This window comes from Halapricum hydrolyticum, assembly GCF_025517535.1.
Classification (GTDB): Archaea; Halobacteriota; Halobacteria; order Halobacteriales; family Haloarculaceae; genus Halapricum; species Halapricum hydrolyticum.
The window spans coordinates 1-48,487 of sequence record NZ_JAOPKC010000021.1; the positions used below are offsets into that span (position 1 = coordinate 1).

Consider the following 48,487-nt stretch of genomic DNA (forward strand, 5'->3'; position numbering starts at 1 on the left):
AAACGACAAGTCTATCCACGCGATACTCTCGCTGAGGCGGTCGATTTCTGCCATAGACACTCAGAACTCGTCCGCCTCATCCTCTAACTTAACGCGACCGACTACTCCCGTGGCAACATATATCACGATAGCTTCAGAACATCCCGTTCATGGCCTCGGTGCGCCGATCGTATCTCCGTAGCGTGGGAACACTCGCTAGCGCGATGATAGCGGGGGCGTTCGGTGGCTGTAGCACCAGCGGGCTCCGTCCTCGGTCGGTCCCGACAGTGCGTGTCGGATCCAAGCCCTTCGCCGAGCAGCGCATCCTGGGGTATCTGGCGTACGAGCGCCTCCAGCGCATCGAGGGGATCGAAGTCGTCGACGAGATCGAGTTCCGTCGCCCGGTCGAAAGTGGTTCTTCCACCCACCGGCTACGATACTCCCCCTCAGTTCCGGGTCGATCGCACCGGTAAATCGTTACGCAGCCCCTATCGTGATAGAGTCGCAAACATTTCCAAATCCTTATGTGCCAGGTTCATCCAGGTACGACGTAGCACGGGGATACGGGACGCACCCGTCGAGAGCAAACATGCCGTCCGGCCGCGATTCCGGTTCGAGCGGATCGCCCACGAGTGGGAGCCCGGACACGTCGGATCGCAACTCGGGATCTCCGCCGCTGTACCGGCAGGTCTACCGCTGGGTCACTCCGGGGTTCATTCGCCGTCGGCTCGGGATGAAGTTTCTCGTCTCGCTGCTTCTCGTCGTCGTCCTCATCAGCAGTATCGGTCTCGCCACGTACGTCGAGATCCAGGGCACGATACAGGAGGAAGCGACGGCTGAACTCGAAACGACGGCCGAGTTGCGTGCCCAGAGCGTCAGCCAGTGGGTGGCTGGAACGCGTGCGCAGACGTCCCTGATCGCGGATCCGAAACGCGCACCGAACGGGACAGAGCTCGACGCGTATCTCTCGGCGGCGAAAGCCGGGGGTGGTGACGCGATCATCGACATCCATTACGCCGACACCGATACCAGTACTGTCATCGCGAGCACGAACGACGCATACGACGGCCGCGAACTGACTGCGGTCGGAACGCACTGGATCGACCCGCTCGCCCGCCTGGGTGACGATCCTGACGCAGTCACGTTTTCGAATCGATCCTACGCCGTCGGAGACGACCGGGCGATCGCGCTGGCCGGACGGACGACAGAAAGCAGTGCCGTCGTTGTCGTCAGCCGGTTCGTGCCGACGTTCGAGGACAACGACATCCGCACGACGCTTGCAACCACCGACGGAAGTCGGGTCGTCGCAACTGACTCCGGGCGAGACTCGGCGCTCGAACGGACAGACGCGTTCGCAACGACCGTCGAGAAACGAGTGACGCGGACCGTCGAGACCGACGGGGAGGTGCGCACGTACGTCCCCGTCGAAGGAACCGACTGGATCGCCGTCTCGACAGCTTCGAAGGAGGATCTCTACAGTGTCAGTGCCACCGTCGGGCGGAACGTACTGTTTCTGGCTCTGACGGCGCTCGTTTCGCTGGTGGCAGTCGGCGTTGTCCTCGGCCGGAGTACGGTCGTTCCGCTTGTACAGCTCAAACAACGCGTCAGAGAGATCGAATCGGGCTCGCTCGACGTCGATCTGGAGACGACCCGCGAGGACGAGATCGGCAGGTTGTTCGACGCCTTCGAGAACATGCGTGACGCCCTCGAAGGGCAGTTCCAGCAAGCCCGGCAGGCCAAACACGAGGCCGAGAGCTCGCGCCAGGAGATGAAGCGGCAGAACCGCCGACTCGATCAGTTCGCTTCGACGCTGAGTCACGATCTTCGGAACCCACTCGCGGTCGCGCGCGGACACGTCGAACTCCTGCGGACCAAACTCGACGACTCGCAGGGGGAACTGCTCGAACACGTCGAGAAGATCGACGGGGCACACGACCGGATCGACTCGATCATCAACGACGTGCTCACCCTGACACGCAAGGGTGAGTCCGTCGAGGAGACCGAGCGATTCGAACTCGAGGACGCGGCCAGAGAGGCCTGGAGCAACATCGACAACAAGGGCGCGACGCTGCGAGTCGAGGACAGCATCGCGATCGATGGCGACCGGAACCGCCTGTTGCGAGCACTGGAGAACCTCTTCCGGAACTCGATCGATCACGTCGGCCCGGAGGTGACGGTGACGGTCGGGCTGACCGAGGACGGGTTTTACGTCGAGGACGACGGCCCCGGCATCCCCGACGAGGAGATGGACGCGATCTTCGAATACGGGCACACGAACAGCGAAGACGGCACCGGAATCGGCCTGTCGATCGTCAAGACGATCGCCGAGGCCCACGGCTGGTCGGTGTGGGTCGACGGCACCTCGGGTCGCGGCGCACGGTTCGTCTTCTCTGACGTGTTCGCGACCGAGGAGCGCCTGTTCGAGGAGTCGGCGTTCACCTGGGAGCACGCCCGTGCGGACGACGACTAGATCGACAGCGACGGACGCGAGCGCCACACTCAAGGGCGCGTGGCCGAACCAACTGGTGATGACCGAGGCGTCCGCCGAGGGGTATCTCCCCGACGACGTCGAGCGCGTCAGAGAAGCCCTCGTCGAGTGGTACGAGAACGACCACCGTGAGTATCCCTGGCGAAAAACGACTGACCCGTACGCGGTCCTCGTCTCGGAGGTGATGAGCCAGCAGACACAGCTCGATCGCGTGGTCGACGCCTGGGAGGCTTTTCTCGACCGCTGGCCGACCGTCGAAACCCTCGCCGAAGCCGATCGGGCCGACGTTGTGGGCTTCTGGACCGACCACAGCCTCGGGTACAACAACCGCGCGAAATACCTCCACGAGGCCGCCCGACAGGTCCTCGAAGCGTACGGCGGGCAGTTTCCCCGGGATCCGGACGGGCTGCAGGAGTTGATGGGCGTCGGCCCCTACACCGCAAACGCCGTCGCTTCGTTCGCGTTCGACAACGGTGATGCGGTCGTCGACACGAACGTCAAACGCGTGCTGTATCGGGCCTTCGACGTGCCGGACGAGGACAGCGAGTTCGAACGCGTCGCGGGGGCACTCATGCCCGACGGGAAGTCGCGGGTGTGGAATAACGCGATTATGGAACTGGGCGGGGTTGCCTGCGAGAAGACGCCCGCCTGTGACGGCGCGGCCTGTCCCTGGCGGGAGTGGTGTCTGGCATACGAAACCGGCGACTTCACCGCGCCCGACGTGCCGACGCAACCCGAGTTCGAGGGGAGCCGCCGCCAGTTCCGGGGACGGGTGATTTCGATCCTCAGAGACGGCGGAGAAGTCGAGCTAGACGCTCTCGGGTCGCGGGTTCGCGTGGATTACGTCCCCGAGGGGCAGTACGGGCGGGAATGGCTTCGTGGACTGCTCGATGACCTGGCTGACGACGGACTCGTCCACGTCGCCGACCGTGAGGGAGAGACGTTCGCGAGGCTCCGAGAGTAACCTTTTCTGGCTAGTCAATACCTTACACACTTTTTAGTGAGTGCGTGACAATCGATTGGAACATGTATCACTCGGATACCGAGGGTTCCGTGGAGACAGACTGCTGTCGGGGACGACCGATCGGCCGCGAGAAACGAATCACATTCGGTTTGCCGGGGGCGAGGACGGACAGGGATCACGATGATCGCTAGTGGTGGGACAAGCGGCGATCGTGGGGACGATTCGAGTTTGCTCGCTGTGGCCAGGCGAGATCTGTTGCACACGATGGGCGCGGCTACGATTTTCAGCGGTCGCTCCGCCGCGGCGAAATCGGAAGCGGTGACGGCGAGCAGCGAGTCGTCGAGTGAGAACGGTGCACACGTCGGTGGTGCGGTCGATCTCGATGGCGACACGGCCCTCGTCAGCACACGTGTGGTCGCCGGCCCGACCACGACGGAATCAGGTACCGTCGCCGTCTACAGGGCAGCGGGTTCCGGATGGAAACGAACGGCCACGCTAACGCCGGAGACCACTGGCGGCGGGTTCGGTGACTCCGTCACGGTGGACGGGTCGACGGTCGTTGTCGGTTCCGGGTACCATGAACACGCGGCCGGCGGAGCGGCGGGATCGGCAACCGTGTTCACCCGAACGGCGGGGACGTGGGACCGAACGCGGACGCTCACGCCGACCGCGACCGCGGGTCTCGTCCAGTTCGGAGCCGCGGTCGCGGTCGACGACGGGACGGCCGTCGTCGGGGCGCCCCAGGCGAGACACCCCGAAGGAGGTCGAACCGGATCGGTCGACCTCTTCACGCTATCGAACGGCACCTGGAACCGCGAGACGACTCTGGTTCCCGTCACTGAACGCGAGCGGTTCGGTCACTCGGTGGCACTCGACAGCGACGTCGCTATCGTTGGCGCGAGAGCCGACCGGTCGACGGTCGAGGATAGCGGCGTCGTCTGTGTGTTCAGGCGCTCGGGTCACCGCTGGCGGCGAACGGCACGACTCGCGCCGGAACGAACCGGCCGGGACGACAGGTTCGGCGAGGCAATCGCCATCGACGGCTCGACCGTCGTCGTCGGAGCGCCGAGCGAAACCAACGCGAACGGTTCGAACGCGGGTGCAGCGTACGTCTTTACTCGCGCAGGGGGCCGGTGGCGCCGACGGAAGTACCTGGCACCGGATGGCAGCAGCGACGAACGGTTCGGAACCTCCGTGGCGGTATCGGACGAGACCGTCGTGATCGGAGCCGAGTTCGGCGGTCGGGCGGAGCATACGGACCAGCAACCCGGCGGGACAATCTACGTCCTCGACAGGCGCCGGTCCGGTGCTGTCCCTACAGCACTCGACCGTCGAGGCCAGACGACGCCCACACACCTGGCGACTGCGGTCGCAACGGCAGACGGGAGCGTACTCGTGAACGCCGACGGACGGACACACAGCACGCAGACGAGCGATTACATGGACGTGTTCGAACCATGAACGGGCGGGTGACGCTACTGTCCACCGCTCGAACTACCCTGGAGGGACAGTGATCAACCATGTCACAATCACTACAACAGGCGACTGGGGCCGAGACGTTCTCGGTGATGGATCTGGCCGAATCCGCGTCGATGGACGTGCCCGTTTCAGTACGCGAACTACTCAGCCGACGGCCCGCGCCCGGAGCGATCACATACGATGGGGAGATCACGTACGATCGGACGAAGTGGGCGAACTGGATCAGCGACCACGGGGACACGAAAGGGGAGGCGGCCCCGAGTAGCAAGGCGGAACTGTTCGCCACGGTCCAGGATAACAAGGACGGGAAGATCAGAGCAGTCGGCTCCGGGCACTCTCACTCACGAGCGCCCGTTCCGGAGGAACGGTACATCGATCTGAAGAACCTCACCGGGACGCTTAACCACAACGGCTGGCTCAAAGACACTGACGACCTCGACGTCGAGGACAAGAGGCACCTCGTCAGGTTGAAAGGCGGTACGCGAATCCGGGATCTCAACCGACAGATTCTGGCCCCGAAGGGGCTGGCGCTGAAGAACATGGGCTCGTTCGACGGCCAGACGATCGCCGGTGCTGTCAACACAGGCACACACGGGACCGGGATGGGGCTGTCGACAGTCGCTGACATGGTCAAATCGGTCGAGCTCGTCACGGTGATGCCCGAGGGTGACGAGCGCGTCGTCCAGATGTACCGGATCGAGCCGAGCGACGGTATCACTGATCCCGCCGAGTTCGGGCGGGACAAGACAACTCACGGCATGGGGTTGATACAGGACGACGAGACATTCTACTCGGTCGTCGTCGGATACGGCTGTATGGGTGTCGTCTACGCGTACACGATGGAGGTCCGGGACTACTACTGGCTCAAAGAGGACACCCAGAGCAGGTCCTGGCTCGATTATAGCAGTATCACCGACGACTACACGGGGAAGCTAGAAACCGACGAAATATCGACTGCAGAGACCGATCCGGGAACGATTCCGGAGGACGTTCCAGAGCTCCTTCGAAATCACCGACACGTCCAGTTGCTGATCAACCTGCCTCGGGTTCACGATGACGGCCAACCCCGGGCCCAGACCACTGTGATGGAGCGGACACACGACATCACCGACCCTGAGGAGAAGCCAGAAGACTGGGAGGCGCTCGTCGACAACGCTGCAGGGCAAGACAACAAGTGGCTGGACGTCTCCGACGACCGATGGCCGCCCGAGCGGCGGAAAACGACGTTTCAGGACATTTCGAGGGCGCTCGGAAACGCCTTCCATCCACTCAAGGACAAGTCCGGATGGGGTGGCACTCTCCGTACGTTCTTTTTCAAGCCAGCGGCCGCTCGAGAGCCGTTCGTCAAGAAACGGACCAAGACGGCCTGGTACATCGCACTTCGACGGTTGCGCGACAAGAATACCGACGACTCGAACTACGAGCAGATGCCGAAGCCTCCTTCACCTCCGGCGATATCCACGGACGTGGCCGTCCCACTGCATCATCTCGAGGACGCCATCGAGGACGTCTTCGATATCGCGGATGACATCTATCAGGATCACGAGGTCATGCCGTTCTGGCGACAGGCTGCCGATGCGGCTGTGGGTCTCTTCGGTGGTAACGTCGAGCCCAGAGTCGAGACGTACAAGATCCATTTCGCATCGCCTATGGGAATCCGGTTTGTCGCTCCCAGCGACCATTACCTCTCGGCGGCACATGACGAGTGGTCCGCGATGATAGAGGTACCGTTCCCCGTCGAGGCCGCCAACGCCCAGTTGCTGGCGAACGTTCCGAACGTTTCCCAATCGGAGATGATCGAGATCGCCAAAGACGCCCTCACGGAGATCGAAACGCACCTCGTCGAGGAGTACGACGGTCGACCTCACATGGGCAAGTACAATACGCTGACCAAACAGGATCTCTCGGAACTGTACGACAACTTCGACAGGAACGGTGACTGGCTCGAAACGTACCGGCGATTCAACTCGTTCGGCATCTTCGACAACACGTGGACCGATCAGTTCGACATCAGCCAGGCCGAGTGATCCGCGTTCCGAACCAACACAGATACCATGAAATTCGAAATAGAACTCCCGGACAAGTACGCCGAGAAGGTCGAAGAGGTCGAGGCGGTCGAACCGACGATCCGCGACCAGATCGAGGTCGAAGTACTCCCGGAAGTACTCCGGTTGATCAACGACGCACACCGACAACTGCGGGAAAACGAGTCGACGTTCGATCCCCCAGGTGATAACAGGGACCGATAGCGTCTCGCAGTCGTGACTACCCGGCCGTGTCGGGACTATCCCGCGCCGAGGCGTCCCGAATCACTTCTTTGTCTTCGTGTCCGTCTCTGGTTCCCCTGACCGTGTAGGAGACCTCATAATCGACCGCGTCCGAACCCACGTCCTCGATGACGATCCGTTCGGTCGAGCGCTCGGTCACTTGCGGCTGTACCTCGTTCTTGCTGTGAGCAGTCACCTGCACGAGCAACGGCTCTTCGTCGCTGGTCACCCAGCGGAAGTGTTCCGGCAGTTCGACCACTGCGGAACCGTTCTGGAGCTCGGCGAGTCCGGACGCTTCCGTACGGGGGACTGCGGACTCCGTTGCAGTGTACACGACGTCTTTATCACCGTCCTCGTTGGCAACCGGATGGACGAAGTTCTTGCTCGGGGCGTTTATCGTCCCGTCTGCTTCGATCCTGACAGTCCCGGCCGGCATCGAGAGGATCCATTCTTGATCGGATTCGTCGAAGTAGTGGTAGGCTCTGGCGCTTCCGTCGATCGAGTAGCCGTAGAACGGCATCCCCCTGCTCGTATCGGTCGAATCGATGTACATCCCGCCGAACCCCGACGACTCAGAGCGGACACCGAAACGCTCCGCACCCGTGACCTGGCTCGGGTTCGAACCGCCGAGAACCGCCCACCCGTTGTCGCCGTCCAGAACCATCGACTGGCCGCCGGAGTCCATCACGAGTGATTGGCCGGACGGTGCTGCCTGGATCGTTCCGGCGGCGGTACCGTCGTCGTTGTACATCGTGACGCTCGCGCGCGGATCGCTTTCGATCGCTACTTTCTCCGTGCCGTCTTCGTGCTTGACCGAGACGGTGCCGGACTCTCCGGGCTCAGAACTCGACGTACCGTCTTTCTTTTTGTCGCGATTGCCCCCCATCGCCCCACCGAGTTCGAGACTGCCGTCGTGTCCGGACAACGTCCCCATGACGGATCCAGACTGGTTCGAAACCGTCAGCGTCCCCGGGGGTCCCGGATCCGTCTGCGTCCCGCCACCCAGGCTAAGCTGTCCGTTAGTAAGCACCCCGACCTGTCGATCGGCGAAATCGAGGAGCCGGAGACTTCCCGCCCTGTCGTTGCCGCCCAGCACGACACTCCCGGTCGAAGCGTTGGCGTACAGCCTGACGGTGTCGGATATCGCACTGTTCTGCCTGGCGGCGTCGCTGGCACCTGCGAACTCCAGACGTGGCGTTCCATCGGTCTCGGCGACCTGCACATTGCCGGGCGTCTGTTCGGCACCCAACTTCAGGTCGGCTTTCGAGGTGAGATGGACCGGCTGCCGTGTCTCGCCCGCGTCGTCCTCGACAGCCATCGTCAGGCGGGCGTCTTCCGCGTCCAGCCGAACCTCGTTGTGACCACCTGAATCGAACTCCGCGGACTGCAACTCGACTGCGCCGTCCTCGTTCGGGTTTCCGGCCTCGTACGTGGCTGTCTGTCCCTGCAGCGTGAGCGTCCGCTCGCCGTCCTGGTAGAAATATTGCGTCGGGAGACTCCCGTTGATTCTAACCGTCTCCTCGTCGGCCTTCCGACGAAGCCGTATCGTCCCGGACGCGGCACCGTCGGTCTCTCCGTCGCTACCGACCCACAGCGTCGCCCGTCGCGCGTCGAGTTCGATGTTGGTCTCTTCCTGTCGACTGCGCAACGTCAGCGTCTGGTCGCCGGCTTCCGCCGAGATGATGATGTTGCCGGCGCTGTCGTTGAGGTTGAACCGCCCGGTCTCACCGTCGCCTCCGACTCGTCCGAACCCGTCGGAGTGAAAGAGCACGCTTCGGGTACTCACCCCGTCTTCGGCACTACCCAGCGATAGAGTACCGAGGTTCTCGCCAGCCCCAGCGCGGATCTGTTCCGTTCCCGAGCCGTTCGTCAGCGACAGTGTCCCGTGCGTTCCGTTGCCCCCAGCGGTAACGTCGCCGTACTGGGTATCGATCCGGATCGTCCGCTGGTCTTCGGTGTCTCCGCGGGTCGATCTGATATTAATCGTCGCCGCATCCACGTCGACCTCGTCCTCGTTCAGAATTATGTCAGTTGGTGCCATACTACTTGTCGACACACCAAATATAAAAAACCCATACAAATTGGGATAATGTTTATCAGTTTCGAGGCGCGCGGAAGCGGGCCGAGTGGAGAAACAGGAGACCTGCGGCAGTCCGTATCAGTCGTCGGCAACCGCCCTCTCCGGGGCAGGCGCTGGGGGTTCGTGCGTCCCGAACTCCGGGTGGGTTTCTTCCATCCAGACGTACACGACTGCGCCCGAGAGGAACATCAGGCCGGCAGTCATGTAGAAGGCAGCTTCGGCGCTGACAAGTTCCATCGAGAGCCCGATGAGGATCGCGCCGACGCCGTAGCCCGCATCGCGCCACATCCGGTAGACGCCCATGCCCGCCGAACGCCAGCTCGGGTGGGCTGCGTCGCCGGGGACGGTCATTAGGTTCGGGTACAGCAGTGCCATGCCGAGCCCTGAAAGCCCCGCCAGCACCACCCAGCCGAGATAGCCCTCGACGAGGACCATTCCGAGGACGCCGCCACCGGCGAGAAACATCCCCCAGACGACCGGCGGCCGACGGCCGATTCGATCGGCCAGCCCGCCGGTCCCGATCTGCAGGAAGTACATCGCGCTGTGGATCCCGACGACGACGCCGACGGCTTCGATCGCGAGCCCCTCGCTCGTGAGGTACAGCGGGACGGCGATCCAGAACAGCGTGTCGACGAAGTTCTCGACGTGGCCCGCCTGGGCTGCGGCGAACAGCGTCCGGTCGCCGTAGGTCGCTCGTTTCAGGACCTCCCGGAACGGGAGGTTCGCGTCGTGGTGATCGTCGTCACCCTCCTGTCGTGCCAGCTGGACCGTCTCCCTGACGAGAAAGACCGACAGCACCAGCGCCAGCACGACGACAGCTGCCAGGAAATAGAACGGTTCGGGCCGGAGGCTGGTCCGACCGGCGATGACGCCAGTGATCCACGCACCGACGGCGACGCCGGTGTACCCGAACGCCTCGTCGATCCCGACCGCCAGTCCGCGCTGGTCAGGTCCGGCGAGGTCGATCTTCGCGTTGATCGCCATGCTCCAGGTCAGCGCCTGGTTGATCCCGAGCAGGACGTTCCCGACGGAAATCCAGGCCCAGCTGGGTGCGTAGATGAGGATCACCGGGATCGGCAGCGCGGTGAGCCAGCCGGCGACGAGCACCGGCTTGCGGCCGTACTCCTCGCCCCACTTCCCGGCGTAGAGGTTCAGCAGCGCTTTGACGAATCCGAAGGAGACGACGAACGACCCGATGACGAGAAACGACTCGACGCCGAGAACGTCCCCGCCAAGTACGGGAACGACCGTCCGCTCGGAGCCGATCGTTAGTCCGGTCGCGAACACCAGCAGGACGTGCAGCGAGAACTGTCCGAGGTGCTCGCGGATCCCCTGTCGAATCTCTGTAGCGTCGTCCATGGTTGGTCGTCCGTACGAGCAACTATCGATTGTATATGTTGCCGGCCATGTCCGGCACCCTTAATTCTTCAGAGTGAGAAAAGCGGGTATGAGCCTCTACGAGGCGTCCTTCCGGATCAGACACGAGTGTCCCTACCGGGAGATCTCAGAGCGCCATCCCCAGTTGACGATCCGGGAGTGGTATCTCGACGAGTGCCAGGTCGTCGAGATCACGTCACCGGATGTCCCGGAAACGGCCGTGCTCGAACGGATCGACGACATCGGGACAGTTCTGCACGAATCGGTCGACGAGTCGGGGCTACACGTCGTCACGCAGTCGTGTCTCTGTTCGCTGGAGGGGTCGATCGTCGAGCGTTTCGAGGAGTACAATTGCCTGTATCAGCCGCCGACGATCCACCGCCAGGGGTGGGAGCACTACACCGTCATCGCGTTCGAGGAGGGCGATATCCGGGCGTTGCTGCAGGACCTGGAAGACGACCGTGAGATCGATGTCCTCTCGAAAACGGCGATCGCGGACGAGCCGGTACCCCACAGCATGCTCGCGCCGGTCGACCGGTTGTTCGAGGATCTGACTGAACGACAGCTTGCGGCACTCCGACTGGCGCTGGAGAGTGGTTACTACGAGCAGCCGCGCGGGACCTCACTCCGGAAGCTGGCCGAGCAGACGGCCGTCGCCCGATCGACCTACGAGGAGCACCTCCGGAAAGCAGAGAACAAACTGCTCACCAACGCGGGCGAGTTCCTCCGACTGGTGGCCGCACAGTCGACAGCGGATCCCCTGTCGGTCGCACAGCGGCGATCCGAACGACCGGCGGATTGAATTCGACCGTCGCGTTCGGCTCTCCTCGCCCTATCCGATCGTGACCACTTTGTCGGCGTTCTCGACGATCGACAGACAGTCGCTCATCGTCCCCCGCGGACGGAGTTCGTCGGCTTCGATGTCACGCGAGTCGAGACAGGTGCCACAGGCCAGTAGTTCGCCATCGTTGAGGGCGTACTTGCGCATCACCCCTCGCGGGTTCACCTTCGGGTGTTCGATGTCGGGCGCTTCGACGCCGTCGCCGAGGAGGAACGTCTCGACCGAATGGCCGTCTTCCAGTGCCGTATTCGCGAGTCGGAAGCCGTTCCAGACCTTCTCGGGGTCGTTTGTCTCGACGATGATTCCGAGATCCATGCGTGTCGTTGCACCTGCGACTGGCTTGGTTCTTTGGTCACTGTCTCCGGGAGCTTCTTTGTACAGGTGGGAGTACGACGGGCTATGGCCGAGCCACACGTCATCGCTATCGCGGGGAGCCTCCGCGAGAACAGTTATACGCGAGTCGCAGTAGAGCGTGCGTTACAGGAAGCTGATACGGCCGGTGCGAGCACGGATCTGATCGACCTCCGCGAACTCGACCTCCCGGTCTTCGACGCGGACGCCCGGGAGGCCGGCGACGCGCCCGAGCTCACGCGGCGGATCCGCCGGGCCGACTCGATCCTGCTGGGGACGCCGGTCTACCATGGATCGTACTCCGCACCGCTGAAGAACGCGCTGGATTACTGCGGGTTCGACGAGTTCGAGAAGAAGACAGTGGGGCTGCTCGCGGTCGCCGGCGGCTCGTTCCCCATCACCGCGCTGGATCACTTGCGGTCGGTCTGCCGGGCGCTCGACTGCTGGGTGATTCCCCACCAGGCTGCCGTACCGCGGGCCAGCAGCGCGATCGAAGACGGTGAGTTCGTGGACGGCGATCTGGAGACCCGTGTGGCGGCGCTGGGCGAGGACGCCGTCCAGTATGCGAACATCGAACCCGAGCCGGCGTCGTTCGAGAGCGAGGAGAACGTCGGCGCCGACGATTAGGCAGGATATCAATCCGTTTTCTTCCGTTCCTGCTTCGGGTGGTCGGCGATGTAGACGCTCGTATGGTCGGGCACGTCGTCAGTGATCCAGGAGTTCGCGCCGATGCTCACGTGATCCCCGATAGTGATCGAACCCAGGATCTTGGTTCCGGCTCCGATGACGACGTGGTCGCCGATGTCCGGGTGGCGTTTGTAGCCCTTCTTCAGCATGTGTTGTTCGTCCTCTTCCTCCTCGAAGTGGAGGGCACCCAGCGTCACGTCCTGGTAGATCCGCACCCAATCGCCGATAGTCGTCGTCTCACCGATGACGACACCGGTCCCGTGATCGATGAAGAAGTAATCGCCGATCTCGGCCCCGGGATGAATGTCGATTCCGGTTTCGGTCTTTGCGTGTTCGGTGAGTTCCCGGGCGTACGCCGAGATCCCTTCCTCGTAGAGGAGATGTGCGACGCGTTGCATCATGATCGCCTGCATGCCAGGGTAGGAGCGGATGATCTCGGTGTAGCTTCTGGCGGCCGGATCACCCTTGTATGCGGCTTCCACGTCTTTCTTGAGCGTTCGCCGGATAGCGGGAAGCCGGTCGAGCACCTCGTTCACCTGTTCGGTGCAGTCCTCGCACGTGTACGGTTCGATGCCCAGGCAGAGTAACGATCCGATTTCCTGGAGTGTCTCGCGGATAGCGTCGGTGTTCTGTGTCATCGATCCAGCGTTCCAGCATCTGGGAAAGAACACCTGTTTGAGGAGGGCGACCTCCCTGCGGCCCGCCTCGCGCTGTGGAAAGCTCAGCGTCGTATCGGTCGGATACGGGCTTTCGTCCGCGTCGTAGGAGTCACGCAACTGGTGATGTGCGTCTCCTGTATAGCTGTAGCTCATGTGTTATCGTATGTCGAGACGCCCTTCTAATGTTGCCGCTCTGGTTCCGCGTGCACCTGTGTACCGAGGAACGGAACGAGCAGCCGATCGTCCTGGCCTGCTCTCTCTCGTGTAAAACCTCGGATATCAATATATCTACCTCTCAGCAGAGAAAGGGACTTTTCGGCTCCGGACGTACGTGAGACATGGAAAACGGAACAGCAGGCGGGCGATTCGAGGCGTACAGACAGCGATTCGACGCGGTCGATAGGGCCATCACCGGCGCGATGGACCAGTGGAGTATCCCGGTCCTTCGGGTCTCCGTCGCCGTGGTGTTCATCTGGTTCGGGACGTTGAAACTGTTGGACGTCAGCCCGGCAGCAGACCTCGTTTCGTCCACGGTGTACGTCGTCCCTCCGGAGGTGTTCGTTCCAGTGCTCGGAGTGTGGGAGATGCTCATCGGGATCTTCCTGCTGTATCGGCCACTGATCCGCGCCGGTATCTTCCTGCTCTTTCTCCAGCTTCCGGGCACGTTCTTGCCGCTCGTTCTCTTGCCGGAGGTCGTCTACACGACCGCGCCGTACGCGCTGACCGTCGAAGGGCAGTACATCGTCAAGAACCTCGTGATCATCGGCGCTGCGCTCGCGATCGGGAGTACGGTCAGGAGCAGTGCGGAACGGTAGTGTGTCCGTCTCGCGAGCGGACGGCCTGATTCCAAACGGACAAATCACTGCCGCCACAACGGAGGGGCGTGACGCAGTGGATCGAAGATCCCGAGGGCGGGCGTGATCGGGGGCCGCGAGCGGTCGCTCGCGCCTGGTTCGAAGTCCTGACGGCGCCGCGGCGGTTCTTTCGGGCGGGCGTCGCCCCGGCGGATCAGGCGCCGGGGCTGTTCTTTCTGATGGCGGTCGTGCTCGTCGCGGAAGGGGGGCGATATCTCCTGATCGCCGACGCCGCGCCCGCGGTCAGCAGTCTCCCGGTCGCAGGGCCGGTACTGGCGCTTTCCCTGACGGTCGTGCTCGTCGCGCCGGTCGCGTTGCACCTGCTGGTCGCACTCCAGACAGTCGTTCTGATGGCGCTCGTCCCCGAGCGAGCCGGAGTCAGCGAGACGGTGCAGGTGCTCGCGTACGCGAGCGCCCCGTGCGTTCTCGCGGGCGTCCCCGTTCCGGCGGTCAGAGTCGTCTGTACGGCCTACGGGTTCGTACTCCTGGTCGTCGGACTCGCTGTCGTCCACGAGACCTCTTACTGGCGGGCAACAGCGGCCGCGATCCCGACGGGCGCGATCGGACTCGGATACGGTTTCCGGGGGTTCGAAGCTGCCAGTGCGATCCTCCCGACGGCGTCCGACCTTCTCACACTCGGCGGAATTGCCTGATCGTCCGAGCGTCTCGACAGCCACTCTTGACCGGACTCGATTCGACAACAGTTTTAATCCGGGTGCATTTGATCAGATCAATGGGTTCGTGCATCATTTGCGGCAAATCTGTCGACGGTAAGATCTGCGACATTCACCAAGAAGACGTCGCCTTCGAGTTTCGAGGGTCAAGCCCCGATCAGCTGACACCCGGTCGCTACTACAAGGGAACGGTCGACGGCTTCGCCGAGTTCGGTGTCTTCGTCGACATCGATGACAGCGTGACGGGGCTGCTCCACGAGAGCGAGCTGGACAGCCGGCTCGATAACCTCGAGTGGGAGCCCGGCGACACCGTGTACGTCCAGGTGAAAAACGTCAGAGACAACGGCAACGTCGATCTCGGCTGGTCGATTCGCCAGTCTGACCGCGAATTCCGCGGGAAACTGATCGACGATCCCGAGTTCGACGAACCGAAGTTGCCCGACGAAGTCGAAGCCGACAAGAAAGAAACGCCGGACGCGAGCGACGCGACCGCCGAATCGGGGTCGTCAGCCGATTCGAAAGCAGCGTCAGAATCCGACTCGGTATCGGGCAGCGAGCGGTCCGACCGCCCCGAAGCGGGGAGCGTTCGAGCACGCCAGGCCGAGTCGCCCGGCCCCGAGGCGGGCGAGACGCGGGCGGCCGCCACCGAAGACGAGAAAGCAGTCCCGTCCGAAGGCACCACAGCGATCGAAGAGGCGCCACTCGTGACAGTCGACTCCCTCGACGATCGCATCGGCGAGATGGTACAGCTCGAAGGCCGGATCGAGAGCGCGCGACAGACCAGCGGCCCGACGGTGTTTGAGCTTACCGACGGGACTGGGACGGTCGACTGTGCGGCCTTCGAGGAAGCCGGCGTCCGTGCGTATCCCGACGTCGGTGAGGACGACGTCGTTCGCCTGACTGGCGAGGTCCGCGAGCGCCGTGGCGAACTCCAGGTCGAAACCGAGCAGCTCGTCACACTCGCGGACGACGAGCGCGAGGGCGTTCGAGAGCGAATGGAGGAGGCACTGACCGCGAAGGCCCGGCCGGACGCGGTGGAGTTGCTCGCCGAAGACGAGACGCTGTCGGACCTCTCCGAGGCGTTCCGCGACGCGGCCGGCGAGATCCGTCGTGCGGTCTTCGAGGAGCGCCCGATCGTCGTCCGCCACAGCGCGACTGCCGACGGGTACGTCGCCGGCGCCGCGATCGAACGCGCGACGCTGCCGCTGATTCGCGAGGAGCACACGCGTTCGGACGCGGAGTATCACTACTTCGACCGTCGGCCGCTGGAAGGCGACGTCTACGAGATGGGCGATGCGACCAAAGACGTCACGACGATGCTCGACAACCGCGAGCGTCACGACGAGCAGTTGCCGCTGTACGTGTTCGTTGCGGTCGGCGGGACGCGTGAATCGCTAGACAGCCTGCAGTTCCTGGACGTCTACGACGCCCCGCGGCTGGTGATCGACACCGTCGCCGAACCGGAGATTACCGACGAAGTCGAGACGGTTGTCAGTCCGGATACCGACCCCGCGACCCTGACGACTGTCGACGGTCAACTCGACGGGCCGACGACGGCTGCGATCGCAGCGAACGTCGCAGCCCACGTCAACGACGACGTGCGCGAGGACCTGCTGCATCTGCCGGCCGTGAGCTTCTGGGAGGTGCCGCCGCGGGTCTACGCCGACGCTGCAGCCGAAGCGGGCTACGAGGAAGACGCGATCGCCGACATCCGGGACGCCGTGGCACTGGAGGCGTACTACCAGTCCTACGAGGACAAGCGCCAGCTGATCGCCGATCTCCTCTTCGAGGGTCGCGCAAGCGACGTCGCCGACGACGAGGCACGCGGGCTGGCCAGCCACGTCAGCGAGCAGTTCCGATCGAAACTCGATACGGCCGTCGAAACGGCCAGAGCCAACGTTGACCACCGGACCGTCGATGGCGTCGACGTCGCCGTCTTCGACACCGAAGCGTTCACCCACCGGTTCGACTTCCCGCCGGAGACGCTGTTGCTCGACGAGCTGCTGCGCCAGCTCCGCGAGGACGTCGACGCGATCGTCGGGATCGGTGACGACGACCTCCACCTCCGTAGCGAGCACGCTCTCGACGTGCGAGAGGTCGCGACGCAGGTCGCCGAGGCGGTTCCGGACGCCGGCGTCGAAGCCGAGAGCAGTCGATCACAGCAGCTCGCGTTCCTCGCGGGCCGACGCGCCGACGTCCTCGAGGCGACGCTGGAGACGGTCGCCGATCAGCTGGCCTGATACTCGTTTCGATTGCTACAGTCGATCCACGATCACTCGTCGTGCTCTGAAGGAGGGAGGACCGTCTCCCGCTCGCCGTCGGAACGGTCGCTCGTCAGGTTCCCGTCCTCGTCGACGGGGAGAAAGTCGGGACGCTCGCCGCCGACGTTGACCGCACGCAGACGGTCGCGAAACTCTTCTGACCGGAATCGGTCGGACAGGCGGGCGTTGGCCACGACGAACAGCAGGCCCACGCCGATGACCAGGAACCCGAGCCCGGCGACGAGCGGGATCGGCTCCATGCCCAAGACGATCCCGGCACCGAGAAGGATCACGCCAGCGAGTAGTTGTACGATCGCGATCGCCTGGACCATCAGGTTCCCGAGTTCGCTCCCACCCTCGGGAACGTCCTGTGGCTCGGGCAGGATCTCGCCGTCGGGAACGTCCGGCGCGTCGTAGTCGTCCATCGAGCACAGTGCGATCACTGGCTTGACGTCCCGCAGGACCGTGCCCTCGCCTTCGACGCTGCCGTCAGGGTAGACGAGAGCGAAGCCGGTCTCGGAGTACGCCAGCAGGTAGTCCTCGCCGCGTTCGATCCGGGCAAAGGCGTCTCGATCGAGCACCCGTTGTTTGAGGTCGGCCTCGACGCGGTCGAGCAACTCCTGGCCGGTGATCCAGCTATCGGCGTCGAATGCCACTTCCCACTCCTCGGCAGTCATCTCGGCCATGTCTCGCGGGCCGAAGTCGTCGAAGTCGTACTTCTGTTCGACCCGTTCGCGGAGCTGCTCCGTCGAGAGTTCGCCGTCCTCGACGCTCGACTCGTCTCCTGGCTCGTCCCCACTGGTCGCCGACTCGTCGGGGTCTGGCGGCGTGGAGCCGGACGCGTCCATCAGCCACGGATTCGGCTTCCGTGGCCTTACACGTATCGTTCAATCCGCCCGGGCGTCTCCGGACACTCTTTAACGACCCCGTCCCTACGACCGCCAATGCTCGGCCTCGCCGACGAGACGGTGGCGACGCTGGTCGTGCTCTCGGTGACGGTCAGTTTCCCCTGCTTTCTGTACGGGGCCTGGATCGTGATCGACAACGATCCCGTCACCTGGAGCGTCCTCGTGCGACACCTCTCGTTTGTCTTCACCGGGCTGGCGCTGACGACGATCCCGATGGTCGTCTGGATGCTCCCGAACCTGCTCGAACAGTTCTACGGGTTCAGCGTCCTGCACGCCGTCGTCGGGCTCCACGCGTACGCATTTCTCGCGTTCGCACTCACGGGTATCGTCCGGATCTTCCGCGCGAAGTGGGAGCACGACCTCTATCACGACTACGACGAGGACCTCCTGCTCTCGGAGATCGGCGGCGACCGCATGGACCACTGGCGCTCCCGGCTCCGGGTCGGTGTCGCCGGCTACGTCGTTCTGTGGATCGTCGCCTACCTCAGCGGTCTCGCCCAGTACGTTACCAAGTACGGATTCCCGCCGTTTTGAGTCCGTTCGACGGCACGAATGAGCCCGGGCGGATTTGAACCGGAGGGAGACGGTCGTTCACTCCGTTCGCGTTGCGACTCCCGAGGTTCAAATCCGAATTCCAATATAGCCGTCTCACGTCCGTTCGACGGCACGTATGGGCCCGGGCGGATTTGAACCGCCGACTTCGGCCTTGTAAAGGCCGCGTCATAACCAACTAGACCACGGACCCGCATCTCGGGCTTGACGGGGGACGTGAATAACGCTTTCTCTCTGGACCGACGACCTTACCCTCCCACCGCCCCTCGAATCTGTATGGACTGGCCCGACCGTGACCGACTCGTCACCTTCGTCATCGTCGGGCTTGTCGTCCTCGCGGTCGGAGTCTGGGCGTTGCACCCGACCGGGCCGCTCGGTGGACTCTTGCACCCGCTCGACTACGAGGAGACGACGATCGCGCTGACCGATGAAAACGGGACCGAGCTGGCGACTGTCGACGTCCGGGTCGCCGACAGCGAACGCGAACACTACGTCGGATTGAGCGAAACCGATTCGCTGGCCGACGGCGAGGGTATGCTGTTCGTCTTCTCGGAGTCACAGCACCGGGAGTTCGTCATGCGTGGGATGGACTTCCCGCTCGACATCGTCTTCGCCGCACCCGACGGCACGATCACGACGATCCATCACGCACCCGTCCCCGAACAGACGCCCGGGGACGATCTGCGACGATATTCCGGCACCGGTAAGTACGTCCTTGAGGTACCGCGTGGCTTCACCAACGCGACCGGCGTCGAGGTGGGGGATTGCCTCGTCGTGCCGGACGGGAGCGAAGGGACGTCGTGTCCGGAATGACGCAGACTACTGTTGCGTCGTGGAACCGTCGTATCAGGTGTGATAACTGCGGAGTCACGTTTAATCAGTCGGGCCGCGCGAGTATCGATATATGGCTTCAGATGGCGGTCTCGACGACGGATTCGGAACGGGCGATATCGAGGCGGCGGATCTTGGGGGCGCGATCGACGAGTTGCTCCGCGCGTCCGAGAACGTCTCTCAGAGTTCCCAGCAGATCAGCGACCTCGCACAGGACCAGTCGGACAACATGCGCGAGGTCGCCGGCGAGGTGTCGAACCTCAGCGCGACCGTCGAGGAGGTCGCCTCGAGCGCCAACGAGGTGAAATCGATCAGCGAGCAGGCTCGACAACTCGCGGACGACGGCCGGAACGTCGCTGACGATGCGATCGACGCGATGGAAGCCGTTGACGAGGCGAACGAGGACGTCAGCAAAGACGTCACGCAACTTCGCGATCGCATCGACGAGATCGACGAGATCGTCGAGGTGATCAACGACATCGCAGACCAGACGAACATGCTGGCGCTGAACGCCTCGATCGAGGCCGCCCGCGCTGGCGAGGCGGGTGAAGGGTTCGCCGTCGTCGCCGACGAAGTGAAGTCGTTGGCCGAGGAGTCCCAGCAGAACGCTGCCGAGATCGAGGCGATGGTCGCGGACATCAAAACCGAAACCGAGAGTACCGTCGAATCTATCCAGGAAGCCAACGACCAGGTCGAATCGGGGATCGATCAGGTCGAGGAAGCCGTCGAGATCCTCCGGAAGATCGACCAGGCAGTCAGCGAAGCCGCGCAGGGTGCCGAAGAAGTCGCCGAAGCCACTGACGACCAGGCCGCCTCGACCGAAGAGGTCGCGAGCATGGTCGATGAAACTGCCGAATCCGCCGAGCGCGTCGCCGACGAAATCGAACAGATCGCTGCCGCTAACGAGCAACAGGCCGCCAAGGTCAACGAGATCCAGCGCATGATCGAGCGCCGTGACATCGAGTGACCATCTCGGGGCTGTCACTTCGGGCGCGCCAAGCGCTCCCGGTTCGGGTGCCTGGGATGTCCTGAACGACGTGCGTCAGACGATTTCGGCCCGATCGCAACGGCTTTTTTCTTCGAGTCGAACCCCATAGCCATGCGTTTCGGCGTCGACGAGGCCGGCAAGGGCCCCGTCCTTGGTTCGATGTTCGCCGCGGCAGTCCTCGCTGATCCGGACGCGTTACCCGGAGACGTCGGTGATTCGAAGGGCGTTCCTCGGGAGCGACGAGAAGCGATGGCAGCGGAGATCCGGGAGGCCGCCGACTGCGTCGCTGTCGCCGAGATCATCGTGGAGGAAATCGACGCCGAGGAAACTGACATGAACACCCTGACCGTCGAGGCCCACGCGAGGGCACTGTCGAAACTGCTTGCCGGACGGGACGGCAGTGAGAGCTACTCGGGGTTCGTCGACGCCGGCGACACCAACGCCGTCCGCTTCGGTCAGCGCCTGCGCGAGCGACTCGACGCAGACGTCGAGCTGCGGGCCGAACACGAGGCCGACGCCACCTACCGGATCGTCGGCGCGGCCAGCGTGATCGCGAAAGTCGCCCGCGACGCCCACGTCCGGGCACTGAGCGCCAAATACGGCGACGTCGGCAGTGGCTACCCATCCGATCCGACGACTCGTGCGTTTCTGCAAGCGCACGTCGAGACCTACGACGAGCTGCCCGAGTGTGCGCGAGCGTCCTGGCAGACCAGCAAAGACGCACTCGCAGCCGCAGCACAGGCTAGCCTCGACGCTTTCGAGTGAGCACGGACCCGACCGCGCGTACCCTTTTGTTCGATGCGGCCCAATCCCCGGTAGATGAAGACGATCAAGGACAGCGTCCACGACTACATCGAGGTCGAGGACGTCGCCCGCGATCTGCTCGATACTGCGCCCGTCCAGCGACTTCGCCACGTCAAACAGCTGGGCACGGTGACGCTGGTTTATCCCTCGGCCAACCACACCCGCTTTGAGCACTCGCTGGGAGTCTATCACCTGGCTAGTCGTGCGCTCTCCCAGCTCGGAATCGAGGGCCAGCAGGCCGAACGAGTCCGGGCGGCCGCGCTGTTGCACGACGTGGGCCACGGTCCCTACAGCCACAACATCGAGGAGCTGATCCACCGCCACACCGGGAAATACCACGACGAGGTCGGCGACCTGCTCGGGTCGGGTGCAGTCGCCCGGGTTCTGACCGAGCACGGACTCAATCCCGACCGGGTCGCGGCACTCGTCGCCGGCGAGGGCGAACTCGGGCAACTCGTTTCGGGCGAACTCGACGTCGACCGGATGGACTACCTCGCGCGAGACGCCCACCACACCGGCGTCCCCTACGGGACGATCGACCACGGTCGGCTCGTCCGGGAGCTGCGATTCGTCGACGGCGACCTCGTGCTGGCGGAGGGCAACGTCCAGACCGCCGAGAGCCTGTTGCTCGCCCGCGCATTGATGAATCCAGTCGTCTACTCCCATCACGTCGCCAGGATCGCCAAGGGGATGCTCCGGCGCGGGACCGAACGCCTGCTCGCCGAGACGGACGTCACGCCCGAGCGACTCCGGCGGATGGACGACAAGGACCTGCTGGTCGCGTTGCGATCGAACGACGCCACCGCGGGCTACGGCGAGCGGCTGAGCTACCGCGACCTGTTCAAGCGCGCGGTCTGGGCGGAGATGGACGCCGTCCCCGAGGATCTGATCGCCGCCGACCACGACGAGATCCGCCGGCTAGAGGACGATATCGCCGCGAAAGCGGATGTCGATCCCGAGCACGTGGTCCTCGACGTGCCCGACGAACCCGAGATGAAAGAGACCTCCAGTCGGGTGATCGTTGGCGGGGAGGTCCGCCGGCTCGAAGACCAGTCGACGCTGGTACAGGCACTGCAGGCCGCCCAGCGCGACCAGTGGCGGCTCGGCGTGTACGCGCCCGCTGACGTACAGAACCGCGTCGGCGACGCCGCCGTCCGGGTGCTGGGGCTGGACGTCGCGGAGACGCTGGTCAGTGACGTTCGGCCGGGGATCCACGCGACGCTCGACGAATTTCAGTAGGGTTCAAACGTCACGACCCTCAACGGCTGGGCATGGAGATCGAAGGGACGGTTCTGACGGGCCGGGAGTTCGAGCCGATCGAGGGCCGAGTCGTGATCGAGGACGGCGAGATCGCGGCCGTCGAGGAGACATCGACCGATAGCGACGCGATCGTGCTGCCGGCCTTTGTCAACGCTCACACGCACATCGGCGATTCCATCGCCAAAGAGGCTGGAGCGGGCCTTTTGCTTGACGAACTCGTCGCGCCCCCGGACGGGCTGAAACACCGACTCCTGCGGGAAGCTTCACGCGAGGAGACCGTCTCGGCCATGCGGCGTTCGCTGCAGTTCATGGAACAGTCGGGCACGGGCGCGTTCGTCGAGTTCCGAGAGGGCGGCGTCGAGGGCGTCGAGATGCTCGAAGACGCGCTTGAGGGGCTCGCAATCGAGAGCGTCGTCCTCGGCCGCGAAACCGTCGATGCGATGCACGCGAGCGACGGGTTCGGCGCGAGCGGCGCTCGCGACGCGGATTTCGACGCCGAGCGAAACGCGACCCGGCGGGCCGACAAGCTGTTCGGGATCCACGCCGGCGAACGCGACAGCGCCGACATCAACCCCGCGCTGGATCTCGACCCGGACTTTCTCGTGCACATGGTCCATCCCGAGCCGCTGCACTACCAGCGACTCGACGACGAGGCGACGCCGGTCGTCGTCTGTCCGCGCTCGAACCTCGTGACTGGTGTCGGCGTCCCGCCGATCCGCGAACTCCTCGATCGGACGACCGTCGCACTGGGGACCGACAACGTCTTTCTGAACAGCCCGTCGATGTTCCGCGAGATGGAGTTCGCGAACAAGCTAGCCGATGTCTCCGCCCGCGACGTACTCGGAATGGCGACCTGGGCCGGTGCCGACATCGTCGGACTGGACGCGGGTGAAATCGCTGAGGGCAAAGATGCCCGCCTGCTCGTACTCGACGGGGACTCGGATAACCTCACCGGCGCACAGGATATCGTCCGGGCGGTCGTCCGGCGGGCGGGTGTCGACGACGTGCGCGAGGTCGTACTGGGTTGAGAGACGCACACAGGGTCGGCGCGTGACGGGCAGCTTTTAATCTCTGGGGGAGTAGCGCCGACATGGACCGCCTCAGGCAGTCGATGCTCGACGCCCCGATCATCGAAAAGGACGGCTACCACTACTTCGTCCATCCGATCAGCGACGGCGTCCCGATGCTCGAACCGGAACTGCTGCGCGAGATCGTCATCAGGATCATCCGCAAGGCAGAACTGGAAGACGTCGACAAGATCGTCACGCCGGCCGCGATGGGGATTCACATCTCGACCGCGCTCTCGCTGATGACCGATATCCCCCTGGTCGTCATCCGCAAGCGCCAGTACGGGCTGGAGGGCGAGGTCTCGCTCCAGCAGGCCACCGGCTACTCCGAGAACGAGATGTACGTCAACGACGTCTACGAGGGCGACAAGGTGCTCGTGCTCGACGACGTGCTCTCGACCGGCGGGACGCTCGTCGGCATCACCGGCGCGCTCGAAGAGATCGGTGCCGAAATCGTCGACATCGTCGCCGTGATCAAGAAGGTCGGCGGCGCGAACAAGGTCGACGACACCGACTACGAGGTCAAGACGCTGATCAACGTCGACGTCGTCGACGGCGAGGTCGTCGTCGAGGACTCCCACGGCGACGGATAGAGACCGACAGAACGATGATTCTCTCGGATGCGCCTCGCCGAGGAATGCCGTCTACGTCCAGGGAACCGACCGGTCCTGGATCTCGCCGGCGAGTTCGGTTCCGATAGTCTCCGCGACGTCCTCGGCGTTCGCGAGCGCCCACATGAGCTTGACCTTCGCCGTTCCGGGCAGCATATCCTCGCCTTCGATCACGCCGGCTTCGAGCAGGTCACGGCCCGTATCGTAGACGCGGTCGCAGACCCGACCTTCCAGACACTGGCTGGTCATGACGACGTGCGTGCCGTCGCTGATGAGGTCGTCGACGTACTCGATCCAGTCCGTGTTGACGTGGCCGAGCCCGGTCCCCTCCAGGACGATCCCGGCCTTGTCGTCGTAGGCCTCGAGTACGGCCGGGTCGGTCCCGGGCGTGAACTTCACGAGCTCGACCTCGGTTTCGAGATCGACGGCCAGTGCGAGATCCGCCTCGCCACGTTCGCGGTAGTCCTGCCGGAACGAGACTTCCCGATCCTCGTAGACGACTTCGCCGAGCGGTTCCGCGCCGACGGTCTCGAAGGCGTCCCGGCGTGAGGTGTGGTTCTTGCGGGCACGCGTGCCGCGATGGAGCGCACAGGTCTCGTCGGATCCGTCCGCGTGCATGCAGATCATGACCTCTGCGGCGTCGCTTTTCGCCGCCTCGACCGCACAGACGGCGTTCATCACGTTGTCCGAGGACGGGCGGTCGGCCGAACGCTGGCTGCCGGTGAAGACGACCGGCACCGGCGTCTCCAGCATGAACGCCATCGCGCTGGCGGAGAACTGCATCGTGTCGGTGCCGTGCATGACGACGACGCCGTCCGCACCCGCCTGGATCTCCTCGTGGATGGCCTCGGCCAGGTCCTGCCAGACGTCGGGCGTCATGTTCTCCGAGAGGATGTTCGCGACGACCCGCCCGCGGTAGTTGGCCAGTCCCGCGAGCTCGGGCACGGCACGGAGCACGTCCTCGGCGTCGAACTGTGCGGTCACCGCGCCAGTCCGGTAATCGACCGTCGAGGCGATCGTGCCACCGGTCGAGATCAGCGAGATCGTCGGGAGATCCTCGTCGAAGGTAATCTCGGATTCGCTTTCCTCGGCCTGTGCGCCCTCGATGTCGTAGACGTCCTCCTCGCGAACGTCGACGTCGGCGGCCTCGCGATCGATCCCGACGTTGTAGCCGCTGTCGAGCTTGATCACGAGATGGTCGTCGGTCGAAGACGGTAGCAACACCCCGTCGTAAGACTGCTCGCCGCGGTCGACGTGAACCCGGTCGCCTGGTTGCATGGCTCTGGCTACCGTTCGCGCGGACTTGAAACCATCTTTTGGCGACGAACGCGTGGAACACGCTGGAGAGCAAATTCCTATCAACTTGGCCTGCCTACCGGGTGGTATGGCCGAGCGCACCGACCAGTTGAGCCGCGAGGACGACGCCGGCGAGGTCGACCTCGACGCCATCATGGACGACCAGCCGGACGTCACGGACGAGGACGTCGCCGACGACACCAGCGACGGGTTCCGGAGCCGCATCGGACGCCGGCTCGGAAAGCTCTTCTCGATCAGGACGTTCGGGATCGCGCTCGTGTTGACGATCACGCTGGCGTTCGTCGCCGGCGCGATCGTGCCGTTCATCCCCGACAACGTCACCGGCCTGCTCGGGGTCTTTCTGGCCGGTATGACGATCGGCGTCGGATCGAGCGACCGGCGGTATCTCGAAGTCGGTGCGGCGGCACTGATGGCCGGTGCGCTGACGGTCCTCCTCAGTAACTTCACGATCGCGGTGTTCGGACCGGGCGTCCCGCTCGTGGCTATCGGTGCCGGTTCCAGCGGCGTCGCCGGCCTCGTCGGACACTACGTCGGCCGTGACCTCAGAGCGGGCCTGACGCGCGAGATCGAGTAGTACCGCGCCGCACGGGTCCGCTATGTCTCGGCCAGCGTCCACCGGTCGCCGTCACGCTCGACGGCACCCTGTGCTTCGAGCACTCGCAGCACGTCCAGCACCAGCCCCGGCGGCGCGTCGACCTGCCGGCTCAGTCGGCGCGGGGTCGCCGCTCCGTCGGTCAGCGCGAGCAGGATCTCGACGATCAGTCGATCGTCGCCCCCGTCGATCCGATCGCCGAGTTCTTCCATGACCTCTGTCAGTCGGCCCTGGACCCACCGCTGGGCGAGTGACAGCTCGTTTCGCAACCGCTCGAGTTCACGGAGATCCGTCACGAGCCCGCTCAGGCCTCCTCCGTCGTTCGGCTCGACATCGACCGACAGGTGCTGGCAGGAATCGAGATCTAGCCCCGAACTGGCCGGATACGCGCTCTTGGCCCCGTACTCGTACGGTGAGACAGCGACCTCCAGCCGGAAGCCCCTGGAAATGTAAAAGTACTTGCGGCGCTGGTCGTCGACACGACTCTCGATCAGCCCGGCCGATTCGAGCTTTCGCAGGTGGTCGATGACCGCCTTCGGACTGACTCCGATGTACTCGCTGATCTCCGTCACGTAGCAGGGCTTGCGCGCGAGTAGTCGGAGGATACGCCGCCGGTTCGCGTTCCCCAGAAGATCGAGCAGTTCGGCGGAGTCCATTCACCTGATGTAATCATTTCCTATATAAAAGTCTTTCTGTAATCCGGATCCCGGAGACAACCGCCGTGACCGATTCATACGGATCGCTGTAAGTCCTTTCCGCATCGACCACCCAATGGCGGTCGGAGCGGTAGATCGGTACAGCAATCCGTATCAGTTGTTCGGTCGTTCAGATGGCTGTTCCGCAGAAGGGGATGAACTATCGGGCTGGCCCGTTGATGGCTCTTCGGAAGTGTCATTGCCTACTTTGGGAGAGTCAGCGTCCGAATCAGCTGTTTCATTCGTGTTGTCGGATCGTTCCTCAGATGGCCCTTGCGTTCTATCGCTGCCCTGATCGGGTGCCTGGCCGGTCGACGGACCTTGTGTTTTGTTGTCAGCTTGGCCGGGCGTATCGTCAGTGGGCCCCCCTCGTGTGTCGTTCTCGTTCTGACCTGGAGACTGGTTAGCTGGTGGACCTTGTGTTTTGTTATCAGCTTGGCCGGGCGTATCGTCGGTGGGGGGTCCCCGCGTGTCGCCATCACTCTGGCCGGGCGGGCCCTCTCCGGGTGGGCCACGGTTCTCAGGCGGGCCCACCGTGGTGAGGTTCCGGGCTATCCTCGCGACTTCCTGTCCGTGGAGCTTCGAGGCGTTCTCCCGGAGTCGGTCGAGTTGCGTCGTGTTCACTCCCGATGCATTTGCGACTGTCCGGGTGCGTTCGATTGTCGCGTTGAGCGCGTCGACCCGCGCGTTCAGGGACGCGATCTGTCTCGCTTCGCCGGGGTCGCTGAGATCCACGTCCCCGGACGCGTTGTGTTTCTCCAGTTCCCGCTCGAGCGCCTGGAGCCGGTTCTGCAGTGCGTTCGCCCGCCGCTCGACCATCTCGGTCCTGTTCATGCCGGTTGCGTTGAACCGCGCGATCCACATGCCGGTCTCGATGCTGCTGTCGGCTGCGGTCGACGACGATTCCATGAACGCGCTGATCTGACTGCCCATCGTCTCGTTCGTCTCAGCACCCGATAACGGCTCGAACGGGTTCGCCTCCCGGTCGGCGCGTTCGTCGACGGGTGACATCGCGAGTGTCGGGGTTACCACTCCCGCAACCGCCAGCAAGACGACGATCGCGACGGTCCAGCGCGGTGTCATCACGACAGTTATTCGTCTGGATCACGTAAAAACCCGAACTTTCGTTCGCACTGTTCAATCACCCGTCTTGAGCGTTGATATCTGTTTAGAGCGTTCATACGGCCATCTGAGACCCTCATAATGGTAGTCACGACATTTCGAGGGTTTGGAACTGGCGTGGTGAATTTCCCGGCGCTCCCGCAGTCGGCAGTTCCGTACTTCTGGCTGTACCATTTTGAAAGAATTCGGCATCCTGAGTGGCGAATATCTGAACGAACGTACAGCCGGAAGTATCAGAAGAACTGGAACAGATCGTCCCGGCCGGCCTCGTGGAGGTGATGTCTGACGGCCTCAGTGAGTGCGTCGATGTTGCCGCGCTTGGCGCTGATCGGGGCGATCGTCTCCTGCCACTGTTTCCAGGGTGGATACAGTCCCAGCCGATCACAGAGATCGTTCAGTCGCTGCTCGCGGTCGTCGACCTTGTCCATCTTGTTGACCGCGACGACCGGTGGGATACCGACGTCCCGCAGGAAATGGAACATTTCGACGTCGTGGGGGATCTCCTCGTCGCCGGAGTGGCGGTCGATGATGTCGATCACGCTTTTGCCGTCGACGACGAGGATTCCGACGAGGATTTTCTCGGCGTTGTCCTCGACGTACCGAACCACGTCGGTCTTGATCTGCTCGCGAACGTCTTCGGGGACGCCCTTCATGAAACCGAAGCCGGGCAGGTCAGTGATCACGAAATCTTCGCTGGCCCAGTCGTAGTGGTTGGGCTTGCGAGTGACGCCTGGCCGCTGGCCGGTGTCGAACGTGTGGCCGGTCAACTCGCGCATCAGCGTGGACTTGCCGACGTTGGATCGGCCGACGAGGACGACCTCTGTGTCTCTGTCCGGCCGCGTCTCGAACATACAGGTGGTAGCGCTCCGACGCCGAAAAGCCTGTCTGGTTCGTCGCGACAGTCGGACGCGCGGTGTCTGGAGCCGTCACAGGCACCTCGGAGCAAAAGACGGGTTCGGCATGACGAGAGCGCCACCTTCACCACCGGATCTCGTATTGAACAGCACTTCTTCTGGTCTCGGTGGTCAGTACTCGGGTCGCTGGCCGCGGATGATCTCACCGAGGTGTTGCTGCTCGTCGGCGAGCAGTTCGGTTATGTCGTCGGCGGTAATGATCCCGACGAGGGTGTCTCCCTCACTGACGGGGAGCCGGCGAACCCCGTGCTCAGCCATGAGAGTGGCCGCCTCATAGAAGCCAGCGTCGGGCTCGGCAGTGTAGAGATCGTCAGTCATCACGTCCTCGGCAGCCTGCTCGGTCGGGTCGGCCGCTTCTTTCAGGACGCGAACGGCCAGATCTCGATCCGTGACGATCCCGATGGGCGTCTCATCGTTCGTGATCACGATGCTCCCCACGTTCTCCTCGTCCATGGTCGCTGCGAGGTCGGTGACCGGTGTTTCGGGCCCGGCTGTGACGACATCGCTTCGAGCGAGGTCTTCGATTGGCATGTGGACTCACCCCGTGTGAATATCGAGCATGAATAGAATAATAGATTATGTTGATTGTCACTGGGCGGGAGTTCGGGGTTCCAGCGTCGCTATTTCTCTCGTCTCCGTCACCCCATCGCGTCCGTGAGCACCCTGACCTGCTGATCGTCGAAAGCGGTGTAGTAGAGTCGGATTTCGTAGACCTCGCCGTCGAGGTAGTCGCCGTCGAACTCCACGTCTTTTCCGACGTTCAGTTCGCCCATGCTGCTGTCACCCTCGTACTCGCCGGAACTCGCTCGCGCGCCGTCGACGTAGAGGGTGTGGCCGGTTCCGTTGAAGGTGCCGACGAGCGTCTGGCGGGTACCCGATTGCTCGCCACCGCCGAAGATCTGCTCGTCCTGCGTGCCACCGGCCTGATCGACGCTGAAGACGGGGACGTATTCGTCGTTCCCCTCGCATCTGTTGTCCGGAACCTGGCTGTTGTCACACGGCTTCAGTTCCAGCAGCCAGTTGTCCTGGTTGCTCTTGTGTTCGACGAGTTCCTGTTTCGCGCTCCCGTCGTTCGTTCGATAGGTGACCGCGACGGTGAACTCCTCGACGCGGTCGACAGGCGTGTTGAACTGATCGACTTCGACGTAGTCGCCGCTCCCGTCGAACGCGAGCGAACTGTCCAGCCAGTCGGGGTCGCCGTGCAGGCCGCCGTCGTTGCCGTTCCCCGACCGGTCGAACAGCGTGTTGCCGCTTCCGGCCTCGAACGTGTAGTCGGCGATGAAGTCCCCGATCTCATCGCGGTCGTCGATCTCTCTGTCGACGAGAACCGATTTCTCGCCGTCCTGCGAAACGACTGTGATCCGATCGCCGGGTGCCGTCGGGACGATTACCGACTTGCCGGCGTCGCCCGCCGCAACGGTGGCGACTGTCCGATCGTTCAGTTGGACGGTCACGTCGGTTCCGATCGCCGTCGCCGTCATCTGCAGGCCGACCGGTGTCTGTTCGTACTCGAAGGACGCCTCGGCGCTCGGTGCACCGGTTCCTTCGAGAAACGAAAACGAGAGCGTCACGAGGACGATCCCGATCACGATCACGACGGCGACCAGCAGGACGTTGCCGACGACCGGCGTGGCCCCCCGATCGGTACTATCGATCCCCATCGCTCGCCAGTTTCGTCTGCTAACATGATAAAGACCGGCGTCGCGAACAGCTCTCACCTGTCGGGCACCCGATCGCTGGAGAGCAATCGACCACCGGTTATTTGCCCGTTCGAGTAGATACGACAGGCGTGCGACTCCTGCAGGTGACCATCCCGACGGGAAAGCGGCGGGCCATCGAGCGGGCACTTGAAGACGAAGGTGTCGACTACGTGTTGACCGACGAGACGAGCAATCGAGGATACACGGCCGTCGCCTACGTGCCGCTGCCCACGAACGCCGTCGAACCGGTGCTCGAACAGCTGCGCAACGCCGGACTCGACGATCAGGCTTACACCGTCATTGTCGACGCCAACACCGTCATTTCTCGGCGGTTCGAGACCCTGCAGGAGGAATACGCCGAGGAGAAAGACGAAGAGCGGATCGCACGCCAGGAGCTCACCTCGAAAGCCAAAGAACTCGCACCGAGCACGAGCAACTACGTCGTCCTCACGGTGGTTAGTGCGGTCATCGCCACTGCAGGACTCCTGCTTGACTCGCCGGCGGTCATCGTCGGGTCGATGGTGATCGCACCGCTGATCGGGCCGGCGATGGCCGCCAGCGTCGGCACCGTCGTGGACGACTCCGAACTCTTCCGTCGGGGCGTCATCTTGCAGTTCGCTGGACTCGGTCTGGCGGTGGCTAGCGCTGCCGTCTTCGCCTGGATGGCCCGAACGGCGCACCTGGTTCCTCCCGGGATCGAGATCGCTGACGTGCCGGCGATCCGCGAACGGTTGCTCCCTGACTTCCTCTCGCTGGCGGTCGCGATCGGTGCGGGGATCGCGGGCGTGATCAGCCTCTCGGCGGGCGTCTCGACGGCGCTCGTGGGTGTCATGATCGCCGTCGCGCTCATCCCGCCGGCGGCGACGGTCGGCATCGGAATCGCCTGGGGCGATCCGTGGATAAGCCTCCCTGCCGCAGTGCTGACGCTGGTGAACGTCCTCTCGATCAACTTCGTCGCGCTGGCCGTGTTGTGGTATCGCGGGTATCGTCCCAGCGAGTGGTTCGACCAGGCCGACGCCCGACGGACGACCATCCGCCGTGTCGCGGTGCTGGTCGCTGGGGTCGCCGTCCTCTCGGTGTTCCTGGGTGGGATCACCTACGATTCCTACCAGCGGGCGACGACTGAGGACGCGATCCAGGCGGACGTCGAGAGCGTGCTCGAACAGCGTCCGACTGCGACGCTGCTCGACGTCCACGTAGAGCGAACAGAAGACGCGATCTTTCGGGACGCCCAGCGCGTCGTCGTCACGGTCGGCGTCCCGCCCGGGGAGACCGAACCCAGTCTCGCGACGACGCTCGACGAGCGTCTCGATCGCAGGGTCGGCCACGATATCGAAACGGAAGTCCGGTACGTTGGCGTCGAATCAGTCCCGTAGCCACGCGGACGTGCGACGGGCAGATCAGGCGTCGAAGGGCAGATCAGGTGCCGAAGGGCAGATCAGGTGTCGAAGGGCAGATCAGGTGCCGAAGGGCAGATCAGGTGTCGAAGGGCAGTTCGGGTTCGTAGTCGACGGCGTCGATCGCGGCCCTGAGGACGGCGTCGACGTTCTCGTCTTCGGTGACGCTCATGTAGTAGTCTGCCTCCACGTCCCGGGAGCGATCGGACTTGTTGGCGATCGTCAGCACGGGTGCGTCGGTGAACCGTTCTCGGAGGGCGTCACGTAGTTCCAGTTGGACAGCGATGGGGTAGCCACACTCGCCGCTGGCGTCGACGAGGACGAGCACGGCGTCGGCGAGGTGTTCGAGCGCGCTCACGGCCTGGGATTCGATCTCGTTGCGCTCTTCTGGCGGGCGATCGAGCAGCCCCGGCGTGTCCACGAGCTGGTAGCGGATGTGATCGTCTTCGAAGTGGCCGACGTGGATCTCCGTGGTCGTGAAGGGATAGGAGTTGATCTCGTTGCTGGCACGGGTGACCGCATTGACGAACGAGGACTTGCCGACGTTGGGATAGCCGGCGACGACAATCGTCGGCTCGTCCGGGCGGATGTCGGGCAGGTCCCGCAGCGCTTCGCGAGCGGCCGCAATCGCCAGCAGCGAGTCCTCGACCTGTTCGACGACGTCGGCCAGTCGGGCGAAGGCCTGCTTGCGGAGTTTGCGGGCGTGATCGATGTCGCTCGCATTGCGGAGCTTCGTGTGGTACTCCCCGCGGATGTCCGCGGCCTTTCGGGACGCCCAGGTCACGTCCGAGAGATGCTGGCGAAGCGCGTCGACGCCGCGGTCGTCCTCGCTGCCGATGGCGGTCTCACCGGTGATCACGGCGTCGGCGAGGTCGCGGTAGAACGGATCCAGGTCGTCGAAGTCCGGCCACTCGGTGACGACGTTTTCCAGGTTGTCCGAGCAGATGTTCGCGGCCGTCTGGAGCATCGACGACTGAGCATCGAAGCCGTCTTTGGCCCGGCCGGCGCGGGACGCCCGCGAGAAGGCCTTGTCTATGATCTCCGACGATCGCGGGGTCGTCGGGAGGTTCTCGAAGGGTTGGCTCATTGGGGTCTCGTAGACGACGGGGACGGAAAAGCGACCCCATTGCGGTCGAGAACGGGACGGACGGCCGCGGCCCGACCCTCACTCCAGCCGGACATTGTCCAGGATCCCGGCAGCACCGGTTTCCCAGATGATGTTCAGCCCGACGGCAACCAGGCCGGTTCCGTCGTGGTCGACGTCGTACTCGTAGGTCTTCCAGCCCTCGTGATCCCACAGCGACGGCTCGGTGACGAAATCGGTCTCGACGAGCCCGTCCTCGGGTACAGGCCCGGTGTACGTCGAGACTTCGAGGATCGTGTTGAACGAGTTCTGCTCGCTGTAGCCGTCGACCTTCAGCGTCGAGACGTCCGAGAGGTCGACTTCCTGCTGTACCCAGACCGTCCCGTCGTCGGCGCTCCCGTCGATGAAGATCCGGAGTGCCGACTCCCCGTCGGAGGCCTGCGACGTCACGACCTCGACGTCGGAGTCGACTTTCTCGTCTGAGTCACCGGGCTTCTCCGGGAGGTCCTTGCCGATTGTCCAGCCGTCGAGTCCGGACTCGAAACTCCCGTTGGCGAGGGTCATCGGTTCGCTCGGTGGTTCTGTCGTGGGTGGCTCGGTCGTGGGTGGTTCCGTAGTCGGCGGCTCTGTCGTGGGCGGTTCGGTCGTCGTCGGATCCGACCCCGGCGTGTCGGTCGGCTCGTCGGTCGTTTCGGGCGATGCGTCGCTGCCGGAACAGCCGGCCAGGATCGCAGCGGCCGAGGCCGTTCCAGCCAGGAAGTATCGTCGTTTCACGTCCGGATCGACGGCCGAGATCGTAAAAGCTGTCAGGAACGCTCAAATGGCCGTTTGACCGAGGCAGTCGCTGGCGCGGTTACGGTACCAGTTGTTCGCCGTCGTCGTCATAGACGGTGATGGCGTCGACTGGACAGGTCCGGGCGGCGAACTTCGCGTCGAGTTCGGCGTCTTCGGGCACCTCACGAACGAATACGCCCTCGCCGTCTTCCTCGCTGTCGGCCAGGACGGCCTTGCCGGCGTCCTCGTCGCGCTCGAAGGCGCCCCACTCCTCGACGCACTGGAACATCCCGATGCAGGTGTCGTAATCGTACTCGATGCGCATACACTCGCTTCGGTCCCGGGGATCAAAGCGCTGGCGACAGTACGACAGTTTAAACCCGACGACGACCCAATCACGTCCCAATGGACGTTGCGGACATCCCGGCGGTCCCGGAGTGGCTCCCCAACCACCTTCGGGACGCAGGTATCGAGTCGCTGTATCCGCCCCAGGCCGAGGCCGTCGAGGCCGGCGTCACCGAGGGCGAGAACCTGGTGGCGTCGATCCCGACCGCCAGCGGCAAGACGCTCATCGCGGAACTGGCGATGCTCGCCAGCGTCGCCCGCGGCGGGAAGGCCCTCTATATCGTCCCGCTGCGGGCGCTGGCCAGCGAGAAGCACGCCGAGTTCGAGCAGTTCGAACAGTACGGGCTGGACGTCGGCGTCTCGACCGGCAACTACGAGTCCGAGGGCGGCTGGCTCGCCGGCAAGGACGTCATCGTCGCGACCAGCGAGAAGGTCGACTCACTGGTGCGAAACGGTGCACCCTGGCTCGACGATCTGACCTGTGTCGTCGCCGACGAGGTCCACCTGGTCGACGACGGCGAGCGCGGCCCAACCCTGGAGGTGACGCTGGCGAAGCTCCGTCGGATCACCGCCGACCTCCAGACGGTCGCGCTGTCGGCGACGATCGGCAACGCCGGGGAACTGGCCGATTGGCTCGACGCCGAACTGCTCGACTCGGAGTGGCGACCGATCGACCTCAAGAAGGGCGTCCACTACGGCCAGGCGCTCCACCTCGAGGACGGCAGCCAGCAGGAGCTCAGGGTACGTGACGGCGAGAAACAGACGGCTGCCATCGTCCGGGATACCCTCGAACCCGACCGCGACGAGGACGGGGCCGTCCGCGAGGAGGGCGGCTCCTCACTGGTGTTCGTCAACTCCCGGCGCAACGCCGAGGCGGCGGCCGGTCGGCTCGCTGGCGTCGTCTCGGAGTATCTCGGCCCCGAGGAGCGCGAGGCACTTGCCGACGTAGCCGAGGAGATCAGAGACGTCAGCGACACCGAGACCAGTGACGACCTGGCCGACGCGGTCGCGGACGGCGCGGCCTTTCACCACGCGGGCCTCTCGCGGGGCCACCGCGAGCTCGTCGAGGAGGCGTTTCGCGATCGGTTGATCAAGGTCGTCAGCGCGACGCCGACGCTGGCGGCGGGCGTCAACACGCCTTCGAGACGAGTGATCGTCCGGGACTGGCGGCGCTACGACGGGACTGCCGGCGGCATGCAACCGCTGTCGGTACTGGAGGTCCATCAGATGATGGGTCGGGCCGGCCGCCCCGGGCGGGATCCGTACGGCGAGGCGGTGCTGATCGCCAAAAGTCACGACGAACTCGACGAACTCTTCGAGCGCTACGTCTGGGCCGATCCCGAGCCCGTCCGGTCGAAGCTGGCCGCGGAGCCGGCACTCCGGACGCACATTCTCGCGACCGTCGCGTCCGGGTTTGCCAGTACGCGCGAGGGGTTGCTGGAGTTTCTGGAGGCGACGCTGTACGCGACTCAGACCGACGAACGCGGTCGCCTGGAAGGCGTGACCGACGACGTGATCGCGTATCTCGAACGGAACGGCTTCCTCGAGCGCGGGGACGGAGGACTCACGGCGACGAACCTCGGCCACACCGTCTCGCGGCTGTATCTCGATCCGATGAGTGCCGCCGAGATCATCGACGGGCTGGAGGACGCCGACGACCGGCCCACGGTGCTCGGCCTCTACCAGCTCGTCGCCCGCACGCCGGACATGTACGAACTGTACCTCCGGTCGGGCGAGGACGAGGAGTACACGATGCTGGCTTACGAGCGCGAGTCGGAGTTCCTGGGGTCGATGCCAAGCGAGTTCGAGGACAACCGCTTCGAGGACTGGCTCTCGGCGCTGAAGACCGCGCGGCTACTCGAAGACTGGGCCAGCGAACTCGACGAGGACGAGATCACTGACCGGTACGGGATCGGGCCGGGCGACATCCGCGGCAAGGTCGAAGCCGCCTCGTGGCTGCTCGGGGCCGCCGAGTCGCTAGCGGGGGAACTCGGGCTGGAGTGGACGCCCGCGATCCGTGAAGCGCGCACCCGCGTCGAGGACGGCGTCCGAGAGGAGTTGCTCGATCTGGTGAGCATCCGTGGCGTCGGGCGCAAGCGCGCCCGTCGGCTCTACGAGGCCGGGATCGAAGACAGGGCGGCGTTGCGTGAGGCCGAGAAGTCGGTCGTGCTGGCCGCGCTCCGGGGACGTCGTTCGACGACCGAGACGATCCTCGAGAACGTCGGCCATCGCGACCCCTCGATGGACGGCGTCGAACCGGACGCGGACGCCGCGCCCGAGTCGGTCGGATCCGGATCGGCCGACGCCGGCTCGGGCCCAGCTGATTCTGCTTCGGACGATCAGGCGAGTCTGGGTGATTTCTGATGGAGGTGATCGAGGCGACTGTCACTGTCGCAGATCTGGACGGGTTCGTCGCGCAACTGCGCGAGATCGCCGACGAACACAGCGTGGCCGTCCAGGCGCTGGACGCCCGCTACGTCGTCGACCGCGAGCACCTCCAGCGGGCGGTCGAGTTGGCCGATCAGGCCTTCGAGCGCGACGACAACATCGCGGACGACCGGTCGGTCGAGATCCTGCTGTACGCTGCCGGAAAGCGCCAGATCAATCGCGCGCTCGAACTCGGCGTCGAGCCGGGCGGCTGTCCGGCGGTGATCGTCGTTCACGATCCAGACGGGAGCGTGGACTGCGAACGGGCGGCTGTCGAGGCCGTGCGATCGCTTCCGGCGGTCGAGCCGGCCGACACGCTCGGTGACTACGACGAGCGACGGGTCCGAGACTGGTTCGAGGTCACCGACGCCGAACTCGAGACGGGCGCGGCGCTTCCGGCGCTGGTTCGCGAGCGCGTCGCCCTGCTCGTCGTCGAGAAGTAATGCGGTCGATCTACTCGGAACGCCGGCTCCAGCTCGTTTTCGGGGTCACGATGATGGGGGTCATGGGCGTCTCCCTCATCTCGCCGATCTTTCCGGCGGTCGTCGAGCACTTCGAGATCTCCGAACGCCAGGTCGGATTGCTCGTCACCGCCTACACGCTCCCGGGGATCTTCGTCGCGCTCGGCATCGGCGTCCTGGCCGATCGTTTCGGCCGGAAAGTCGTGCTGGTTCCCTTGCTCGTGCTGTTCGGAGTTGCCGGTACTGCCGGTGCGTTCGCGCCCGACTTCCGGACGCTCGTTGCTCTCCGCGTCTTCCAGGGCGTCGGGGGCGCAGGGCTCGTCACGCTGTCGATCACGCTCATCGGGGATTTCTACGACGGGCCGCAGCGCGGCGCAGCGATGGGAGTCAACGCGAGCGTGTTGAGCGTCGCGACGGCGGTGTATCCTTTCCTCGGCGGGGTCGTCGGCACCCTCGGCTGGTATGCGCCGTTTCTCCTCTTCGGAATCGCCGTTCCGATCGCGTTCTTGGCCCTGTTCGTGCTCGACGAACCGACGCCGGAGACGCCGGTCACGCTCCGTGAATACGCCGATCGGGTCGCCACGATCGCCGCTTCCCGGGAGACGATTCTCGGTGCGTTCGCGGCGTTTCTCGCGTTCACACTACTCTATGGCGGGGTTATCACCTACCTGCCGGTACTTCTGGAGCAGCGTTTCGGGTCGTCGTCGCTCGTCATCGGGGGAGTGCAATCCTCGATGTCAGTCGTCGTGGCCATCGTCGCCAGTCAGACCGGAGTACTGGTGAAGCGGTTCTCCGAGCGCTCGCTGTTCACCGTCGGATTCTTCGGCTACGGTTCCGGTCTTCTCGCGATCCCACTCGCGCCGGATCCGGCGTGGTTTCTCGTCCCGATGGCTCTGTTCGGTCTCGGGCACGGCCTGGTCGTCCCCACTGTCCAGACGTTCATGACTACACTCGCTCCCGATCAGTTCCGGGCGGCCACGATGAGTCTGTACAACATCGCGCTCCGACTCGGACAGACGCTCGGACCCGTCAGCTTCGGCGTCGTCTACGTCTTCGGTCTCGACAGCATGTTCTTCGCGAGTGGAATCGTCGCGATAGCGGGATTTTTCGTCCTGGCAGCGGGCTTTCGCTTCCGACCGTCCGATATCCCTCGACGTGATTCCGCACCGTGATGGCTGGGTGGTCCCCCGCCCCGACGCGACCGTCAGCTCTCGGCGGCTACCTCGACCGCTACTTCGTTCCGTCGCAGAAACGGTGGCGTCCACGGGTCGTTGTATCGAAGGAGGGTGGGCTCGCCGAGTGGTTCAATCCCGTCGCTCTCGAGCGCCGCAAGCAGTGTTCGCGACTGGCGCTCGACCTGCCACTCCGGCGCGTACCACGAAAACCGGGTTACTGCGATCGTCTGTTCCGGTTCGACGACGAGTTCGACGCCGGGATCCGTCGGCTCGGGTGCCGTGTCGGGATCGTACTCGGCGGGCAGATAGAACGCCATTCGTACCGCGTCAGCCTCGCTCTCGGCCGTCTCCGACCGAACCGGTGCAGTCATCGAAATCGACGTCCCGCCCTGCGTTTCGACCGGAGCGGTCATCGAAATCGACTCGTCGCCGTCGTTGGCTCCCGAGATATACCGGAAGAGCCGTCGAAAGGCTGTCCGCTGGTCGTCCGCCGTCGTCTCGACGAGGACGGTCCGGGGATAACGCCTGAGTTCGACGTCTCCGATCTGTCGGACCCGCTCGTACGGCACCGATTTCACCGACCGAGTCGAGTAGATCCCCCACCCGATCCACCCGACGAGGAGCGCGCTGGCACCGACGAGCACTGCCTTCGTGATCCGTTCCATACCAGACCTTCGCGGCCCAGCGATATCAACAGACTGCCCGTACGGAACCGTCAGTCGCCGTGGACGCCGTCGACCGGGGCGGGCTCCTGGCTGTCTTCGACGTGAGACTGCACGATCGGGAAGACGACGTAACAGCCGTAGGCGATAGTGGCGCCGACGATCAGGTCGCTCACCCAGTGGATGCCGAGATAGAGCGTCGAGAGCGCGATGAGGCTGGTGGCACTCCAGCTGAGGAATTCGTAGCCCCGCGGGGCGTGTAGCGACGCCGTCGCAGCCAGTGCGAGGTGTAGACTCGGCATCGCTTTCTGAAGCGTATCGATGCTCGTCACGAGCGAACTGACGATGCCGCTCCCCTCGTAGAGCAACGGTTCGACACCCTCGACGGTGTAGCCGGTGACGCCGACGGGCGCGAAATAGAACAACGGTGTCGCTGCCAGGACGACAGCGGTGTACGTGAACGCATAGTCGACGTGTCGTTTCCCCCGCTCGCGCTTGAGGCCGACGTACGTCAGCCCCAACAGCAACGGATAGAGCCCGACGTAGATCAGGACGAAAAACGCCGTGAGGGCCGGGTTCGAAACCGGCTGGAACAGCGAGACGAGGCCGCCCTCGAGCCCGTGAACCACCGACGTCTGGAGTGCATGCGGCGTCACCTTCGACGCCATGCTTGCGATGCCGGACGCGAGAAGTGGAGGGACGACGTACCGTGCGTCGCGCGGACCTATCGATATGTTCATCTACAGTGTCCCTACCAGCCACGTCTGGCAGAATTGTAAATAATCTTTCGGTTTCGGCAGTCGGGATCCATCGCTGACCGGATACACATCTGATGACCCCCTCACAATTCACAGAGAGTATCTGTGGGTGGTGCTCGCCAACACGATCGGTGACGCGCATCCGATCCACCTGCATCTGGTGGACTTCGACATTGTGAAGCGGGAAGGGTTCGACGCGACTGGCTTCACAGCCGCCCGCGAAGCGGAGGAGGACCCGATGGTGAGCGACTACCTGACCGGGGTGACGTACCCGATCCCGGCCAACGAGGTCGGGCCCAAGGACACAGTAAGCGTGTATCCAGACGAAGCAGTGACGATCCGTCCGTCCTTCGAGGATTACACCGGATACTACGTCTGGCACTGCCACATCCTGGTGCACGAAGACCAGGAGATGATGCTGCCTTACGTCATCGAGTAGGGCTCGTTCGTCACCGTTCGACGCTTTTCTGGACCGGTGGCGCTTCGTCTTTCTTTTCCGGCCTACCCACTGGACCGATCTCAGTATCCCGAGCGAATCCCTCTTCATACTGCCTGCTGTACGTTCGTACAGATATTCGCCACCCCGGGGTGGCGAACCATTCTGAAATGTTACAGCCGGCAGTATCGGGCAGCGCCCGTTCGCCGCACTGCCGCGTGTACACACGGCTCGCTGCTAGTATTATATTCTCAAACGACGTATACGTACCATGGCTACAGAAATACAGTCTCCTGACGCTCACCAGTCGCTCGTCGCAACTGTCACGACCGAAACGGTCCCGGGTCATGAAATCGTGGAAGTTCTCGGAATCGCCCGAGGCAACACGGTCAAAGCACGAAACGTGGGTCGAGACATCACCCAGGGTATCAGGAACCTTGCCGGTGGAGAACTCAAAGCGTACTCGACGCTGCTCTCTCAGGCCCGCGACGAGGCGATCGCGCGAATGGAAGCTGACGCAGTCGAGATGGGCGGCGATGCCGTCGTCAACGTCCGAATGGAAACGTCCGAAATCACCAAGGGTGCATCCGAAGTGATCGCTTACGGGACTGCTGTCCGCCTCGAGTAGTCTATTCACTTCTTTTGCACACTCCTTATAACGATAGTCTGACATATCGGGCCAGGCGTGCAAGATACACAGGGCGCCGGTCAGAAGGAGGTCATCTAGGTCATCGGATCGGGAATCATTGCAGGCAAACCGATCGGGCGACTGGCGGCTACGGTTCGAACGACGCTCCGATCACCGCAGCAATCGCCTGGAGGTCGGCCTTCCGGAACGTGGAGTCGTCTGCCGTCTCCGGTGACTCCGCGATGTCAACCTGCGCCCGAATCAGTCGGCGCATCCGCGTTGTCGACGGCCGCCCCGCCTCGTCGACATCGACCTCAAGCACCTCACAAATCGCCTGCAGTTCCTCCTTCGTGAACGACGCCTCGACCTCCCGTTCGAAGCGACCTGTTGCCGCTCGAATCGCGTTCCGGACCTCGTGAACAGTAGGGCTCATCGTTCTTCACTCTCCTGTTGGCGCCTTCACGGTTCCGACTCGGTAGCGATGAACTGCTCAGCGGCTTCGAGGTGGAGCCTCCGGCCTCATGCAGGGCTTCCGACAGCCCAGTCGGAAGCACAAACGGGTCGGACGGAGAGGAATCCGACACCACCATCGACCAAACCCTGGGTGTCCAACGCAGTCGCAAAGCGATGGACAGATGTCGTATAGACTTTTATGTATGCGAACCTACCGCGAGTATGGAAGACACAGTCGTTGTGACCGGTGCGCTCGGCGGTGCGGGCAGCTGGATCGTTGATGATCTCCGAAACGATTACGATGTAGTCGCGATGGATCAGACACTTCCGGAGTCAACCGATATAGCTGGGGTCGATTTCCAGGCAGTTGATCTGACTGATCAGGGAACAACGTTCGAGACAATCCTCGATGCGGACCCGACCACCGTCGTTCATTTTGGAAACATTCCACACGAAGAGAATCACGCGGGTGGCGACGTCTACGAGAACAACGTATTGAGTACCTATCACACACTTGAGGCCGCTGGACGCACCGGCGCCGACGTCGTCTGGGCATCCAGTGAGACTGTGTACGGAACCCACTGGCCAGAGCCGGAACTCCCGGAGTCCCTTCCCGTAACCGAAACCCATCCGGTCAAGCCGTGGAACGGATATGAAACTTCAAAACTCGCCGGTGAAGCAGCCGCTGAACGGGTTACGAATGCGTTCGATGTTTCGGCTGTTTCGATCCGTTCGTCCTGGATTCAGTATCCCGGCCGCTATGAAATCACCTCTGTCCGAGAGCAGTTCGATTTCGAGAGCGCAGACAGGTTCGGCAACCTCTGGTCGTACATCGACATCCGGGATATTGTTTCACTTGTAAGAAAGGCGATCGATCAAACGATCACTGGCCACGAGGTTGTCAACGCGTTCGGCCCGGACAATTTCCTCGGTGTCGAAACGACTGAAGCGATCAAGGCTGGTTTCGGATACCTTCCCGACAACTGCGATCTGTCGGGAGACGAATCCGCGTACTCGACTCTCAAGGCGAAATCGCTTCTCGGGTGGGAACCCGCTCACTCCTGGAAAGGTGCCGAAGACGAATCGCCTCGATATCCGGACTTCGCCCGTCCTTTCTAGAGCGGGACTCCATGAGAATCCCGTTGCAAAGCTTGAAGTATCAACTGCCTCGGAGTCAAGCCCCGTGGCATCCGCCTCGAAATTCTGTGAACCTACCACAAAACACCGCTGCATAGACAGCACGTATCGGTCACCGATCTTTCGGCAACTGACGGGGAGACGGATCGGTAGAGACAGTTGAACGATGTACTGTTTTGGTAGACTCACTTTTGCACGTTGGACTGTCACAATCTTTGGTAGTATGATGCACCATGCAGCAGCAACTACTGTCCCGATCTCGTATCATATGTATGATACTCGGCCAAGCAGCCGTGAATCTATCGACGTCAGCACAGATAGTCCCGCTGCAATTTGGAGGGGGATTCATCGAACTCGCGATTTTGTTCTTGGTACTCGCGGTCGTTGCGGCGATTCTCGGTGCGAGGGGGATTGCCGGGCTCAGCATGCAGATCGCCAAATGGCTTGTCATCATATTCGTCATTCTGGCTATCATCTCATTCATCCTCTAACCTAACGTCGATTACCGGCGGAAAACCCGGCCCCGGACGACAGGCCTTCCGGGTCAATGATTGTTGATGGCGCGCTTTCGGGTGGGTTCCTGATATCGGTGACGGACCCAGAACCGGATTGTGAGAAAACTTCGCTGTCGGTCAGCGACGACGCTCGTCCCTCTGAAGCGATATCCACAACCCCCGCTAGAAGAGCGTCATAAATTATAATAATTTCCCGTATGCATCGCTCGTATGGGTTCGAGCTACACCCGTCACGAGTTCGTACTGAGTGCTGTCGGGCAGCGCTGGTGGGTGACTGGTATCGGAACGAGTGTCGTCCTGTTGTACGTCATCTCTGCGTTCTTCCTCCGAGGCGTCGAGATCTGGGGAACGACTGCTCTGTACGCCGGTGGTGCCGTCGGTGGCGTCGTCGCCGGGTTCGTTCTCGGGACGAATGTCTACGACGGTCTGGTTGCGGGGCTACGGGCCGGGATCTACGGTTTGATCGCGCTCTCGGTCGTGGGCGCCGTCACGCTCTTCGTGTTGTGGTACTCCAACTCCGGGGACTTTTTCTTCTACTGGGTGCCGCTCTACGGGTTCGTAGGGTTCGTAGGTTTCGTCCCCGTCTATGCGATCACCGGAATGGTGAGCGGCGCGGTGGGTGTCCTCGCGCGGCGCGTGGTCGTTCCGGACCACCTGAATCCCGACCCCTACTGACCGACCGGTTGTGAGTCCTGGGGGCCGGACTCACGGTAGCTACCAGCGTGCCACCCACACAGCCTGCTTACCTGCCGAACGACAGCGCCTGAGAACCCCGGCCGCCTGACGGCACGAGTTCACCGACGAGACGCTCTTTTAACGGAGATTGCTGATGGCGCGCTTTCGGGCGGTTTTCTGGTATTGGCAACGGACTCAAAACCGGATTGTGAGCAGACTTCGCTGTCGATCAGCGACGACGCTCGCCCCTCTGGAGCGATATCCACAATCCCCGCTAGAAGAGCGATGAACCAATCTGCTCTCTCTGTCAGTGCAAGAGACACGCTCTGCCTCGGTCACGACATTACTGACAGGAGTCGATCAAATCGGTTACGACTGTGCAAGATAGAAGGCGCGAATTCCCCACAATCGTCTCTGAATGTTTCAGTCGGGACACAATGTAGAGGGCAGTAACAGCTGATGCTGCCGGCAATGGATTTCGGGAGTCTCTGAACGTGCAGAGGCGAGGGTGTTATTGAGTGCTAGGCCGATGTCCAGTTGTCATGCACTCTCTTGGCGAGTACTTCGACGAGTTCACCCACCGAGACTGGCAGACCCGCGATCCAACTGCCGTCAGCGACACAGTCAGGATTGCAGTCGTCGGCCTAGGCTGGTTCACCCGTGAGTGGGCACTTCCGGGCATCGAGCGCTCGGGGTTCACCGAGGCGACTGTCGCAATCGATATCGACCCAGATGCCGTAGCCACCGTCGCGGACGAGCACGATCTCATAGGACTCACGCCCGAGAAATTCCGTAATGGGGTGGCCAGCGAGGCGTACGACGCGGTCTACGTCGCGACGCCGAACGCGACCCATCTCGAATATGCCGAAATCGCGGCCGATCAGGGCGCTGCACTCCTCTGTGAGAAACCACTGGAGGCATCTCTCGACCGAGCAAGGCGCCTCGTAACTATCTGTGACGATGCTGATATTCCCCTGATGGTGGGATATCGGATGCAGACCGACCCCGCAGTGCGTCGTCTCAAAGAACTCCTCCGCGGGGACTTCATCGGTGATGTCCTCCACATTCACGGCACCATGTCACAGACGATGCTCGGAGAGTTGGGTGAGGAGACCGGTCAGTGGCGTTTGGACCCCGACCTCTCGGGTGGGTGTGCACTCATGGACATCGGCATCTACCCGCTCAACACGACGCGGTTCATCCTTGACGCTGACCCGACGGAAGTGTACGGCCACACACGCTCGGCGCACGACCCTTTCGAAGAGGTCGACGAACACGCCACCTTCCAGCTGCGATTCCCCGATGACGTTCGTGCGCTCTGTTCAGTGAGTCAGAACGCACAGCACGCCAGCCGACTTGAAATCACTGGCACTGACGGACAACTCATCCTCGATCCCGCGTTCTACGAGCGGGAAGCCCGTGAACTCACACTCGTCCGCGATGGTGTCGAGTCGGAGATTGAATTCGACCCCGTCCACCAACTCGAAGAGGAGTTCGCGTACTTCGGCCATCACCTGCTGACTGACACCAATTTCGTCCCCGATGGCGAGCATGCACTGGCCGACATGCGCGTCCTCGATGCGGTGTACGAGTCCGCAGCCACCGGCACTCCCATAGCCGTCGAGTGACCGCTCGTGTCCGGGCTCAAAGATAGTCACTGTAGTGCTCGTGTTGCGACGATATCTGTGCTGACTCCATTTTCTATATCCAGCACGCGCATCCTGACAGAGTATGAGGGTGTTGTATCAATCAGCGATTGATTTTCTGAAAGGCCACCAGTTTGGCTGTACGCGAATTCCCGTGACACCCACTCGGCCGCTCCCCCATCGAACGAAAGCAAAGCCTTTGCGTTCGTCCAATCTCACCCCGTTGCTGTCGGGTGATTACGGCCGCGAAAATACGGGCGCGAGGGGATTTGAACCCGATGGCGAGACTCGCTGTGCTCGTCTCGCGTGATTCAAATCCCCTCGATGGCGCATTTGCTGCTCGCGAATTGCTCGCAGCAAAATGCGACGGGCGCGAGGGGATTTGAACCCCTGACAACTTGGTCCGGAACCAAGCACTCTGTCCACTGAGCTACGCGCCCTCACGGAGCAGTATCGCCGACGAGAGTATAATGGTTGTGAACTGCACTGACCACGACCGCCCGTCGATCGGACGGGGATGATCTACGGTTGTTCGCCAGTCTTGATCGTAAATTCGGCGGTCGGGTAGGCCACGCACGTCAGACAGTAGCCGTTGTCCATCTCCTCCTCGGAGAGGGTGTCGTTGTTGCTGTGGCGGACGAACTCCTCGGCCGGCCCGTCGTCGATATGGCCGGCACACGAGAGACACTGGCCCTGTCGACAGGAGTACGGCAAGTCCCAGTCCTCATCTTCGCCGGCCTCCAGGATGGTCTCGTTGTTGGCGACTTCGATCGTCTGGCCTTCCTTCGCGAACTCGATCTCGTAGTACTCGACTTCCTCGATCGCTTCGGGATCGAACCCGGACTCTTCCTCGCTCTCCTCGAGTTCGCCCTCCGAATCGCCGGCAGCGATCGCTTCGGCCGGCACGCCGCCGCCGCCACCGACGCCGCGGTTATACGGCTCGGGGAAGTCCGTCTCCGGCACGGTGGCGGCTCGCCGTTCGAGCACCTCGCGGGAGATGTCCTCGCCGGCCTGCCAGCCGGTCCCGCGCGCGAAGTGTAGCACGACCGCGACGAGCGTCAACGCCAGGCCGAGCAGGAGGCCCACTGTCTGAACCATGTGCCCCGATATGAAACAGCGTCTTATAGGGGTTGGTTCACCGGCAAATCCCCCGGCGATCTCCCGCTCCCCCTCCGCTCCGCTGATGGCCGCTCACCAGTTTACTTCCGCGCGATCTCGTGGCGGCCGAACCCGTACCGGAGTCGGTTGGCCAGCCGGCGGGAGAACCGCCCTTTGCCGTCGCCGGTCGCTCGCGAGGCGAACCGCTCGGCAAGCGCCTGATAGATCAGCGGGACCGGTACCTCCTGTTCGAGCGCTTCCTGGACCGTCCAGGTGCCGGTCGAGCCGCCGGCGACGTAATCGGCGACATCGCCGAGGTCGTTGCCCTCCTCGCGGAACGCCTCCTCGGCGAGTTCGAGCAGCCACGACCGGATGACAGAGCCGTTGTTCCAGGTGTGAGCGACGGCCTCCAGATCAAGGTCGTAGCGGCCGTTGGCCAGCAGCTCGAAGCCCTCGCCGTAGGCCTGCATCAGCGCGTACTCGACGCCGTTGTGGATCATCTTCACGTAGTGGCCCGACCCCGAGGGGCCCATCCGGTCGTGGCCCTCCGGCCCGGTCGCGACGGCGTCGAACGCCGGCGTCAGTTCCTCGTAGGCCCATTCGGGACCGCCGATCATCATCGAGAAGCCCAGCTCCGCGCCGGCCGGGCCGCCGCTGGTCCCGCAATCGAGATACGTGGCGTCGGTTTCCTCCCCGCGCCGGATCGAGTTCTCGAAGTTGGAGTTGCCGCCGTCGACGACGATGTCGTCGCTGTCGACGTACGGCTCCAGTTCCTCCAGCGCGGCGTCGACGGGGTCGCCGGCGGGCACGTTCAGCCAGATCCGTTTGGGCGAGGACAGCTGCTCGGCCAGATCCGGGATCGATTCCGCGGGCGTAGCGCCGTCCTCGGCGGCCGCGGCGACGGTCTCGGGGTCGACGTCGTAGGCGACCACGCTGTGGCCGTCCGCGAGCAGTCGATCCGCCACGATGCGTCCCATCCGTCCGAGTCCGATGACTCCGATCTCCATACCCCACTCTGGTCTGCCCCCGATAGTAGGGGTTGTGATTCGCATCGCGAAACCCTCCTGCCGCCCCACTATATTCACATTTGATACTCCCCGATCACGGGGGGCTATCATAGACATCAGAGATAAAATTCAGGATTTCCGGGAGTATCAGTCAGTTTTCCGCGTCGAGAACCGTCGCGGGGGTCTTTTCACGCCGAGAAAAAGGCCCGACTGCAACCGATTGTAGGCTGGTTGAATCGAACGATAGTAAAGGTTTATATAGGAACCCGGAGACAGAAACGAGCAGACACGGCAGTCGGGCACGCGGGGCAGATCGAGTCGTCGGTCACCGTCGAACGCGTGTCCGTGCTGGCGTGCATCAGAACGATACAAACCATGCAACTGAAAGAACTCATCACGGACGACGATGCAGTCAGTCCAGTGATCGGCGTGATCCTGATGGTCGCGATCACGGTGATCCTCGCGGCTGTCATCGCGTCGTTCGTACTCGGACTGGGCGACACGACGAACACGACACCGCAGGCTAGTTTTGACTTTGATTACGACCAGGGCGATACCTCTACAACCGATTCATTCGGGAACACTGGTACGGATGGTCTCCTGACTATCACTCATGAAAGCGGGGATAGTATTGAAGCCACCCAGCTGTATATCAGAGGTTCATCTGATAGTTCAGATGTTGAAGTTGCTACGGACTCCAGTAACAGTCCGAAGTACAGTTCGGGCGACAAAATATCAGCTGGTGATACAATTAATGTTGGGGTAGCGAATGGAGACACCGTTCGCGTCGTCTACGAAGATTCTTCTGGAGACAGCTCCAGCACACTCGGCTCTTGGGAAGGCCCTGACGCATAAACAATGAAACTGAAAGAACTCATCACGGACGACGACGCAGTGAGTCCGGTGATAGGCGTGATCCTGATGGTCGCGATCACGGTGATCCTCGCGGCCGTCATTGCGTCGTTCGTGCTCGGACTGGGCGACACGACGAACACGACGCCGCAGGCGAGCCTCAACTTCGACTATACGAACGCAAGTGGCGACATTGATACGCTTGACATCACTCATGAGAGTGGTGACACGCTCGCTGTCAGTCAGACATCGCTGACAGTCAACGATGCCTACGGTGATGACGGTGGTGGTTATGCTAGTGTATCATATGATACAGACCTCATAACTAGTAGTAATGTAGGTAGCGACGAGCTCACTGCGGGTACGACGATCACATTAGATGATGGTGGCTTTAGCTCCCTCGGCAGCAGTAATACTCTCGACCTTTCTCAGGCTACCGTCAAAGTCATTTGGACCGACGATTCGGGCGACAGCTCCAGCACACTCGGCACCTGGGAAGGTCCCGAGGCCTAACTAACGAACATCCTTTTCCCTTTTTACTCAGCTTTGCACGTTAGCGTCAGCTGTTGAATGAACGAACAGGTGATCGATTTCTTCCATCAGGTCATCGACGCCACGATCATTATTGTCCCGAA

50 protein-coding genes and 2 tRNA genes are annotated in these 48,487 nt (G+C 63.1%); 31 read left to right on the top strand and 21 right to left on the bottom strand.

The genetic code is table 11. From position 1 onward, the window contains the following. The first annotated feature begins 149 nt into the window (after window positions 1–149). From OB916_RS13735 to OB916_RS13760, 6 genes are all read left to right on the top strand, one after another. The gene (locus OB916_RS13735) at window positions 150–452 is read left to right on the top strand and encodes a hypothetical protein (protein WP_315909864.1); all 303 of its coding nucleotides are present in this window, start codon (window positions 150–152) and stop codon (window positions 450–452) included. A 116-nt stretch (window positions 453–568) separates the two neighbouring features. Further along, entirely contained in the window at window positions 569–2,449 is a 1,881-nt protein-coding gene (locus OB916_RS13740; RefSeq protein WP_315909865.1) for a sensor histidine kinase, read from the top strand. Window positions 2,450–2,507: 58 nt separating this feature from the next. Then, on the top strand, window positions 2,508–3,431 hold the full coding sequence (locus OB916_RS13745; protein WP_315909866.1) for an A/G-specific adenine glycosylase: 924 nt from the start codon (window positions 2,508–2,510) through the stop codon (window positions 3,429–3,431). A gap of 180 nt (window positions 3,432–3,611) precedes the next feature. Next, on the top strand, window positions 3,612–4,892 hold the full coding sequence (locus OB916_RS13750) for a hypothetical protein (protein WP_315909867.1): 1,281 nt from the start codon (window positions 3,612–3,614) through the stop codon (window positions 4,890–4,892). Window positions 4,893–4,951: 59 nt separating this feature from the next. Further along, window positions 4,952–6,937: an FAD-binding protein gene (locus OB916_RS13755; RefSeq protein WP_315909868.1), complete on the top strand. Its 1,986-nt coding sequence runs from the start codon at window positions 4,952–4,954 to the stop codon at window positions 6,935–6,937. A gap of 27 nt (window positions 6,938–6,964) precedes the next feature. After that, window positions 6,965–7,159 carry a hypothetical protein gene (locus tag OB916_RS13760; protein WP_315909869.1) on the top strand — a complete coding sequence of 65 codons (195 nt, stop codon included), beginning with the start codon at window positions 6,965–6,967 and terminating at the stop codon, window positions 7,157–7,159. Between the two features lie 16 nt (window positions 7,160–7,175). Here OB916_RS13760 and OB916_RS13765 read toward each other — a convergent pair whose 3' ends face one another. Then, window positions 7,176–9,218 carry a hypothetical protein gene (locus OB916_RS13765; RefSeq protein ID WP_315909870.1) on the bottom strand — a complete coding sequence of 681 codons (2,043 nt, stop codon included), beginning with the start codon at window positions 9,216–9,218 and terminating at the stop codon, window positions 7,176–7,178. Between the two features lie 117 nt (window positions 9,219–9,335). Further along, window positions 9,336–10,616 carry an MFS transporter gene (locus tag OB916_RS13770; protein ID WP_315909871.1) on the bottom strand — a complete coding sequence of 427 codons (1,281 nt, stop codon included), beginning with the start codon at window positions 10,614–10,616 and terminating at the stop codon, window positions 9,336–9,338. Window positions 10,617–10,704: 88 nt separating this feature from the next. On the opposite strand from OB916_RS13770, the gene OB916_RS13775 reads away from it, so the two are divergent. Next, a complete protein-coding gene (locus OB916_RS13775) occupies window positions 10,705–11,436 on the top strand; it encodes a helix-turn-helix domain-containing protein (RefSeq protein ID WP_315909872.1) in 732 nt (243 codons plus the stop codon). Window positions 11,437–11,466: 30 nt separating this feature from the next. On the opposite strand, the gene OB916_RS13780 is transcribed toward OB916_RS13775, so the two are convergent. Continuing rightward, entirely contained in the window at window positions 11,467–11,790 is a 324-nt protein-coding gene (locus tag OB916_RS13780; protein ID WP_315909873.1) for a DsrE family protein, read from the bottom strand. Between the two features lie 84 nt (window positions 11,791–11,874). Between OB916_RS13780 and OB916_RS13785 the strand changes: the two genes are divergently transcribed. Continuing rightward, the gene (locus OB916_RS13785; protein ID WP_315909874.1) at window positions 11,875–12,453 is read left to right on the top strand and encodes an NADPH-dependent FMN reductase; all 579 of its coding nucleotides are present in this window, start codon (window positions 11,875–11,877) and stop codon (window positions 12,451–12,453) included. Between the two features lie 8 nt (window positions 12,454–12,461). Here the strand turns inward: OB916_RS13785 and epsC are convergent, their stop codons facing one another. After that, a complete protein-coding gene (gene epsC, locus OB916_RS13790; RefSeq protein ID WP_315909875.1) occupies window positions 12,462–13,325 on the bottom strand; it encodes a serine O-acetyltransferase EpsC in 864 nt (287 codons plus the stop codon). Between the two features lie 185 nt (window positions 13,326–13,510). Between epsC and OB916_RS13795 the strand changes: the two genes are divergently transcribed. The 3 genes from OB916_RS13795 (at window position 13,511) to OB916_RS13805 (ending at window position 16,940) form a co-directional block, all read left to right on the top strand. After that, on the top strand, window positions 13,511–13,987 hold the full coding sequence (locus OB916_RS13795) for a hypothetical protein (RefSeq protein WP_315909876.1): 477 nt from the start codon (window positions 13,511–13,513) through the stop codon (window positions 13,985–13,987). Between the two features lie 68 nt (window positions 13,988–14,055). Continuing rightward, a complete protein-coding gene (locus OB916_RS13800) occupies window positions 14,056–14,679 on the top strand; it encodes a YIP1 family protein (RefSeq protein ID WP_315909877.1) in 624 nt (207 codons plus the stop codon). Window positions 14,680–14,759: 80 nt separating this feature from the next. Further along, complete coding sequence (locus tag OB916_RS13805; protein WP_315909878.1) at window positions 14,760–16,940, top strand: DHH family phosphoesterase; 2,181 nt, start codon at window positions 14,760–14,762, stop codon at window positions 16,938–16,940. Between the two features lie 32 nt (window positions 16,941–16,972). On the opposite strand, the gene OB916_RS13810 is transcribed toward OB916_RS13805, so the two are convergent. Beyond that, window positions 16,973–17,809, bottom strand: a complete 837-nt coding sequence (locus tag OB916_RS13810) for a DUF7319 domain-containing protein (protein ID WP_315909879.1) — start codon at window positions 17,807–17,809, stop codon at window positions 16,973–16,975. Window positions 17,810–17,905: 96 nt separating this feature from the next. On the opposite strand from OB916_RS13810, the gene OB916_RS13815 reads away from it, so the two are divergent. Next, on the top strand, window positions 17,906–18,403 hold the full coding sequence (locus tag OB916_RS13815; RefSeq protein WP_315909880.1) for a DUF7321 family protein: 498 nt from the start codon (window positions 17,906–17,908) through the stop codon (window positions 18,401–18,403). A gap of 137 nt (window positions 18,404–18,540) precedes the next feature. Here the strand turns inward: OB916_RS13815 and OB916_RS13820 are convergent. Next, a tRNA-Val gene (locus OB916_RS13820) sits at window positions 18,541–18,614 on the bottom strand. A gap of 83 nt (window positions 18,615–18,697) precedes the next feature. On the opposite strand from OB916_RS13820, the gene OB916_RS13825 reads away from it, so the two are divergent. The 6 genes from OB916_RS13825 to hpt all read left to right on the top strand — a co-directional run bounded on the left by OB916_RS13825 (window position 18,698) and on the right by hpt (window position 23,964). Beyond that, complete coding sequence (locus OB916_RS13825) at window positions 18,698–19,234, top strand: DUF192 domain-containing protein (protein WP_315909881.1); 537 nt, start codon at window positions 18,698–18,700, stop codon at window positions 19,232–19,234. Between the two features lie 91 nt (window positions 19,235–19,325). After that, window positions 19,326–20,219, top strand: a complete 894-nt coding sequence (locus OB916_RS13830) for a methyl-accepting chemotaxis protein (protein ID WP_315909882.1) — start codon at window positions 19,326–19,328, stop codon at window positions 20,217–20,219. A gap of 132 nt (window positions 20,220–20,351) precedes the next feature. After that, entirely contained in the window at window positions 20,352–21,005 is a 654-nt protein-coding gene (gene rnhB, locus OB916_RS13835; protein ID WP_315909883.1) for a ribonuclease HII, read from the top strand. 54 nt (window positions 21,006–21,059) lie between these two features. Beyond that, on the top strand, window positions 21,060–22,283 hold the full coding sequence (locus tag OB916_RS13840) for an HD domain-containing protein (protein WP_315909884.1): 1,224 nt from the start codon (window positions 21,060–21,062) through the stop codon (window positions 22,281–22,283). A gap of 32 nt (window positions 22,284–22,315) precedes the next feature. Beyond that, window positions 22,316–23,332: an amidohydrolase family protein gene (locus tag OB916_RS13845; protein ID WP_315909885.1), complete on the top strand. Its 1,017-nt coding sequence runs from the start codon at window positions 22,316–22,318 to the stop codon at window positions 23,330–23,332. 62 nt (window positions 23,333–23,394) lie between these two features. Continuing rightward, window positions 23,395–23,964: a hypoxanthine/guanine phosphoribosyltransferase gene (hpt, locus tag OB916_RS13850; protein WP_315909886.1), complete on the top strand. Its 570-nt coding sequence runs from the start codon at window positions 23,395–23,397 to the stop codon at window positions 23,962–23,964. 51 nt (window positions 23,965–24,015) lie between these two features. On the opposite strand, the gene gatD is transcribed toward hpt, so the two are convergent. Further along, window positions 24,016–25,260, bottom strand: coding sequence for a Glu-tRNA(Gln) amidotransferase subunit GatD (gene gatD / locus OB916_RS13855; protein ID WP_315909887.1), 1,245 nt, complete (start codon window positions 25,258–25,260; stop codon window positions 24,016–24,018). Window positions 25,261–25,366: 106 nt separating this feature from the next. Here gatD and OB916_RS13860 point away from each other — a divergent pair, with 106 nt between their 5' ends. After that, a complete protein-coding gene (locus OB916_RS13860) occupies window positions 25,367–25,873 on the top strand; it encodes a hypothetical protein (protein ID WP_315909888.1) in 507 nt (168 codons plus the stop codon). Window positions 25,874–25,893: 20 nt separating this feature from the next. Here the strand turns inward: OB916_RS13860 and OB916_RS13865 are convergent, their stop codons facing one another. The 5 genes from OB916_RS13865 to OB916_RS13885 form a co-directional block, all read right to left on the bottom strand. Then, on the bottom strand, window positions 25,894–26,547 hold the full coding sequence (locus OB916_RS13865) for an ArsR family transcriptional regulator (RefSeq protein ID WP_315909889.1): 654 nt from the start codon (window positions 26,545–26,547) through the stop codon (window positions 25,894–25,896). Window positions 26,548–26,700: 153 nt separating this feature from the next. Next, window positions 26,701–27,669 (bottom strand): hypothetical protein, encoded by a 969-nt coding sequence (locus tag OB916_RS13870; RefSeq protein ID WP_315909890.1) that lies wholly within the window; start codon window positions 27,667–27,669, stop codon window positions 26,701–26,703. 272 nt (window positions 27,670–27,941) lie between these two features. Beyond that, window positions 27,942–28,559, bottom strand: a complete 618-nt coding sequence (gene engB / locus OB916_RS13875; RefSeq protein ID WP_315909891.1) for a GTP-binding protein EngB — start codon at window positions 28,557–28,559, stop codon at window positions 27,942–27,944. A 174-nt stretch (window positions 28,560–28,733) separates the two neighbouring features. Further along, window positions 28,734–29,153 carry a CBS domain-containing protein gene (locus OB916_RS13880; RefSeq protein ID WP_315909892.1) on the bottom strand — a complete coding sequence of 140 codons (420 nt, stop codon included), beginning with the start codon at window positions 29,151–29,153 and terminating at the stop codon, window positions 28,734–28,736. Window positions 29,154–29,260: 107 nt separating this feature from the next. Continuing rightward, window positions 29,261–30,283 carry a LamG-like jellyroll fold domain-containing protein gene (locus OB916_RS13885; RefSeq protein ID WP_315909893.1) on the bottom strand — a complete coding sequence of 341 codons (1,023 nt, stop codon included), beginning with the start codon at window positions 30,281–30,283 and terminating at the stop codon, window positions 29,261–29,263. A gap of 128 nt (window positions 30,284–30,411) precedes the next feature. On the opposite strand from OB916_RS13885, the gene OB916_RS13890 reads away from it, so the two are divergent. Then, window positions 30,412–31,698 carry a TIGR00341 family protein gene (locus OB916_RS13890; RefSeq protein WP_315909894.1) on the top strand — a complete coding sequence of 429 codons (1,287 nt, stop codon included), beginning with the start codon at window positions 30,412–30,414 and terminating at the stop codon, window positions 31,696–31,698. Between the two features lie 100 nt (window positions 31,699–31,798). Here OB916_RS13890 and OB916_RS13895 read toward each other — a convergent pair whose 3' ends face one another. The 3 genes from OB916_RS13895 to OB916_RS13905 form a co-directional block, all read right to left on the bottom strand. Further along, on the bottom strand, window positions 31,799–32,806 hold the full coding sequence (locus OB916_RS13895; RefSeq protein ID WP_315909895.1) for an NOG1 family protein: 1,008 nt from the start codon (window positions 32,804–32,806) through the stop codon (window positions 31,799–31,801). A gap of 78 nt (window positions 32,807–32,884) precedes the next feature. Continuing rightward, the gene (locus OB916_RS13900; protein WP_315909896.1) at window positions 32,885–33,577 is read right to left on the bottom strand and encodes a hypothetical protein; all 693 of its coding nucleotides are present in this window, start codon (window positions 33,575–33,577) and stop codon (window positions 32,885–32,887) included. Between the two features lie 79 nt (window positions 33,578–33,656). Then, on the bottom strand, window positions 33,657–33,902 hold the full coding sequence (locus tag OB916_RS13905) for a ferredoxin (RefSeq protein ID WP_315909897.1): 246 nt from the start codon (window positions 33,900–33,902) through the stop codon (window positions 33,657–33,659). Between the two features lie 80 nt (window positions 33,903–33,982). On the opposite strand from OB916_RS13905, the gene OB916_RS13910 reads away from it, so the two are divergent. Genes OB916_RS13910 through OB916_RS13920 form a run of 3 tightly spaced genes read left to right on the top strand, consistent with a single transcriptional unit; the run spans window position 33,983 to window position 37,982 of the window. Beyond that, window positions 33,983–36,286: an ATP-dependent DNA helicase gene (locus OB916_RS13910; RefSeq protein WP_315909898.1), complete on the top strand. Its 2,304-nt coding sequence runs from the start codon at window positions 33,983–33,985 to the stop codon at window positions 36,284–36,286. Beyond that, window positions 36,286–36,792: a KEOPS complex subunit Cgi121 gene (gene cgi121 / locus OB916_RS13915; RefSeq protein ID WP_315909899.1), complete on the top strand. Its 507-nt coding sequence runs from the start codon at window positions 36,286–36,288 to the stop codon at window positions 36,790–36,792. Before OB916_RS13910 ends, cgi121 begins: the two co-directional genes overlap by 1 nt. After that, entirely contained in the window at window positions 36,792–37,982 is a 1,191-nt protein-coding gene (locus OB916_RS13920) for an MFS transporter (RefSeq protein ID WP_315909900.1), read from the top strand. The genes cgi121 and OB916_RS13920 overlap by 1 nt, the downstream gene beginning before the upstream one ends. A gap of 32 nt (window positions 37,983–38,014) precedes the next feature. On the opposite strand, the gene OB916_RS13925 is transcribed toward OB916_RS13920, so the two are convergent. Together OB916_RS13925 and OB916_RS13930 are read right to left on the bottom strand one after the other, a co-directional pair. Beyond that, window positions 38,015–38,650, bottom strand: coding sequence for an SOUL family heme-binding protein (locus OB916_RS13925; protein ID WP_315909901.1), 636 nt, complete (start codon window positions 38,648–38,650; stop codon window positions 38,015–38,017). 50 nt (window positions 38,651–38,700) lie between these two features. Next, window positions 38,701–39,387 (bottom strand): phosphatase PAP2 family protein, encoded by a 687-nt coding sequence (locus OB916_RS13930; RefSeq protein ID WP_315909902.1) that lies wholly within the window; start codon window positions 39,385–39,387, stop codon window positions 38,701–38,703. Window positions 39,388–39,508: 121 nt separating this feature from the next. Between OB916_RS13930 and OB916_RS13935 the strand changes: the two genes are divergently transcribed. Both OB916_RS13935 and OB916_RS13940 read left to right on the top strand, forming a co-directional pair. Next, window positions 39,509–39,844 carry a multicopper oxidase domain-containing protein gene (locus OB916_RS13935; protein ID WP_315909913.1) on the top strand — a complete coding sequence of 112 codons (336 nt, stop codon included), beginning with the start codon at window positions 39,509–39,511 and terminating at the stop codon, window positions 39,842–39,844. A 268-nt stretch (window positions 39,845–40,112) separates the two neighbouring features. Next, complete coding sequence (locus OB916_RS13940) at window positions 40,113–40,469, top strand: YbjQ family protein (protein WP_315909903.1); 357 nt, start codon at window positions 40,113–40,115, stop codon at window positions 40,467–40,469. A 148-nt stretch (window positions 40,470–40,617) separates the two neighbouring features. On the opposite strand, the gene OB916_RS13945 is transcribed toward OB916_RS13940, so the two are convergent. Next, complete coding sequence (locus tag OB916_RS13945) at window positions 40,618–40,902, bottom strand: hypothetical protein (RefSeq protein WP_315909904.1); 285 nt, start codon at window positions 40,900–40,902, stop codon at window positions 40,618–40,620. A gap of 194 nt (window positions 40,903–41,096) precedes the next feature. Here OB916_RS13945 and OB916_RS13950 point away from each other — a divergent pair, with 194 nt between their 5' ends. The 4 genes from OB916_RS13950 (at window position 41,097) to gfo6 (ending at window position 44,877) form a co-directional block, all read left to right on the top strand. After that, the gene (locus OB916_RS13950) at window positions 41,097–42,041 is read left to right on the top strand and encodes an NAD-dependent epimerase/dehydratase family protein (protein WP_315909905.1); all 945 of its coding nucleotides are present in this window, start codon (window positions 41,097–41,099) and stop codon (window positions 42,039–42,041) included. 290 nt (window positions 42,042–42,331) lie between these two features. After that, a complete protein-coding gene (locus tag OB916_RS13955) occupies window positions 42,332–42,550 on the top strand; it encodes a DUF1328 domain-containing protein (protein WP_315909906.1) in 219 nt (72 codons plus the stop codon). Between the two features lie 234 nt (window positions 42,551–42,784). Then, window positions 42,785–43,249 (top strand): hypothetical protein, encoded by a 465-nt coding sequence (locus tag OB916_RS13960; protein ID WP_315909907.1) that lies wholly within the window; start codon window positions 42,785–42,787, stop codon window positions 43,247–43,249. Between the two features lie 542 nt (window positions 43,250–43,791). Then, the gene (gfo6, locus tag OB916_RS13965; RefSeq protein ID WP_315909908.1) at window positions 43,792–44,877 is read left to right on the top strand and encodes a D-xylose 1-dehydrogenase Gfo6; all 1,086 of its coding nucleotides are present in this window, start codon (window positions 43,792–43,794) and stop codon (window positions 44,875–44,877) included. A gap of 385 nt (window positions 44,878–45,262) precedes the next feature. On the opposite strand, the gene OB916_RS13970 is transcribed toward gfo6, so the two are convergent. From OB916_RS13970 to gnd, 3 genes are all read right to left on the bottom strand, one after another. Further along, window positions 45,263–45,335, bottom strand: a tRNA-Arg gene (locus OB916_RS13970). Window positions 45,336–45,417: 82 nt separating this feature from the next. Then, window positions 45,418–45,993, bottom strand: a complete 576-nt coding sequence (locus OB916_RS13975; RefSeq protein ID WP_315909909.1) for a 2Fe-2S iron-sulfur cluster-binding protein — start codon at window positions 45,991–45,993, stop codon at window positions 45,418–45,420. Between the two features lie 101 nt (window positions 45,994–46,094). Next, a complete protein-coding gene (gene gnd, locus OB916_RS13980; RefSeq protein ID WP_390884089.1) occupies window positions 46,095–47,000 on the bottom strand; it encodes a phosphogluconate dehydrogenase (NAD(+)-dependent, decarboxylating) in 906 nt (301 codons plus the stop codon). Between the two features lie 375 nt (window positions 47,001–47,375). Here gnd and OB916_RS13985 point away from each other — a divergent pair, with 375 nt between their 5' ends. Both OB916_RS13985 and OB916_RS13990 read left to right on the top strand, forming a co-directional pair. Then, window positions 47,376–47,855 carry a type IV pilin N-terminal domain-containing protein gene (locus tag OB916_RS13985; RefSeq protein ID WP_315909911.1) on the top strand — a complete coding sequence of 160 codons (480 nt, stop codon included), beginning with the start codon at window positions 47,376–47,378 and terminating at the stop codon, window positions 47,853–47,855. 3 nt (window positions 47,856–47,858) lie between these two features. Then, window positions 47,859–48,365 (top strand): type IV pilin N-terminal domain-containing protein, encoded by a 507-nt coding sequence (locus OB916_RS13990; RefSeq protein WP_315909912.1) that lies wholly within the window; start codon window positions 47,859–47,861, stop codon window positions 48,363–48,365. The last annotated feature ends 122 nt before the right edge of the window (window positions 48,366–48,487 follow it).

Coding starts and splice junctions, on each gene's coding strand:
- OB916_RS13870 (WP_315909890.1), bottom strand. CDS start 27,669: ATGACACCGCGCTGGACCGTCGCGATCGTCGTCTTGCTGGCGGTTGCG.
- OB916_RS13860 (WP_315909888.1), top strand. CDS start 25,367: ATGGCCGAGCGCACCGACCAGTTGAGCCGCGAGGACGACGCCGGCGAG.
- OB916_RS13770 (WP_315909871.1), bottom strand. CDS start 10,616: ATGGACGACGCTACAGAGATTCGACAGGGGATCCGCGAGCACCTCGGA.
- OB916_RS13815 (WP_315909880.1), top strand. CDS start 17,906: ATGCTCGGCCTCGCCGACGAGACGGTGGCGACGCTGGTCGTGCTCTCG.
- hpt (WP_315909886.1), top strand. CDS start 23,395: ATGGACCGCCTCAGGCAGTCGATGCTCGACGCCCCGATCATCGAAAAG.
- engB (WP_315909891.1), bottom strand. CDS start 28,559: ATGTTCGAGACGCGGCCGGACAGAGACACAGAGGTCGTCCTCGTCGGC.
- OB916_RS13895 (WP_315909895.1), bottom strand. CDS start 32,806: ATGAGCCAACCCTTCGAGAACCTCCCGACGACCCCGCGATCGTCGGAG.
- OB916_RS13735 (WP_315909864.1), top strand. CDS start 150: ATGGCCTCGGTGCGCCGATCGTATCTCCGTAGCGTGGGAACACTCGCT.
- OB916_RS13960 (WP_315909907.1), top strand. CDS start 42,785: ATGGGTTCGAGCTACACCCGTCACGAGTTCGTACTGAGTGCTGTCGGG.
- OB916_RS13925 (WP_315909901.1), bottom strand. CDS start 38,650: ATGGAACGGATCACGAAGGCAGTGCTCGTCGGTGCCAGCGCGCTCCTC.
- OB916_RS13830 (WP_315909882.1), top strand. CDS start 19,326: ATGGCTTCAGATGGCGGTCTCGACGACGGATTCGGAACGGGCGATATC.
- OB916_RS13775 (WP_315909872.1), top strand. CDS start 10,705: ATGAGCCTCTACGAGGCGTCCTTCCGGATCAGACACGAGTGTCCCTAC.
- OB916_RS13990 (WP_315909912.1), top strand. CDS start 47,859: ATGAAACTGAAAGAACTCATCACGGACGACGACGCAGTGAGTCCGGTG.
- OB916_RS13885 (WP_315909893.1), bottom strand. CDS start 30,283: ATGGGGATCGATAGTACCGATCGGGGGGCCACGCCGGTCGTCGGCAAC.
- OB916_RS13910 (WP_315909898.1), top strand. CDS start 33,983: ATGGACGTTGCGGACATCCCGGCGGTCCCGGAGTGGCTCCCCAACCAC.
- OB916_RS13765 (WP_315909870.1), bottom strand. CDS start 9,218: ATGGCACCAACTGACATAATTCTGAACGAGGACGAGGTCGACGTGGAT.
- OB916_RS13750 (WP_315909867.1), top strand. CDS start 3,612: ATGATCGCTAGTGGTGGGACAAGCGGCGATCGTGGGGACGATTCGAGT.
- OB916_RS13780 (WP_315909873.1), bottom strand. CDS start 11,790: ATGGATCTCGGAATCATCGTCGAGACAAACGACCCCGAGAAGGTCTGG.
- OB916_RS13905 (WP_315909897.1), bottom strand. CDS start 33,902: ATGCGCATCGAGTACGATTACGACACCTGCATCGGGATGTTCCAGTGC.
- OB916_RS13985 (WP_315909911.1), top strand. CDS start 47,376: ATGCAACTGAAAGAACTCATCACGGACGACGATGCAGTCAGTCCAGTG.
- OB916_RS13975 (WP_315909909.1), bottom strand. CDS start 45,993: ATGGTTCAGACAGTGGGCCTCCTGCTCGGCCTGGCGTTGACGCTCGTC.
- OB916_RS13880 (WP_315909892.1), bottom strand. CDS start 29,153: ATGCCAATCGAAGACCTCGCTCGAAGCGATGTCGTCACAGCCGGGCCC.
- gfo6 (WP_315909908.1), top strand. CDS start 43,792: ATGCACTCTCTTGGCGAGTACTTCGACGAGTTCACCCACCGAGACTGG.
- OB916_RS13745 (WP_315909866.1), top strand. CDS start 2,508: ATGACCGAGGCGTCCGCCGAGGGGTATCTCCCCGACGACGTCGAGCGC.
- OB916_RS13845 (WP_315909885.1), top strand. CDS start 22,316: ATGGAGATCGAAGGGACGGTTCTGACGGGCCGGGAGTTCGAGCCGATC.
- OB916_RS13840 (WP_315909884.1), top strand. CDS start 21,060: ATGAAGACGATCAAGGACAGCGTCCACGACTACATCGAGGTCGAGGAC.
- gatD (WP_315909887.1), bottom strand. CDS start 25,260: ATGCAACCAGGCGACCGGGTTCACGTCGACCGCGGCGAGCAGTCTTAC.
- OB916_RS13785 (WP_315909874.1), top strand. CDS start 11,875: ATGGCCGAGCCACACGTCATCGCTATCGCGGGGAGCCTCCGCGAGAAC.
- OB916_RS13920 (WP_315909900.1), top strand. CDS start 36,792: ATGCGGTCGATCTACTCGGAACGCCGGCTCCAGCTCGTTTTCGGGGTC.
- gnd (WP_390884089.1), bottom strand. CDS start 47,000: ATGGAGATCGGAGTCATCGGACTCGGACGGATGGGACGCATCGTGGCG.
- epsC (WP_315909875.1), bottom strand. CDS start 13,325: ATGAGCTACAGCTATACAGGAGACGCACATCACCAGTTGCGTGACTCC.
- rnhB (WP_315909883.1), top strand. CDS start 20,352: ATGCGTTTCGGCGTCGACGAGGCCGGCAAGGGCCCCGTCCTTGGTTCG.
- OB916_RS13955 (WP_315909906.1), top strand. CDS start 42,332: ATGATACTCGGCCAAGCAGCCGTGAATCTATCGACGTCAGCACAGATA.
- OB916_RS13930 (WP_315909902.1), bottom strand. CDS start 39,387: ATGAACATATCGATAGGTCCGCGCGACGCACGGTACGTCGTCCCTCCA.
- OB916_RS13945 (WP_315909904.1), bottom strand. CDS start 40,902: ATGAGCCCTACTGTTCACGAGGTCCGGAACGCGATTCGAGCGGCAACA.
- OB916_RS13825 (WP_315909881.1), top strand. CDS start 18,698: ATGGACTGGCCCGACCGTGACCGACTCGTCACCTTCGTCATCGTCGGG.
- OB916_RS13865 (WP_315909889.1), bottom strand. CDS start 26,547: ATGGACTCCGCCGAACTGCTCGATCTTCTGGGGAACGCGAACCGGCGG.
- OB916_RS13940 (WP_315909903.1), top strand. CDS start 40,113: ATGGCTACAGAAATACAGTCTCCTGACGCTCACCAGTCGCTCGTCGCA.
- OB916_RS13795 (WP_315909876.1), top strand. CDS start 13,511: ATGGAAAACGGAACAGCAGGCGGGCGATTCGAGGCGTACAGACAGCGA.
- OB916_RS13950 (WP_315909905.1), top strand. CDS start 41,097: ATGGACAGATGTCGTATAGACTTTTATGTATGCGAACCTACCGCGAGT.
- OB916_RS13810 (WP_315909879.1), bottom strand. CDS start 17,809: ATGGACGCGTCCGGCTCCACGCCGCCAGACCCCGACGAGTCGGCGACC.
- OB916_RS13755 (WP_315909868.1), top strand. CDS start 4,952: ATGTCACAATCACTACAACAGGCGACTGGGGCCGAGACGTTCTCGGTG.
- cgi121 (WP_315909899.1), top strand. CDS start 36,286: ATGGAGGTGATCGAGGCGACTGTCACTGTCGCAGATCTGGACGGGTTC.
- OB916_RS13740 (WP_315909865.1), top strand. CDS start 569: ATGCCGTCCGGCCGCGATTCCGGTTCGAGCGGATCGCCCACGAGTGGG.
- OB916_RS13805 (WP_315909878.1), top strand. CDS start 14,760: ATGGGTTCGTGCATCATTTGCGGCAAATCTGTCGACGGTAAGATCTGC.
- OB916_RS13760 (WP_315909869.1), top strand. CDS start 6,965: ATGAAATTCGAAATAGAACTCCCGGACAAGTACGCCGAGAAGGTCGAA.